This is a genomic window from Streptosporangium subroseum (assembly GCF_900188345.1).
Classification (GTDB): domain Bacteria; phylum Actinomycetota; class Actinomycetes; order Streptosporangiales; family Streptosporangiaceae; genus Streptosporangium; species Streptosporangium subroseum.
In genome coordinates this window covers 56,701-102,320 of record NZ_FZOD01000030.1, presented here as the reverse complement: position 1 = coordinate 102,320, position 45,620 = coordinate 56,701, and the positions used below count along the sequence as shown (strand labels likewise).

Sequence of the window (45,620 nt, the reverse complement as noted above, 5' to 3'; positions counted from 1 at the left end):
ACCTCGGCCATCTCATCGAGCGTGACGACCTCGCGGTATTCCTCGTAGAACCGTGCGATCTCGTTGCCGCGGGCGTCTTGTACGACGGTGACCTCGGCCGGTGGCGGTTCGGTGAGGTCTTCTGGTTTGAGGTTCACCTCGTTGGTCGCCGACATGATTCCCAGGCCCGCGCCTCCCACGGCCGGCAACGCGACCCCCGCGACCAGCACGCCCACCGCCGCCCCAATGGCGACAAGCCGCATGATCTTGGACGCAATCCCTGATTGATCTTCACCCCGTTCTGGCATGAGCCTAGATTATGGGGCTTTTAAGCCTCTCTCTGCCAGAAAGGGCATTTAGCCAGGAAATCGTAAGACTTGCTCCCGGGCTCTACCTTCATGGTCATCCCGGGAGCCAGAGCAGGAGTGATGCAATGGTAGCGGCGACGGCGCGGGGGAAGGCGATCCCGTCATAGCCGGTGGCCAGGGCGCGCAACTGCTTGAACCGGTTGAAACAGATGCCGTTCCGGCGTTTATCGACTGAAAGGTCGAAAAGCGATCTTATAGGTGCGATGGGGAGACGTAGAGGAGATCGTCGGCTTCCGCGAACGACGGGTGCCCCCGCAGTGGCCCGGCGAGGATGCGGCCCATCGCTCGGCTGCCCTGCCCCTGGCCATTGCTTCGGGGGCGCCGACACTAAGGTGAAAAATGCTCGCGAATTTCATATTGGCTACTAAACGTACCGATATAAATTCATAGGGCTATGGTCGGGGCCTCGCCCTTCAGGTAAGGCTCCCCATGAAACGAAGCACCGGCACGTCCCCTCTCGCCGCATCCCCGGCCGTCGTCGTCCACACGGGCGAGGCCGGCGGATGAGCGCCTGCCGCGACTCCGCATCTCGCACCCACGGCGACCTCTTGTCCCACGACGACGCCTACGCCGCCCGCCTCGTCACGCTGGCCGAGCTGGCCGTGTCTCCTGAGGTCCGGGCCCTCGTCAAGCCCTGGGGACCGCCCACGCCTCGCCGTCTCGCCGGGATCGCCCGCATCTTCGGTGGACGAGTCCACCCGGTTCCCTCGTGGGAGGTGCCGGCGTGAGCACCTCCGCCGACGCCGAGCGTCAGCCGTTGTCGACCTCGATCACGATGCCGGTCCCGCTGGAGGCGTTGAACCGATCCGTCGTGCCATCGGTGGTGAGGTTGATCCGGTCCGGCCGGTAGTCCATCGTGCGGGGCATGTGCTCCTCAAGGAGTCGCACGACGGCCCAACCGGCCGCCTCGGCCTCCGCTCTGGCGGCCATCAGGTCCATTCCGACGTATCGCTGGATCTGTTCGTCTGTCTCAGGCAGGGCTTCCGAGAAGGTCATGACGGCATCATTTCCCAGGCGAGCCACCTTGCATGCGCCGTCCACGAATGTCAGCTCCAGCTTTCGAGGCGTTCGGCCGATCCGGCGAGAAGGACGCAAGGGGGCGGACCGGCCCGCATGATCCGCTCCATGCCGAAACAAGACCGCCGGCCGACGCCTCCTTGGGGAAAGAGCATCACGGTTGGAAGCTCGAAGGGGCGGCGATGGCCGAACCAGGGAGTGATGTGACCACCTTATTGGTGGATTTGCGACATACGGTGATGAAATGGACCGCGATAAGCTCCTGGGTGAGTTCTTGCGCGCTCGGCGTGAGGTCACCACCCCCCAGCAGGTGGGGCTGGTGGACTCCGGTTACCGCCGGACTCCGGGGCTGCGCCGGGAGGAGGTGGCGATGCTGGCCGGGGTCAGCAACGACTACTACATCCGCCTCGAACAGGGGCGCGAACGCAATCCGTCCATGCAGGTGCTCGATGCCCTGGTGCAGGCACTGGATCTCGGTCCCGACGCCGCGGCGCACCTGCACGCACTCGCACACCCCCAGGCCTCAGCGCGCAGGTCGGTCGCCCCGGTCGATCAGGTCCACCCGAACGTGCTGCGGCTCCTGGAGAGCTGGGAACACGCGCCGGCGTACGTGGTGAACCACCGGCTGGACGTGCTGGTCAAGAACAAGATGGCCACCGCTCTCTACGAGGGACTGGAACACAACGACAACCTGCTCCGGCTGGCCCTGCTCAACCCCACGGCACACGAGTTCTACCTGGACTGGGAGACCGACACCCATTCCAAGGTGGCCCACCTGCGGGCCGCGGCGGGGGCCGGCACCGACGCGTTCGTGATCGAGCTGGTCGAGGAGCTGTCACGCGAAAGCGAGGAGTTTCGCCGGCTGTGGGATCGCCACGACGTGGAGGCCAGGACCCGCGCGCCCGTGCGCTTCCACCACCGCGAGGTCGGCGACGTGTTCACCTCCATGGAGGTGCTGACCATCGACAGCACCCCCGGCCAGAAAATCATCGTCTTTCAGGCCGAGCCCGGCAGCCCGTCCGAGGCGGCTCTGGACCTTCTGGGCGGACGGACCCGCCACGACGTGTGAGACGGCGCCCGGAGCCGGCGTACTCACCCAGAACTTGATGTGAGAACCGCCGCTCCACGGGGCCTCGTCACGCGTCAGACCCGACCTCACGCCGTACGCGATCGACCCGTGACCTGCACCGCCTGCTCGATCGCCTCAGCATTCGCGTGCTCCGCCGGCCCTGCCCCCGCTGCCCGCGGTGACGCCGATAATTAAATTTACCTCAAGAGATCCAAAGATTCGTTGATTGCCGTCTTGCCCGACTTGTACCTTCACGTCGAGCCGCTTTTCACGCGGTTCTCACAAAAATGTGAGGGAGGGCCATATGGGCGGCACGGCCGTGGATCATGTTTCTTCCCGAGATTCGAAGGAATCTGGCTCGGACGGAAAAAATCCTGGTTTCGCACCTATCAACCTCGACCTGGTCCCCGAAGTCGACATGTTTCTGCGAAAGCTGGGAGCCGGTGACTTCCATCGCGAATCGCTGACGGCGCCGGTCGGCAGAAACGACACCTGGGCAGGCCTCACCGACAGCGGCCGGAAAGTTTTCGTCAAACGACTTGATGGGTCGCCGGACGACGTGCAGGCCAGAATGCGCCGCATGCTCTCCTTTGAAAACTTCGTCGGCCTGGTCAACAAACCGGCTCTCCGATCCCCGGCATTTCTGGGAATCGACATGGATGCCCGGCTCGTAGCCTTCGAATTTGTTGACGCCGGGATGAGCGGCGCCAAGCTGATGGTCGACGAGACCTTTGACGACGAGTTGGCCCGGGCGGCGGGTGAGGCGATCGGATCACTGCACGACGGTGTCCCCCCGGAAGGGGAGGAGCTCGACGAATCCGCCCCCACTCTGCCGGCACTCGTGCTGCAGCAGGGCCTGACGCTCCGCGCGTTCAACAACTTCAGTTTCGCTGAGCTGGAGGTTTGGCGCCTCCTGCAGAACGACACGGCGTTGATCGAAGCGATCGTGGAGCTCTGCCGTAGGGAGCGCGAGGCTCCGAAGGTTCCTTCCCACTGCGATCTCCGCGTCGACCAGTTCATCATCGTGCGCGACCTCGTCTACATCGCGGACTGGGAGGAGTTCCGGCTCGCGGACGCGGCTCGCGACATCGGGAGTTTCGCCGGGGAATGGCTCTATCGATCCGTTCTCGACATCGTGACCTCCCGCGGTGACTCGGTATTCATCGATATCGATTTAGACCACGATGCGGTGCTCCGGCGGGGCGCCGAGAAAATCGAACGCCTGCGGCCGAGGGTGCAGAATTTCTGGCGCGCTTACCTGGGGAAGCGCAAGCAGGTGGATGCGGAACTCGCCGAGCGTGCGACGGCTTTCGCCGGTTGGCACATGCTGGACCGAATGATTGCAAGCAGTCCTCAAAGAGCCAGAATATCTGGCATCGAAAGGGCTGCGGCCGGAATCGGGCGAAAGATACTGCTGGAACCGCGTAAATTCGCCTCAACGATAGGGCTGGGGGAATAGAAATGAATGTTGGCACTGTTTCTCTGCCTGCCGCATTGATATCCGCGCTGGACGAGATCAAGGTTTCCGCGGATCAATTGACGGCCACGGTATTCGACCGTGACCTCACCGCGGACAATCCCCGCGAACTGCAGTCGCTTCTCGCCTCGACGCTTTATGAGGTGCTGCACGCCGGCATGCGGAGCGAGGGGACGCAGGTCCCGAGAAGGCTCCGGGAGGCGGGATTCGAGCAGGAGTTGGCCGCCGCCGTACCCCACGCGAGGACAACGGTCCAGGCGGTCGTCCGCTTCGTGCCGGAGCAGGTCACCGAGGTCACGCCGGACGTGCTCGTTCAGTGGGACGGCGTACGGGTCTGGATCCCACGGGACGCGGTTCAGACGACGGGGCCGTGGGTGCCCGGTCAGCAGGTCACACTGGCGGTGCCGCCGTCACGCCCCGCGCTGTCGCCTGGTTTTTTCCTGGCCGACGGCTCCGCGGGGGGAGCGGAGTCGCGCGAGACGCTCCGGATGTACGTGCACCTGAGCGATCGGCGAAGTGCGGCGTCGGTGTGGGGACGTGTCCTGACCCACCTGGAGGAACACCGGACGCGCTATCGGGCCAAGGTGCTCTCCTCGTCGCTGATATATCCGCGGCGTGACGCCCTGGTCGTCTATCTGGGACCGGAGGCATGGCAGATCATCCCCGGACTCGCCGAACTGGTCGGCGGGAGCCCGGGGGTCGGTGAGGAGGTCTCGGTCTTCTGCCGGCGAATCGGTCCCGGGGTCGCGATCGCCTGGGAACCCGATGACGCCCGCCCGGCGATGCGGGGGCTCAGCTTCGGGCAGCACCGCGCCGGCGTGCTGGCACAGGCTCTTCTGGACAGTGCCAGAGAAGGCACCGACCGGGAGACGGCGATTCTCGCAAGGTTCGCCGAGAGCAATATCGATCCGGCCGATCCGGCTCGCAATCAGACCTCGTCGGAGGCGCCGTCCCGAGAGGACACGCCGCTCTTCTGAAGCGATTGCAGGAAGTGAGTGCACGCCCTTCCTGTTTTGGCTTCAGCGACTCCGAAGAGAAGGAAGAGAACGATGACGAATGGCACCTCGATGATGGAGCTCGTCGCCGGCTACAACGCTTACGCCAGCGCCAATGAACTCAGCATCGCGGCAAGCGTCGACGCCCCCGCCACCACCCCCGTGTGCGCCGCTTCCGTCGCGATCAGCGTGGCCAGCTCGTGGTACTGCGCCAGCGCCGCGGCCAGCGCCGCCGGCGGGGCCACCTACCGCATCGGCTGCTGATCGACCACCAAGCCCCCACAAACCCCGAACCTCGACTACTGAAAGGAGGTGAATTCACATGAAGGAGACGATGTTGATTGAGGAGATGGTCACCGGATACCGGTCGTATGCCGATATCTCGGACCTGAACGTCGCCGCAGCGGTTGACGCCCCTGCGACCACTCCGTTCTGCGGCGCTCTGGCGAGCTTCGCGTTCAGCTACATCACGACCGGCGGCCCGGGTGGCGGCTGATCGTCCGCTTAAACACTGATCATGGCTCCGCAGCGCCAATCTGCGGAGCCATGGTCGGTGGAAAAGCCTACATGGCTCGATGAAATGTGGCGGTGCGCACCAGATATGAGGGACGAGAGGGCGCAACAATGGCAAACGGATCAAGCGTCGAAATCCTGCTGGACATGGCGGACCTGCTGAGGCCGAACGCGATCCGTGTCGCCGCGGCCCTGAAACTCGCCGATCACATCGCGGAAAGCTCCATCACAGCGGAACTGCTGGCGGAGCGTACGGGTGCGCATCCCATCATGCTCGGAAAGCTCCTGCGCTATCTCGTCGAGCTCGGTGTCTTCGGCGTGGACGACGCAGGGGTGTACACGGTCCTGGACCTGGGGCAGCCGCTCCGGCGGGACGTGCCGCAGAGCGTCGGCCAGTTCCTCAGCGCGGAGGGGTTGTTCGGCCGGGTCGAGCTCGGGCTCGTGGGCCTCCTGCACACCGTGCGGACCGGTGATCCGTGCTATTCCGCCGTCTTCGGCCGCGAGTACTGGGACGAGATCAACAATGATCCGGCCTTCGTCCAGGCGCTGGAGGCGGAGGGCCCGACCCAGATCGGCTGGGACGCGGAGCTGATCATCAAGGGCTACGACTGGAGCGGCGTACGCCGCGTCATGGACGTGGGCGGGAACAACGGGACGCTCCTCATCGAGCTCCTCACCCACCACCCTCACCTGCACGGCACCGTACTGGACCTGCCGAACGTCGCGCGCATCGCCGAGCAGAGGATCGCGCAGGCCGGCCTGGCCGAGCGGGGCGGGTCCCTCTCGGGCAGCTTCTTCGACCCTCTTCCCCCGGGCCACGACGTCTATCTGCTCTCGGGGATCCTCGCGGACTGGAACGACGAGCGGGCGGTCGCCATCCTGCGCGCGTGCGGAGCGGCGGCCGGGCCGGAGGGCAAGGTGCTCCTCGCCGAGATCAGCATGGAGATCCCCCCCTCCGCACCGGGTGCGGCCCGCACCGACCTGGTCGTGGCCGCCGCGGTGGCGACCCCGGTGCGCACCGTCGACCAGCTGCACGAGCTGGGCAGATCGGCCGGACTCCAGGTCACCTGGGAAGGTCCGAGCACCCCGGTCCGGTCCCTGGTGGAGTTCTCCGCTGCCGGCCCGGACACCGGCACGGACCTCGGGGCTCCAGAAGGGGCCGGGCATGCTTGAGTTCGACGGACTCACCAAGGGCTTCTCCGGCAAGCAGGTGCTGCGCGGGTTGAGTTTCACGGTCAAGCCCGGCGAACTCTTCGGCTTCTGCGGGGCGAACGGCTCCGGCAAGACCACCGCGATGCGGATCGCGCTGGGCGTGCTGTCCCCGGACGCGGGCCGGGTTCTCTGGAACGACATGGAGATAGACGCCGGCATCCGCCGCCGCATCGGCTACATGCCCGAGGAGCGGGGCCTGTACGGCAAGATGCGCCCGCGCGACCAACTCATCTACTTCGCGCAGCTCAGCGGGGTCCGTACGAATGTCGCCAGGCGCCGCGCGGACGAGTGGATCGAACGACTCGGCGTGGACATGGGGGCCAAGGACCCGCTGGAGCGGCTCTCGCTCGGCAACCAGCAGAGGATCCAGCTGATCGCGGCGCTGATCCACGACCCCGACGTGTTGATCCTGGATGAGCCTTTCTCCGGCCTGGACCCGGTGGCGACGGACGCGATGGCCGACGCGCTGACGGAGTTCAGCCGCCGCGGCACCCCGGTGATCTTCTCCAGCCACCAGCTGGACCTCGTCGAACGGCTCTGCGACAGGGTGGGCATCATCCGCGACGGCGCCCTGGTGGCCGAGGGGACCGTGGCCGAACTCCGGCGGAGCACCGGTCACCGTCAGCTGCAGATCGCCCTGACCGGCGCCCCGGAGAACTGGGCGCACACGCTTCCCGGGGTCAGGATCGTCACCGAGAGGGAAGACATGGTCACCCTGGAAGTGGGACCGGAGACCGACGTCCGCGAGGTGCTCGCCGCCGCCCAGTCCCTCGGAGACCTCGAATACTTCGGCCGGCGCGAATCGACGCTCGCGGAGGTCTTCCGGGACACGGTGACGACATGACGACGCAGATGACACAGCCGACGCAGTCGCGCCCGGAGGTGGAGCACAACAACCCACCCACCGGATTCACCCTGATCCGGATGATCGCGCGTCGCGAGATCGTCACCCAGTTCCAGCGCAAGGAACTGTGGATCTCACTGACCCTGATGGTCGTGGTGTTCTCCGCCTCGCTCGGAGTCCAGACCCTCTTCTCCGCCGACGCCCGCCCCTCCAGGCTCGGCGTCGTCGGCACGCAGCCGGAGTTCACCGCGGCGCTGCGGGCACAGGCGGACGCGCGGGGGTCGGTGATCGAAGCCGTGCCGTACGGCACCGCCGACGTCGCGCTGACCGCGGTCCGGGAGGGCGAGGTCGATGCGGCGCTGCTCAACGGGCAGGACGTCGTCGTCCTCGAGAAGATCCCCGACTCTCTGGCGGCGCCCCTGCGGGAGGCGCACCGGGCGGTCGCCCTGGCCGAGCGGCTGCGGAGCAGGGGGCTCGGCGAGCCGGAGGTCTCCGCGGTGCTGAACGTGGCACCGCCGACGGTGAGAGCGTTGGAACCGGACGCGGAACGCACCGCCCAGCGCACGACGACGGCCGCCATCGGGGTGATGGTGCTGTTCTTCCTGATGTTCATGTTCGGCCAGGGGATAGCCCAGGGCGTGCTTGAGGAGAAGTCCAACCGCATCGTCGAGATCCTGCTGGCGAAGGTCAAGGCCTGGCACCTCCTGGCGGGCAAGGTCCTCGGGATCGGAGTGGTCGCGCTCACGCAGATCACCGCGATCGTGGCAGGCGGCCTGACCGTCGCGCTGCTCGTCGGCCTCGTCGACGCACCCGCGGACGCCATCGGCATGGGGGCGCTGGTCATCGCCTGGTTCGTCCCCGGTTACTTCCTCTTCGCCACGCTCTGGGCCGTGGCCGGATCGCTGATCTCCCGGCAGGAGGACATCCAGCACGCGGCCGGCCCGGTGAGTTTCCTGCAGACCATAAGCCTCCTGGCCGCACTCGTGCCGTTCTCCGGGGTGAACGACACACTGACCCGGATCCTCTCGCTCGTACCGGGGCTGTCGTCGTCGGTCATGCCGGTCCGGATGGCGACCGAGCAGGTGCCCTGGTGGGAGATCACCGTCGCGGTGGTTCTCACGCTGGTGGCGATCGTGGCGTTGCTCCGAATCGGTGCCCGGATCTACAGCGGAGGGCTCCTCCAACACGGCGGGATCGTCAAGGCCCGAGCGGCCATGCGCGATGCCCGGGAAGGCGGGATGTCATGAAATCTGTCAGCAACGCGACTCCGGGCAGGGAGTTCCCCCCCGGAGACCTGAAGATCATGCGAGAGCTGGTCTCCGGCAGGTACGGCCAGGTGCTGGCCATAGGGGTGCTCGCGCTCCTCTCCGCGGCGGCCACCCTCTCGCTGCCACTGGTGGTCGCGGCACTGGTCGGCACGGTGCAGGCGAACAAGGGCCTGACCTGGCCGGCGCTGACCATGGTCGGGGTCGGGCTGGGCGCGGCGCTGGCCGGAACGCTGGCGGCCTATCTGCTGTCGAGGCTGGGTGAGCGGCTGATCTGCCGGCTGCGGATCCAGACCATGCGCAAGTCGCTGGACCTGCGCCTGTCCGACGCGCGCCGGGAGGGCAGCGGGAACCTGGCCACCCGGCTGACCTCGGATGCGATGCAGCTCAAGGGTGCGATCGACATCGGGCCGATCCAGCTGCCGATGGCGCTCATCACCCTGGTGGGCACCCTGATCATCATGGGGTTCCTCGACTGGGTGCTCCTTCTGATCACGATGGGCGGCTTCACGGTCGCCGTGGGAATCATCATCGCCGTGATCATGGGATTGCGGCGCAAGTACGGGGCGATGCAGGAGAACCTCGGAGAGCTGACCCAGCAGTTCATCACCGCCCTGGACGCATTGACGATCATCAAGGCCTATCGGGCCGAGGACCGGGTGACGCGAACCCTGGCGGACAGGGCGGAGCACCTGTCCAAGCTCGGCGTCCAGGTCGCCCGCATGGAGTCGCTGATGATCCCGGTGATCAACCTGGGGCAGCAGGTCGCGCTCCTGACCGTCCTCGTCGGAGGAGGCGCCCGACTGCTCTCCGGCGAGCTGACCCTCGCCGAGTTCGTGGCGTTCCTGCTCTATCTCCTGCAGCTCACCGCACCGCTGATCCTGGCGGCCTCGGGCGCCTCCAACGTCCAGGCCGGGCTGATGGCCCGCCAGCGCTTCAGCCAGCTGTTCACTCTTCCGGCCGAGAACGAGGATCTGGAGACGGGCACGGTCGCGGAGGCGGTCGGGGAGAGCGTTCACCCCGGTACACCGGCCATCCAGTTCGAGCAGGTCACCTTCGCCTACGGCGACCAGCCGGTGCTGCACGGGGTGGACTTCACGGTTCCCTCCTCCGGGCTGACCGCGATGGTCGGGCTCTCGGGCGCGGGCAAGTCCACCATCCTCGGGCTGGTCGAGCACTTCGTGACCCCCGAGTCCGGCCAGGTGCGCGTCTTCGGCCAGGACATGACCCGGATCCCGACGGACACGCTCCGCAGCCAGATCGCTTACGTCGACCAGTCCTTCACGCTGCTACGCGACACCATTCGCGCCAACCTCTCCCTCGGTCACAGCGACCTGCTGCCGGACGAGGTGCTGCTGCCGGCGCTGGCCAAGGTCGGCCTGGAGGAGGAGATCCTGCGCCTGCCCGATGGGCTGGACACGGTTCTGGGCGGGGAGAACGACCTGTCCGGCGGACAGCGCCAGCGCGTGGCGCTGGCCAGGGCGGCGCTCACCGACGCCCGGCTCGTCCTGCTGGACGAACCGTCCTCCCAGCTGGACAGCGTCAACGAGGGGAAACTGCGCGAGGTCGTGGACGAGCTCGCGCGGGACCGGGCGGTGCTGGTCGTCGCCCACCGCATCTCCACCGTCCAGCACGCCGACCAGGTGATCGTCCTGGATCGGGGACGGGTCGTCGCCGAGGGGACCCACGCCGAACTGCTCGGAAACTCCCCCGAATACATCGAGCTGGTGAGCGGGCAGCTGCTGAGGGCTCCGGAGGCGATGCTCGCCGGAGCGAACGGGGCCGGCGCGTGACCACCTTCTCCGTCCTGCTGCCCTTCATGCCGACCCGGCCCGAGCACGTGCTGCCGGTGGCGGCCCTGGTGCAGCACAGCGCGGCCACGAGACTCTGGCAGGGCCAGTCGCTGATCCTCGAACCGCACCAGACGTTCACCTACGCGGCGGCCTCCGGCTTCCGGGTGCCGGTCGGGACGGGCGTGACGCTGATGCCGTTCCGGCACCCCCTTGAGGCCGCGCTGCAGGCTCGGTCGCTGGCGGTGACGACGGGGCATCCGGTGGTGGCCGGTTTCGGACCGGGCGCGGCCGTACTGCAGAAGAGCGTGCTCGGCGCCCCCTACGCCAGCCCGCTGACCGCGGTGCGCGAGTATCTCACCATCGTCGGCGGGCTGCTCGCCGGGCAGGCCGTCGAACACGAGGGTGAGTATTTCTCCTGCCGCATCAACATGGGCTGGCAGCCCGGTCCCCGGGTGGAGCTCGGCCTCGGGGTGCTACGGCCAGCGATGGCACGGCTGGCCGGAGAACTCGCCGACGTCGCCATCACCTGGCTCACCCCGGCGGGCTACTTGCGAGACGTGATCGTGCCCGCCCTCCGCGAGGGCGCTCGGGCGGCAGGGCGGCCGGTGCCCCGGCTCGCGGCGATCGTGCCCGTGGCCCTGAGCGCGCCCGATCGCGACCCGGCCGACCTGGTGCTGGCGGCCAACTCCGGCCACCTTTCCATGCCGCACTACCAGGACATGCTCCGCCGGTCGGGGATCGAGGTCGATCCGGGCAACCTCGCCGTGACGGCCAAGGGCGTGGTCGCGAGCAACGCCTTCGTCAGCGGTGACCCCGGTGAGTTGCGGGCGGCGCTGCGGGAGTACCGGACGGCCGGGGTGGACGAGATCGTGCTGAACATCACCGGGGTCTGCCAGCTGTACGGCCTGCCCGTGGCGCTGGCCGAGCTGGAAACGATCCTGAGGGAGGTGACGGCGTGAACCCGCGGCCTTTCGAGTATCAGGGCGTCCCCGCGTTCGGGATCTCACGGATGCTGCTGGTCGTCACCGGGTCGGTCTCGGCGGCCGACCTGCCGTTCTGGGTGGAGTGGCTCCGTGCCTCCTACCCGGATCTTCAGATCCGGGTGGTGGTCACCCGCAGCGCCGAACGCTTCGTGACCAGGGTGGCGCTGGCCGGTCGCAGCGGTGGCGAGGTGTTCCTCGACGCCTGGCCCGACGACGAGAGCGTGGCCAGGCACGTCGAGTGGGAGCGGTGGGCGCAGGCGATCGTGGTCTATCCGGCGACGCTGAACTTCATCGCCCGGCTGGCCCTCGGCCTCGCCGACACGCCCGCGATGCTCGCCGCGCAGTGCGCCACCGTGCCCGTCGTCCTGGCGCCCGCGCTGCCGCCCGGCGGCCTGGACAGCGCCGCCTACCAGTTGCACTGGACGGCCCTGCACGCCCGGCGCAACGTGGCCGTGGCGCCGCCACGCCCCGGCGCGAGCGTGACGACCGGCCAGGAGGACGCCTGGGTGCCCGCGCTGATGCCCGACGTCCTCGAACTGGTGGAACAGCGCCGCCTCGAACTCGTCACCGGGGCGGGCTCCGTACGGCCGGCGGTGGCGTCCCTCGCGGACCGGGTGCGGGCATGACGGCACCCACCGCTCAGGTACAGACGGACATGACGGCACCCGCCACTCCGGTACAGACGGACATGACGGCACCCGCCACTCAAGTGCAGACGGGCATGACGACCGCTGCTCAGGTGCAGACGGACATGACGGCACCCGCTACCGAGGTGCAGATGGACATGACGGCCGCTGCTCAGGTGCAGGTGGACCGGTTCGGCACCGGGCTGCTCCAGACCACGATCTCCGCCGTCGAGGGCGGCGGGTTCGTCTGGACCAGGTATCCGGGGCCGCTCGCCCCGGCGCCGTTCTCGGCGGCGAACCCGGAACCGGACGCCCGGCTCGCGGCGATCGGCACCGCGGGCGGAGCCAGGCTGGTTCCCGGCCTGCCCCGGGGAGAGGCACGGATCTATCACGTCGCGGGCGAGCAGTCGGTCGCCGGCCACCTCCTGCGGGAGGGCCTCCATCCGGATCTCGAACCCGCGCTGCGCGGCATGGGCTGTGCGCTCGCCGCGCTGCACGCGCTGACGCCGTCCTATGATCGGCCACCGTCGACCTCGCGGGGGCTCGTCCGGATCGACGACTGGCTGAAGGGCCGCGCGCTCCAGGTGCGGGCCGCGCAAGCGGGAGCCGTCCTGCGTGAGCGGCTCGGACCGGCCCGCTGGAGCACGCTGCGTGCCTGGTCCGCCCGGGCCGTCGAGGACGGAGACGTGGTATTGGCGCACGGCGCCCCCGGGCTGGGATCGCTGGTGCTCGATCCGTCTTCGGGCGTCGCCGAGCTGCTCATCGGCGAGGATCTCTGCGCGACCCCGTGGTACGCCGATCTCGGCTGGGTGATCGGTGAGATCGTCGAGCTCACCTGGCAGCTGGGCGGCGAGCCCCGGCTCTGGCAGCGCCTCACCGACGCGCTGGTGGACGGGTACGGACGCGACCTCGGCGCCGAGTGGAACCACATGGCGGCCGTGCGCATCGCGCTGCATCTCCACGACTACACCGCCTACGTCGGGTGGAATCCCTCGGAGGTCGAGCGTTACGCGTCTTTTCTGGGCTTTCTCATTGATCTGTGACATGGAGGTACCGCGCCGATGACCGGTGATCGGTCGAGATCCGAGCTGCTCAGGACGACCCTGCCCAACGGTCTGCGAGTGCTCCTCGCACCGTGGTACGGAACGCCGCGGGTCGCGGTGACCGTGCACTACCGGGTGGGATTCCGGGTCGAGCCACCGGGCAGGGAAGGGTTCGCGCACCTCTTCGAACACCTGATGTTCCGCGGCAGCGAAAGCCTGCCGGACGGCCGTTTCTACGACCACGTGCACCGGCTGGGCGGCACGGCCAACGGCAGCACCCACCAGGATTTCACGGACTACTACCAGGTCGTCCCGGCATCGGCCCTGGAGCAGGCGCTCTTCAGCGAGGCCGACCGCATGCGGGCGCCGAAGTTCACCTCCGGCAGCCTCGCCGAGCAGCTGAGCGGGGTCGAGGAGGAGATCCGGCAGGCCACGGTCGGGCGGCCCTACGGAGGCTTTCCCTGGCCGCTCATGCCCGAGGTCCTCTACGACACCTTCGCCAACGCGCACGACGGCTACGGAGATGTCGAACTGCTCCGCCGGACGACGCCCGACGACTGCGCCGAGTTCTTCGACGCCTACTACGCTCCGGCGAACGCCGTGCTCACCCTGGTCGGCGATTTCGACCCGGAGCACGCGCGCGGCCTCATCGAGCACCACTTCGGGGACATCCGCGCGCGACCGCTCCCGTCTCCGCCCGACCTCCGTGAACCGGAACCGGCGGCCGACCGATGGGCGAGGTGCTCCGAGCCCGGGATCCCCGCCCCCGCCGTCGCGCTCGGCTACAGGCTGCCGAATCCGGAAGACGATCTTTCTGGTTACCTCGCCCACGTTGTGCTCGCCAGGCTCCTGGCCCAGCGGGGACTGGCCGACCCCGGATGGCCGCGCCCCGACAGCAGCTGCGGCTTCTTCGGCCTGCTGGACGCGAAAGATCCGGACACGCTCGTCCTCGCGTCTCTCCTCGCGCCGGGTGTCACGCCGGAGCGGCTGGTGGCGGCGGTAAACGAACGCTGGGACGAATGGGCCGAGGGCGGGAAGATCACAGACGCCGTGGACGAGGCCGTCCGCGTCCTGATCTCCGAACACCATCGGCGGCACAGCGACCTCCAGACCCGGGGCCGCGCCCTTGGCCGGCTGGAGGTGCTCTTCGGACGGGGCGAGCTCCTCGACGAGCTGCCGGGTCTCCTGGCGAAGGTGTCCCCCTCCCAGGTCGCGCGGGCGGCCCGATCCCTGCGATCCGCCCGCAAGGCGGTTCTTGTCATCGAGCCCGCCGCGGACCGGATCCGGCCTCGGCCGGTGACCGCCCCCGCCCCGCCGCACGAGCGGCCCGGACCGCCGGCGGTCCACCGCGACGCGGTACGGCTCGCCCGCACTCCGGCCGGGCCACGACCGCTGCCCGCCCTTCTCCGGTCGCGGCGGGAACCGAGACTAGAGGGGCTGTCCGACACCGCGCTCAACAGCGGCCTGCGCCTGGTCACCGTTCGCGACGCCCGCGCGCCCCTGGTCGAGATACGGCTACGGGTGCCGCTCAGGACACAGGGCTGGGCCTGCCCCGATCATCTGGAGCTCCTCGTCCACCTGATCGGCGTCCGCACCGGGGCGGCCCGGCTGGCGCAGGCGATCGGCGGCGAGTTCCTCCTGTCCACCGACGGGCAGTGGATGGACGTGACCGGCCACGCCCCGCGCGCGCGGCTGGACGACTGGCTGAACATCCTGGCCGACGTCGTCGCCCCCACGGTCTTTCCCCAGCCCGTCGTGCCGCCCCCGGGGGCGGTGACCCGGCGTGGCCGTCTCCCCCACCGGACCTGCGACGACGCGCTGCGCCTTCACTGGCTGGGCGGGGCCGCCGCCGACGGCCCCATCGATCTCGCGGAGCTCCACCGTTCCGTCATGAGCCCGCTCGGCGCGTCCCTTGTGGCGGTCGGCGACCTCGATCCGGTGAGCTTCACGGCAAGCGTCGAGAAGGCCCTCCTCGCCTGGTGGGCCGCTGACATCTCCCCTCCTCCCCGGCTCGCGCTGAGCGGAACCGGGGACCTTCTCGCCCTGCGGCAAGGCGGGCTCGCCGAGGTTCACGTGACCCTCTGCACGGTGCGACCGCCGGAGAGGGCCGGCGAACCGGCGCGCTACCTCGCCACCGCGATCTTCGGCAGTTACATGCGCTCGCGGCTGGTGACCCGGATCGCGAGGCGGGGTCCGGCGGCGTATGAGGCGTACGCGGGCAGGGAGACGTTCCTCGACACGCACCGGGCGTACGTACGGGCGAGAATCCCGGACGGGCTCGTCAAGGACGCGCTCGACGACATCCGCGACGAGGCGCGCAGGCTGACCGCCGACCCTCCCTCCGCCACCGAGGTGGACCTGGCGCGGGAGTTCTGCGCCGCGCAGATGCTGTCGGTCTTCGACTCCCCGTCCGTCCTCGCCGACCTGCTCCGCCAGACGGTGTCCTCCGGCCTGGAACCCGGCTGGCTCGAACGGCTCCCCGGTCTGCTCCGCGAGGTGCCGGTGGCGGACGTGGCCGAGGCCGGAGCCGAGCTGTACGGCACACCGCGCCTGGCCGGCGTGGTCCTGGGGGACATCGATCCCGGCCGGTTCGCGGCGGAGACCGGCCTCGCCGTCACCGAGATCCATCTCGACGACGTGGCCCGCCGCTGACCCGGATATCGGGTCCCGCCTCGTTGAGCCGCGTCCTTCCGGTCCCGTTGTCACGGCGTCGTGGGCGACCCCCGCCGGTCTCGAATCCCGCGTCGCGGGTCCGCCTGCCCGTTGGCGAGGAAGTCGTCGAAAACACGGATCCGCGCGACAGAACGCCCGGCGCAGATATACGGCTTTTCGTATCTGACACTTGATTAAATGTAGTAGGTCTACTACATTTCTAGGCATGAGTACTGTGATCACAATCCGTGGACTGCGGATGAACTATGGCGCAGTCGAAGTGCTACGAGGAGTCGACCTCGACGTCCAGCGTGGAGAGATCTTCACGCTGCTCGGCCCCAACGGAGCGGGAAAGACCACCACGATCGAGATCCTGGAGGGCTTCAGGCACCGGTCCTCCGGTGAGGTGAGCGTGCTCGGGCTCGACCCCGAGCGGAGCACCGAGGCGTGGCGGTCGAAACTCGGCGTCGTCCTCCAGGCCTGGCGTGACCACAACAGATGGGGCACCCGCCAGCTCCTCGCTCACATGTCGGAGTTCTTCGACAACCCACACGACCCCGACGAGCTGCTGGACGCGATCGGGCTGACCGCGCAGGCCGGGCAGAGGGTGGGCCGCCTGTCCGGCGGGCAGCGCCGCCGGCTGGACGTCGCGCTGGGCATCATCGGCCGCCCCGAGCTGCTGTTCCTCGACGAGCCGACGACGGGGTTCGATCCGGAGGCGCGCCAGGAGTTCCACCGGCTCATCACGAAGCTGGCGACCGCCGAGGGCATGACCGTGCTCCTCACCACTCACGACCTGGCGGAGGCCGAGAAGCTGGCGCACCGGACGGCGATCCTGGTCGACGGACAGGTGGCCGTCTGCGGGACTCCGAGCGAGCTTGCGGAGGCCGTGAACACCCAGTCCCACGTGCTGTGGCTGGAGGACGGCCGCGAGCAGGTCCTGACCACGTCCGATCCGTCCCAGGTGGCGTGGGAGTTGCACCAGCGGTTCGACGGACCGGTGCCGGGGCTGACGATCCGTCGGCCGTCACTGGAGGAGAGCTACTTGAACCTGATCGGGAGGACGTCGTGAACCTGAAAATCCTGCGCATCGGAGTGCGTCGCGGCTGGGCCGAGCACACGCATCTGCTCAAGGACCGCAAAGAACTGATCACCAGCATGATCGGCACGGTCGGGGTCTTCGCCGGGCTGATCCTGTGGGTCGGCGACACCCCGGTGGAGGGCGCGAACGTGAACGCCGCCACGTTCATGACGGCCGGCTTCCTGGCCTTCACCGTCTTCGGCGCCGGTCTCATGACGTTTCCGATGGCCCTCACCACCGACCGCGAGGAGGGGACGCTGCTGCGGCTGCGCACCATCCCGGGCGGGATCCCCGCCTACCTCGTGGGCCGGGCGACCACCCTGATGTGTCAGATCGTCGTGCAGAGCGTGCTCATCCTGGCCACGGGCGTGATCGTGGGCGGGGTCACGCTGCCGCACGACTGGCTGACCCTGACGTGGGTGCTGCTGCTCGGCACCCTCGCGGTCGTTCCCCTGGGAGCGGCGATCGGCTCCCTGCTGCCCGGTCCGAAGACCGCCGCCGGCATTCTCATCTTCCCCTTGATGGGCCTGATGATCACGTCGGGGGTTATGCTGCCCATGACCTACATGCCCGAGATCGTCCACTCGATCGCCCAGGTGTTCCCGCTGTACTGGCAGGGGCTCGGCCTGCGCTCGGCTTTCCTGCCCGATTCCACGCTCGCCGTGGAGATCGGGAAGAGCTGGAGGCTGCCACAGGTCGCCGGCGTGCTGACGGCGTGGGCCGTCGTCGGGATGCTGATCGCTCCCTGGCTGATCCGGCGGGTCACCCGGCGGGAGTCGGGATCACGGCTCACCGAGCGACAACTGGCCGCGCAGAGTTCCTGAGAGCTGGGAGATCACTGCGATGTCCGCCGAAGAAGTGCACAACCGCATCTCGATGCTCAGGGTGGAGCGGGGAGTCTCCCGCAAGGATCTGGCCGGCGCGTTGGGCATCCACTACCAGACGGTCGGCTACCTCGAACGCGGTGAGTACAGTCCCAGCCTCTTTCTCGCCCTGCGTATCGCCGAGTACTTCGATGTGCCGATGGAAGTCGTCTTCTCCCTCAGGTCGTTCCCGCGACTTGGAAGCGAGGCAGTGAAATGATGAACGAGCTGAACCCCAAGCAGGTCGAGGACGTCAGGCGCGTCCTGCGGCCCAAATGGTACGGCACCCGCCAGGGCCGCCGGATCACCGCCGCCCTGGGCTCCGCCGCGCTGGCGATGATCTGGGCCAGCGCGGTCGTGTGCTGGTTCCTGGCACCCAGTGACACGGCAAGATGGATCACTCTGAGCCTCACGGGCGTCGCTCTGGTGATCTACGCGGGGGTGTTCTCGGTGCTCATCGTGGCATCCGAGGGTGTGGTCAGCCTGGCCGAGAAGAACCTGGACGAGCGCCAGCTGGCCGAACGACGGCACGTCTACGCCCTCGCCCATCGCGGCAGCAACTGGATGCTCGGGGCGGCCACCACGGTGGTGGCCGTGATGTCGGTCGGCCACTCCATCCTGCGGATCCCCACGGCCGCGGCCTTCATGTTCATGGTCGCGGCCTGGACGACCCACAAGATCATGCCTCACCTCATCGTCTGCTGGCGTCTCGAGGACGCACTGCCGGACGACGAGTGACCTCGCGGCAGCGGCCGTGAACGAGACACGGATACCAACGACGGCCGACCCGGTCTGTGGCCTCACGAGGGAGACGGCATGCGCAGGCGGTTGCTGATCATTGTCATCGGGCTGATCACCGGCTTGATGATCGCATTCGGGCTGCCGCTCGCGCTGATCAGCGCGGAAGAGGAATCCCAGGAGCTCTTCATCAGCCGGGCCAACGACACGGCGCGGTTCGCCGACAAGGCGGAATCCACGCTCTCCACCGGGCGCACCCAGCGCCTGACCGCCGATATGGCGCGCTACGACGAGCTGTACGCGACACCGATTCTCATATTGAACACCGACGGGCTGGTCATCTCCTCGTCCAGGGAAGGCCTGACCGCGGTGATCCCGGGAGTGGAGACGCCCCTGCTCCGCGCGCTCGCCGGTCAGCCGGCGAGACGTCCGCACGTCCTCTGGCCATGGGACGATCGGCCGTATGTCATCGCCGAGCCGATCGTTCGCGACAGCCGGGTCCTCGGCGCGGCGGTCACGATATCGCCCACCACAAAATCCCGGAGCAGGGTCGCCGACCGTCTCATCGTTCTCGGGCTCGGGGTGGCCGCTCTGCTGGTCATAGCGCTGGTCGCGGCGGTTCTGGTCGTACGGTGGGTGCTCAGTCCGGTGCACAACCTGAACAGGGCCGCCCATGCCGTGGGGTGTGGCAGGACCGCCGTACGGGTCGCCGACCGGACCGGGCCGCCCGAGCTCCGGCAGCTTGCCGCGAGTTTCAACGCGATGGCCAACAACGTCACCGCCGCCGCGCGTAACCAGCGGGCCTTCGTCGCCCAGGCCACGCATCAGCTGCGCACCCCCCTGACAGCGCTGCGGATACGGTTGGAGAACGCCGATTCGTACCTCTCGGACGGCGATCCGGACGGCCGTACAGAGCTTCAGTCCGCCCTCGAAGAGGTGGACCGGCTCAACGAGGTCATCGAATCGCTGCTCCAGCTCGCGCGGGCCGAGGCCATCCAGACGATGCCGCTGCCGGTGGACGTGTCCGCGGTGATCCGGTCACGCGTGCAGGCCTGGCAGGCCGCCTACGCCCGCTCGGGCACCGGGCTGTCGATCGACGTGCCGGACGAGCTCACCGCCATCTATCTTCCCGGCCTCCTCGGGCACGCGCTGGACGGGCCGCTGGACAACGCGCTGAAGTTCGCCCGCGGCTGCTCGGTGGCGATCTCGGCCCAGCGCTGCGAGGACTTCGTGGAGATCCGCGTGTGCGACTCCGGGCCGGGGCTCACGGCGGACGAACTCGCCCGGGCGGGCGAGCGGTTCTGGCGTAGCCCGCGCCACCAGAACGTGCCGGGAACGGGTCTGGGACTGGCGATAACCCGCACCCTGGTCGAGGAATGCGGCGGCTCGATGGAACTGTCCGCCAGGGAGCCCCGAGGGTTCGAGGTCCTCATCCGCCTGTCCGTCAGCGGTGCACCGAGCGGTACCAACGGGCTGCGCCCTCATGCAGTTCCAGCGGATAGGTTCTGACCGCTGTCCACTGGTCGAGGTGGTGCCCCTCCGGATGGGTCTGTGCCAGCTTCTGCTGCTCGTCGAAGAGCAGCCTGGTCAGCCAGTAGGCCTTCGTCAGGGGCATGTCGCGCCCCACGACGAGATAGTTCGGCACGCTCACGGTCGTCACGGCGCTGGAGAGCCCGTAGACCGAGGCGGGAACCGTGGTCTCGGTGTAGAGCTCTCCGTGCGCGCGGATGAGGGGCTGCGCGACCTGCTTCAGGTCGATGAGCCGCACGTCCGTGTCGTGCATGAGCTGGGTGATGGCATCGCTGGGCAGGCCGCCGCTCCAGAAGAAGGCGTCGATCTCGTTCTCCGCCAGTGCCCGGGCCGACACCTTGATGTCCAGATGCCGGCGGATGACGTCGTCGCCGAGCCCGGCCACGTTGAGGATGCGTTCGGCCACCACCGCCGTACCGGACGCCCGTGAGCCTACGGAGATCCGCCTGCCCGCGAGGTCCTGGAGCGACTTGATGGAGCCGTGGTCGCGCACGACCAACTGCACGTAGTTCTCATAAAGGTTGGCGAGCGCGACGATCGGCTGCGGTTCGGTGAACGGCGGCCGGCCCGCGACCGCGTCGGCCGCCACGTCCGCGAGGGCGAATCCGACCTCGACCTTCCCCGAGGTGACCATGGTGATGTTCTCGACCGACCCGTCGCTGGCGACGACCTCGGTGGTCACCCGGGAGAAGTTCTCCCGGACCGCCTCGGCCATGCCTTCCCCGTAGACGGCGTAGACGCCGCCCGCATTGCCGGTGCCGATCCGCATCGGGCCCTCCGGGGCGGAAATCACCTCGGAGCCCTGGCACCCCGTGACCAGGACGATCGCGAGTACCATCCCGAACGACCTGCGCATGAGCGGTCCTCCCGTGGCTGCCGGTGCCGAGTCAACGTCGCGTTCGGTCTTTCACATGCGCCGTGGCCAGGAGGGAGGACCTCGTGACTCCGCCGTCTCCACGGCGGCGGATGATCCCCGCCGATCCGCCGATTGTCGCGTGGCGACCGATTGGCCTCACCGGGATCGATCTCCCGGGTCCTGACCGGTTCTGTCATGAGCCGATTTTCAGATGATCACTCTGCCGAGTGGGGGATCTCGATCGGCGTGTCACCATAAAACAGACGAATATGAATTAAAAGCGACTTCATCGGCTAGGAAGCGTTCCCTCCCAGCCGATACCCGACGCCGCGGACGGTCTCGATCACGGCGGGTTCGCCGAGTTTGTTGCGCAGGGTCGCCATGTGGACGTCAAGGGTACGGCCCACGCCCCGCCACGCTGTACCCCAGACGTCAAGGAGCAGTCGCTCCCTGGGGACGACCATTCCGGGCGTCCGGACGAGACAGGCCAGCAGAGCGAATTCCTTGCGCGCCAGGACGATCGGCTGTCCCGCCCTGGCGACCGTGTGAGCGGCCAGGTCGAGCCGGAGGCCGTCGACGTCGATGACCGGTTTGGGACGCGGCCGGACACGGCGGATCACGGCCTCGATGCGTGCCCCGAGCTCGGCCAGGGAATAGGGCTTGACCAGGTAGTCGTCGGCTCCGGAGCGGAGCCCGATCACCCGGTCGCGCTCCTCGCCGCGAGCGGTGACGGCGATGATGGCGACATCGACGCCGTTCCGGCGCAGCTTCCGGCAGATGTCGACCCCGTCGCCGTCGGGCAGTCCCAGATCGAGCAGGATCAGGTCCACGGCCGGCGCATCGAGTGCCTCGGCCGCGCTCACCGCGCGCAGGACGTCGTAGCCCTGACGGCGGAGCGCGGTGCTGAGCGCATTGCCCAGACGAATGTCGTCTTCGACGACCAGTACACGGAGGGTATTCACGCTAATCCCCAAATATGCCGTGGCCCCGTTATTTTCCGCCGGCAATTCATGGTTGAGTACAGGTACATGGCGCGCAATACCCGATTCCTTGTTTCGATGATTTACGCCCGGGCGGCATTCGAGGACAACCTCACAGCGCGCCACAGGCTAGGTGAAAATCTTCCCCGAGCCAAGGGATAATTTTCGGCTGCCCCTTTATCCGAAGATCCCCTGATTTAAGTTTTATTTCATGAGTGTGACCTCCGAGTCAAGCTCTCCCGGCGCAAGCTCCCGGAACCAGCCGGCACACCCGTCGCCCATGACCTCGACCGTCCGATGGAACTCCGCGTCATTGATCCGTGACATCACGTCATCGTCGGGGTAGACCTCAAAGGGCTCCTCAGCCCCTGCTCACTTCGCTCAGGGACAGAAAAAGCACACAGGGGCACCTTTCCTAAGTGTTCATCAAATACGTTCCAATACCTCCTCACCTGCGCACCGGAGTATCTACGTTTCCCCTAGGGCCGACGCTCCACCCTTGGCGAGGTCGCCCCGGAGTGCGACCACGGAATCGGGAGGCAACAGTGACATCCGCCGCGCAGCGCGTCGGACATCCCACCTCTGACGACGAGGGGGAGGGGACCGTTGGAACGGCGCAGACCCGCAGCACGGAAGAGCTCATCGCCGAGTACGACGCGGAGAGGCCGGCCCGGCGGATCACGGGCCCGCTGGCGCACGTCATCGGTGCTGTCGCGCTCGGAGTATCGCTCTACGCGCTCTACGCGGTCTTCAACCCGATACCGGTGCTGCCCTACCGGATGAGTTTTCTCGCCGCGGTGCTCCCCCTGACGTTCCTGTCCTACCGCCCGGGAACGCGTCTGCCCCGATGGGTGCCGCGTCCGGCCCGCTTCGCGAAGACGGAACGGAGCAAGGACACCCCGGGGATCACCGACTGGATCCTGGCCGGGGCCTCCGTCGTGGTGTGCGCCTATCCGCTTCTGGGCTTCGACGACTTCATCCGGCGCACCTTCGAGCCCTCCACCCTCGACATGGTCATGGGCGCGGGATGCGCGCTGCTGGTGCTGGAAGCCACCCGTCGCACGGTGGGGGCGATTCTGCCCGGGATCTGCCTGCTGTTCGTCGGCTACGCGTACTACGGCGGCTACCTGCCGCTCGACTGGGCCGTCGGGCATCGTGGCTACGACGTCGAGCGCATCCTCGTCCACCTCTACATGGGCACCGAGGGACTGTTCGGCGTGCCTCTCGATGTGGCGGCGACCTACATCGTGCTTTTCGCGATCTACGGCGCGGTACTCGAGTATTCGGGAGCCGGCGCGTTTTTTGTCAACATCTCGTTCGCGGCATTCCGGCGGTCGGCCGCCGCGTCCGGCCGGACCGTCACCCTGGCCGGTTTCCTGCTCGGCACGGTCTCGGGCTCGGGTACGGCCACCACCGTGTCGCTGGGCAGCGTGGCCTGGCCGATCCTGCGACGGGCCGGATACTCACCCGAGAGCGGTGGCGGCATCCTCGCCGCGGCGGGCATCGGTGCGATCCTGTCCCCTCCGACGCTCGGAGCCGCGGCGTTCATCATCGCCGAGTACCTCAAGGTCTCCTACCTGACCCTGCTGCTCTACGCGGCCGTGCCCACCGTGCTGTACTACCTCGGGATCATCCTCGCCATCGAGATCGACTCCCGCCGGCTGGGCACGCGGGACCTCGATCTGGAGATCCCCTCCGCGGGACGACTGCTGGCCAGGTTCGGTTACCACTTCTCCTCGCTGATCGCGATCGTGGTGCTGATGGCGCTGGGAGTGTCGCCGTTCCGCGCGGTCGTCTACGCCACCGTCCTCGCGTTCCTGCTGTCGTTCCTGGACCGCGAGCACCGGCTCGGCCCGCGCCGCGTGGCCCAGGCCCTGTCCGCGGGCACGCTCGGAGTCCTGCCGGTCGCCGCGACCACCGCCGCCGCCGGGATCATCGTCGCGGTGGTGACCCTGACCGGACTCGGCCTGAAGGGCTCACGGATCATCATCGATCTCGCGGGTGGCGACCTGGCCATGACGGCGGTGGTCGCGGCCCTGGCGGTGCTGATCCTCGGGCTCGCCGTGCCGGTGACCGCCTCGTTCATCATCGCGGCGGTCATCATCGGGCCCGCTCTGCAGACCCTGGGGGTCTCGCCGGAAGCGTCCTACATGTTCATCTTCTACTACGCGGTCCTGTCCGAGGTCACGCCGCCGACGGCGCTCGCCGCGGTCGCCGCCTCAGCCATCACCGGTGGAAACACCATCAAAACGATGATGATGACCTGGAAGTACACCCTCCCGGCCTTCCTGGTCCCGTTCGCGTTTGTGCTGGCCCCCGGCGGCCAGGCACTGCTCTGGCAGGCTCCGCTGCCGGAGGTGCTCATGGCTCTGGCCGTCTCGGCCGTGGCCGTGGCCGCGCTGGCGGTGACCACCGGGGGCTGGATGGTCCGCCGAGCGGGCTGGCCGGAGCGGGTCCTGTCGGCGGGCGCCGCGATCGCCCTTCTCCATCTCGAACCCACTGCCGTCGCGATCGGCCTGGCTCTGCTGGCCGTCGCGCTCCTCATCCACCTGGTTCTGCGGCGGCCCGCCGACGGGCAGGTTTCCCATCGAGCGCAGAAAGGAAACTGATGCGATCTGTCACCCGTATCGGTGCCATCGTGGTCAGCCTGGTGCTGGGCCTCACCGCATGTGGCGGCGAACGCCAAAGCCTGGCGGGAGGGGACCGGTACAAAAGCGGCCGGCTGTCCATCGCCACCGGCAACACCACCGGCGTCTACTACCAGCTCGGCGGCGGCTACGCCGATCTGCTCAGCAAGAATCTGCCGGATTACCAGGTAACGGCCGAGGCCACCGGCGCGTCGGTCGAGAACATCCAGCGGGTGGTCCGGGGCGACTCCGACATCGCCTTCACCCTCGCCGACGCGGCCAGCGACGCGGCGACGGGCAAAGGCGCCTTCTCCAGCCCTCAGCCCATCCGGGCCCTGGCCCGCATCTACACGAACTACACCCATGTGATCGCCCGTACGGACGCGAACATCCACTCGGTCGCGGACATGAAGGGCAAGAGGGTCTCCATCGGCTCGCCGAACTCCGGCACGGAGAACATCGCGCTCCGGCTCCTCGAGGCGGCCGGGCTCGACCCCGCGTCCGACATCGAGAAGCAGTCGCTGTCGTTGCCGGAAACCGTTCAGGGCGTCAAGGACGGCACCATCGACGCCCTGTTCTGGTCGGGCGGCCTGCCCACGGGCGGCATCACCGATCTCACCACGACCCTGAAGGAGGAGGTCGTCTTCGTCCCGATCGATGCCCTGCTGCCCAAGCTGCAGGCGAAGTACGGGCCGACCTACCAGGCCTCCACCCTCAAGAAGGAGCTGTACGGCACGGCCGTGGACGCGGGCACCATCATCGTGCCCAACCTGCTGATCGTCTCGGAGAAGATGCCGGCCGAGCTGGCCGGCGAACTGACCAGGATCCTCTTCGAGCGCCAGGCAGACCTGGCCAAGGTGCACCCCGAGGCGAACAACATCTCCCGGGACAGTGCGCCGAAGACCGAGCCGGTGATCCTTCACGACGGAGCCAGGAAGTATTTCGAAGGACCCTGACAGGCCGACGCGCACCGGCGATCGCCGGGCCGTACGGCCCGGCGATTCCGCTGCCCGGTGGCCCTCCCGGAACCCGGCGGACGCACCCGCGATCGGGCCCCGATTTTCGGAGAACCGCACCCCGTCGGACGATAACACCAGGTCAGCACATATACTTAGTTTACGCCAACTAACTATCCAGCCAGATCCCCAGATCTGGAGGGCTGATGCAGACTTCCATGACCACTACTCCCGCCACACCTCCGTCCCGTCCGGGTGGACGCCTGCCCTACAAGTGGTCGGTGCTGTCCAATACCACGCTGGGCATGCTCATGGCCACGGTGAACGCCTCCATCGTGATCATCTCTCTGCCCGCCATCTTCAGCAGCATCCATCTCAACCCGCTGGCCCCGGAGAACGTGAGCTACCTGCTGTGGATGCTCATGGGATACATGCTGGTCACCGCCGTGCTGGTGGTCACCCTGGGCCGGCTGGGCGACCTGTACGGCAGGGTGAGCATCTACAGTGCCGGTTTCGCCGTGTTCACGGGCGCCTCGGTGGCGCTCGCGCTGACGCCGTTCGACAGCCAGGCGGGCGCGCTGTGGCTGATCGGCTGGCGGCTGGTGCAGGGCGTCGGCGGTGCCATGCTGATGGCCAACTCCACGGCGATCATCACCGACGCGTTCCCGGCTCGCCAGCGCGGCACGGCACTGGGCGTCAACCAGGTCGCCGGGCTCGCCGGCACCTTCATCGGGCTGATGGCGGGCGGCCTGCTGTCCGCCTGGCACTGGGAGGCGATCTTCTGGTTCAGCGCGGTGATCGGCCTGGTGGGCACCTGGTGGGCCTACCGCAACCTGCACGAGACCGCGGCGCGACGGCCTGACCTGGGCATCGACTGGTGGGGCAACCTGACCTTCGGCGTCGGGCTGACCGCGCTGCTGGCCGCGATCACGTACGGCATCCAGCCCTACGACGGCCATGTCGAGGGCTGGTCCAACCCGATGGTCATCGCGGGGCTGGCCGGCGGCGCCGTCCTGCTGGTCGTGTTCTGCTTCGTGGAGACGCGCGTGCGGCACCCGATGTTCCATCTCGGCCTCTTCCGGATCCAGGCCTTCTGGGCCGGAAACGCGGCCGCGCTGCTCAACGCGATAGCCCGCGGCGGGCTGCAGTTCATGCTCATCATCTGGCTTCAGGGCATCTGGCTGCCGCTGCACGGCTACAACTTCGAGGACACCCCGCTGTGGGCGGGGATCTACCTGCTCCCGCTCACCCTCGGGTTCCTCATCGCCGGGCCGGTCTCCGGCTACCTGTCCGACCGGTACGGAGCCAAGCTCCTGGCCACCGGCGGCCTGTTCGTCATGGCCATGACCTTCCTCGGCATGCTGGAGATACCGGTCATATTCGGCTATCCGATCTTCGCGCTCCTGCTGCTGTTCAACGGCGTCGGCTCGGGCCTGTTCACGGCGCCGAACACCACGGCGGTGATGAACTCGGTCCCCTCCGACCAGCGCGGCGTGGCCTCCGGCATCCGGGCCACCTTCCAGAACTCCGGCATGGTGCTGTCCATCGGCGTGTTCTTCTCCCTCCTGGTCGCCGGGCTCTCCCACTCGCTGCCGGGCGCCCTGAACAGCGGCCTGAGCGCCCAGGGCGTGCCGGCACACGCGGTGACCGCGGTCTCCTCCGTGCCTCCGGTCGGCCTGATGTTCGCCGCGTTCCTCGGCAGCAACCCGCTCTCCTCGCTGCTGGACTCGGCCGGCGTGCTGCACCAGCTGCCCCCCGCGACCGTGACGACGCTGACCAGCAGGACCTTCCTGCCGCACCTGTTGTCCGTACCGTTCCACGACGGCCTGGTCGTCGTCTTCATCCTCGCCGCCGTCCTGGCCGCCGCGGGAGCGGTGGTCTCGCTGTTCCGCGGCGACCTGTACATCCACGAGGAGATGGCGGAGCGATGAGCGCACAGGTGTCCGACGACGGGCAGCTCGCCGGTCGGCTGAGCCTCGCCGTCGGCCGGCTGCACCGGCGCATCCGGCTCGCCAGCAACGACGTGCCGCCGCTGCAGCTGTCCACGCTGGTCTCGATCGAGAATCACGGTCCGCTGCGCCTGGGCGAGCTGGCCCAGCGTGAGGCCGTCACCGCGCCGACCATGAGCCGCGTCCTCGCGGCGCTCACCCGGCGGGGCCTGCTCGTCCGCACCATCGATGTCAGGGACGCGCGCTCCAGCCGGGTGGCGCTGTCACCCGCCGGGATTCGCCTGCTCGCCGAGGTGCGCTCGCGGCGCACCGCCCTGCTGGACGTCCGGCTGGCCCGGCTCAGCCCGCAGCAGCGCGAGGCGCTGATCGCGGCGCTGCCCGCCCTGGAGGCCCTGGTCGTCGAGACCTGAGGGACGGTCCACCGCCGGCTCCGTACCCGGGCTGGGCGGCGCTGGTGAGCAGGAGATGATTCTGGAAGGCTGCCACCGTGCGAATTGCCCTGCTTGGCCCTGTTAAAGCCTTTTTTGATGACATGACGCCGATCGATATCGGCGGTCCCCGGCTGCGCATGCTGCTGGCCAGACTCGCCCTTGAGGCGGGCCGTGCCGTGTCCGTCGACTCGCTCGTCGACGGTCTGTGGGGTGCGGAGCCGCCGTCGGAGGCGGCCAGCGCGCTGCAGGCGTTGGTGTCACGGCTGCGCAAGGCGCTGCGCGGGGCGGGGACGGTGGACCTCGTGGCGGGGGGCTACCGGCTTTCGGTGCGCGCCGAGGACGTGGACGTGCACCGGTTCGAGGATCTGGCCGGGCAGGGAAGGCGTGAGCTGGCGGCGGGCAGGCCCGAGGAGGCGGCGGCGGTGCTCGGTACGGCGCTCGGGCTGTGGCGGGGCGCGGTGATGGCGGATGTGCTGGAGGCTCCGTTCGCCCGCGTCTCCGCCGCGAGGTTGGACGACCTGCGGGCCGCGGCCGCCGAGGACCGCTTCGACGCGGAACTGCTGCTGGGCCGGCACGCCGAGGTGCTTTCCGATCTTGGAGTGGCGGGCGCGGAACACCCGCTGAGCGAGCGGCTGGCCGCGCTGCGGATGCGCGCCCTGTCGGCCGCGGGACGCCAGTCCGACGCGCTGGCGGTGTACGAGGAGATGCGGGGCAGGCTGAGCGAGGAGCTCGGCGTCGATCCCTCGGCCGAACTGCAGGAGGTCCATCTCGCCCTGCTCCGCGGCGAGATGGACCGGCCCTCGGCGCGGCCCGAGCCCGCACCGAACCGGCTCCCGGCGCGGCTGACCAGTTTTGTCGGGCGGGACGGCGAGCTGGACCGGCTCGCCGGGCTGATGGCCTCCTCCCGGCTGGTCACCATCGTCGGCCCCGGTGGCGCGGGCAAGACCAGGCTGTCCCTGGAGGCGGCGGCCCGGCATCGGGCGTACCAGCGCGGCCGGGTGTGGTTCGTGCCGCTGGCCGGGGTGGGCACCCCGGATCAGCTGGCCGACGCGGTGCTCGGTGCGCTCGGCTCCCGGGACATCCGCCTTTCCGACGGAGGGCAGCTGCAGAAGGCCACGCCGGTCGACCGGGTGGCAGGGGTGCTCGACGTCGGCGAGACGGTGCTGATGCTGGACAACTGCGAGCATCTCGTCGGGGCGGCCGCGGAGTTCGCGGATCGGCTGCTCGACCGGCTGCCGCATCTGAGGATCCTCGCCACCAGCAGGGAACCGCTGGCGATCACCGGGGAGGCGCTGTGCCATCTGGGCCCCCTCGACGTGCCCGTGGGATCACCGGATCTCGCCGAGGCGTCGGAGGCGGCCGCGGTGCGGCTGTTCGTCGACCGGGCCGCCGGTGTCCGGCCGGGTTTCGCGCTCGACGACTCCACGGTGGACGCCGTGGTGGAGATCTGCCGGCGGCTGGACGGGATGCCGCTGGCGCTGGAGCTGGCCGCGGCCAGGCTGCGCTCGATGAGCGTGGACCAGATCGCGCGGCGGCTCGACGACCGGTTCCGGTTGCTGACCTCGGGGAGCAGAACCGCGCTGCCGCGCCAGCGCACGCTGCTCGCGGTGGTCGAGTGGAGCTGGGACCTGCTGGACGAGCCCGAGCGGGCGCTGGCTCGCAGGCTGTCGGTGTTCCCCGGCGGAGCGACCGTCGCCGCGCTGGAGGGGGTCTGCTCGGACGAGTCGCTGCCGGCCGAGGACGTGCTGTACGTGCTCAACTCCCTGGTCGAGAAGTCCCTCGTGGACACCTCCGGTGGTGACGAACCGCGGTATCGGATGCTGGAGACGGTGCGTGCCTACGCGGCCTCCCAGCTCGTCCGGTCCGGAGACGACGTCTCCGCGCGTTTCGCGGACCACTTCCTCGCTCTGGCCGAGGAGCACGAACCGCTGCTGCGTACCAGGGAGCAACTGCGCGCGATCGCGCTCTTCGACGCCGAATACGACAACCTGGTCTCCGCGTTGCAGGCGGCCATGGACGCCGAAGACGCGCTCACGGCGTCCCGGTTCGTCGGCGCGATGTTCTGGTACTGGGGGATCAGAGGGATGAGCACCCCGTTCGAGACGTTCATGACCGACGTGCTCCGGTTCGGCGACGCGCTGCCCGGCCATATGCGAGCCGCCTTCGGCGTGGTGCGGCTGATGGCGGGCAACCTGATCTCCGACGCCGTACCGGTGCGTTCGCTGATCGAGGACTGCGAACCGGCCGGCGCACTGGACTTCCATCCGGCGCTGTCGCTGTGGATTCCGCTGCTGGCGTTCTCCACGGGAAACTCCGACCTCGGCGAACGCCACCTCCGGCGGTCGTTGAACGCGCCGGATCCCTGGGTACGGGCCAGCGCGCACCTGGTGCAGGACTTCGTCCTCACCGAACGCGGCGACCTGCGGGCCGGCGCCCACTCACGGCGGGAGGCGTTGCGCGGCTTCGAGGCGCTGGGCGACCGCTGGGGGCTGGGGATGGCCCTGATCCCCATCGGCCGGGATCATTCCCTGCGGGGCGAGTACGGCCAGGCCATCGCCGCCTTCGAACGGGGAGTCGCGATCAGTTTCGAGCTCGGCGCGGAGGACGACCTCTTCCACAGCAGGGCCAGGCTCGCCACGGAGCGGATGCGCAGCGGCGACCTGGACGGCGCCCTGCGGGACATCCACGCCGCGCGGCGCCAGGCCAGGGAGCAAGGCCACCGGCGTCTGGAGGCCGCGATCCTGTTCAGCCTCGCCGACCTGCACCGCCGCTCGGGTGACCTGGAGCAGGCCGACCAGACCCTCGATCGGCTGGAACCGCTCGTCGGCCGGTTGCCCTTCCCCGAGGAGATGGCCAGGGACCTGATCGCGGCCACCAGGATGGAGAACCGGCTCGCGGAGGGAGCGGCCGCGCAGGCCCGCGAGCTGCTGCCCAGGGTCGTCAGCGGCTATTTCGCCCGGGGCGAGGCCGGCGGTCTCACCTGGGCCGCGGAGCTGCTGGCCAGGCTGCTCGCGCTGGAGGCCGACCCGGGCGGCGCGGCCACCGCGCTGGGGATGAGCCAGGTGATCCGCGGTGTGTTCGACGAGGGCTCCCCCGAGCTGCGTGATCTGGTCGCCGAGCTCATCGAGCGGCTCGGCGAGGCCTCCTACCACGAGGCGTATCGCCGGGGCAGCGAGCTGCCGAGGCAGGACGCGCTGAACCGGCTGGCCGAGGAATCCGGCCAGCCGGTGGCGCCGTGAGCGGCGGGGGCGGGGATCAGGCCGCGTTCCTGCGGTAGGCCCGCATGGCCAGCGGGAAGAACACCACGACCACTCCGGCCATCCAGACGAGGCTGCCGAACAGCGGCCCGGCGACCTCGCCGCCGTTCAGCAGGCCGCGCAGGGCGTCCGACATCAGGCTGACGGGGTTGATGTCCGACCAGACCCGCAGCCAGCCCGGCATCGTCTGGGACGGGACGAACACGTTGCTGGCGAAGGTGAGCGGGATGACCAGGACCGTCATCAGGCCCTGCACCGACCCGGGCGTCTTCATCAGCATGCCGACGTACACGGAGATCCAGCTGAAGCTCATCCCGAACGCGATCAACAGCGCGATCGCGGCCAGCGCGGCGGCCGGATTGGTCTGCACCCGGTAGCCCATGACCGTCGCGAGCGTCAGCAGCACGGCGAGGCAGACGACGTAGCGGACGAGATCGGCGAGCACGGCGCCGACCAGCGGCGCGGACCGGGCGATCGGCATGCTGCGGAACCGGTCGAAGACGCCCGTGCTCGCATCGGCGTTCAGGGAGACGCCGATGCCGATGCTGGCCTGGAAGACGGTCATCACCATGATCCCCGGTGTGATCGTCTGCAGGTAGCCGGCGACGTCGCCACCGGCGATGGCACCGCCGAAGAGGTAGACGAACATCAGCAGGAACACGATCGGCGTCAGGATGACATCGATGAGCTGCGCGGGAGACTTGCCGATCTTGACGATGCCCCGCCCGGCCAGGGCCAGCCCGTGCCGGACGGCCTTGGCCGGGCCGATGCGGAGCGGGGACGGCTGCGTGCCGGAGATGACGGCGGGGGCGATGGTGGTGGTGGTCATGCCACGTTCCTCTCAGCGATGGGGTTCTGCTGGGTGTTCCGCTTGGACTCTTCGGCGGGCCGTCCGGTCAGCGCCAGGAAGACCTCATCCAGACTGGGCAGGCGCAGGCCCAGCTCGTCGACGGCGACACCGGCCCCGTCCAGCCTTCTGACCAGCGCGGACACCAGCATCGGGTCGGCGACCGGCACGGTGAGCAGGCCGGTGTTCAGGTCACGGGCCGGGGCGGCGCCGGTCAGTTCGGCCAGGATCCGGCCCACCTCGTCCAGATCGGAGGCCAGGGTCGGGCGTACCTGCAGCGTCTGTCCGCCGACCCGCCGCTTCAGCTCTCCCGGCTTGCCCTCCGCGACCACCCGGCCGTGGTCGAACACGGTGATCCGGTCGGCCAGCTGGTCGGCCTCCTCCAGGTACTGCGTGGTGAGCAGCACGGTGGTGCCGTCGGCGACCAGCCGCCGGACCACCTCCCAGACCTCGTTGCGGGCATGGGGGTCGAGCCCGGTGGTCGGCTCGTCCAGATACAGCACCTGCGGCCTGCCGACCAGGCTCGCCGCCAGGTCCAGCCTGCGGCGCATGCCTCCCGAGAAGGTGCTGATCGGCCGGTCGGCGGCGTCGACGAGCTCGAACCGCTCCAGCAACTCCACGGCCCGCGCCTTGGCGTTCCGCTTCGACATGTCGAGGAGGCGGCCCAGCAGCACCAGGTTCTCCCTGCCGGACAGGCTCTCGTCCACCGAGGCGTACTGTCCGGTGAGCCCGATCAGACCGCGGACCCGCACCGGGTCCTTCATCACGTCGTAGCCACCGACCGTGGCGCGGCCCCCGTCGGGGCGCATCAGCGTGGCCAGGATCCGCACGGTGGTGGTCTTGCCGGCCCCGTTCGGGCCGAGCACGCCGATCACCTTGCCGACCGGCACCTCCAGGTCGACTCCGTCCAGCGCGACCATGTTCCCGTACCGTTTGACCAAGCCCTCGGCCTGGATCGCATACGACATCGTTTTCTCCTCTTCGGAACCTCGCCGTTCTCGATGAACATGACGATGCCCGCCGCCGCTTACAGCGGGCAGACCGCGCGCTGACAGGAGACGGCGGCGGCTGTCAGACCGGATCGGCGACGACCGCCGGAGCGCGGCGCCGGCCGCATGCGAGATCCCTCTGACCAGCGTCGATTTCCGACACGAGGCACATACCGGGGCCTGTCAGCGACGGCGAAACGCGCGGTGCCGCGACGTTGAGATCCCGGCCGCGCCCCGGGACGGAAACACCATTGGCCTCTCCTTCATCTCATAAGTCGAACGAATTTCGCATTCTCCGCCAAACCACCTGCATTCTTCTGTCACTGCCGTATAACCTCGGCAAAGTCGGCACATGAGGAAATCAGGGGAAGCCACGTGACGCGGTCGTGGGCAGAACTGCCGAGAGGCCGCGTCGTGTGTCTTCACGGCACCAATGCGGACACCATCGCACTGTCACTGGACCCTCTCCCCGATGACGCTCCCGCGGTTGTCACCTACTTCGCGGATGACACACGATCCGTGGCGGAAATGGTGACCTCGGTACTGTGCGAGCTTGAAAAGGCTGCTATTAGCTTGTTTCCGGCATGGCTGCCGGGCGCGGAAGGCATCGACGGGCCCGGAGGCGCGGGCAGGAGTGCCGTACGCGCACTCGCCCTGCGAACGGCGTCCGTGACCGGCCATTTCGGCCCCTTCCTCGCCGACCTGGCCGAGCGGTCCCTTCACGGCGTCGACCTGGCCGAGCCGTCCCTCCGCAACGCCGGCCCGGCCGGGTCATCTCCTGGCCGCGCCGAGCCGGAAGGGTTGCCCTTTCGCGGCGCCGAGCCGTCCTCGCGTGGCGTCGATCCGGCCAGGTCGCCCCTCCACGGCTCCTCGCCGCCGTCGGCGAGGAGGACACGTCGATCCGCCAGGTTCACTCCCGAGGTGCGCGTCGTCGGCCTCGCCCGCGTGCTCGCCGCCAGTTTTGGTCGTTCTCAGGCGTCGATCCTCGTGCACGTGCCGACGGGTCTCTCCGCGACCGCGGAGGAGGTCCTCGTCGCGGGGTGCGAGTGGCTCGCCCACCGAGGCGAGCTCGGAGTCTGGCTCACCGGTGCCCCGCTGGTCACCGTCGACCGGGTCGAAACGATGACGGTCCGCCTTCCCCCGGCGGTGGTGAGCCTCGCCCGCGACCTTCCGGAGCCGGCAGTACGGAGGCCGCCCGCCGCTCGGGTCGCCCGCACCGTCACCTACCCCGCCGTCATCGGGATCCCTCATCCGGCGAGCATCGCCGAGCAGGCGCTGGAGACCGCTCTGATCTCGCGGGACTGGGCGACGGGCCGGGCATGGAACCAGACCTACCAGTCGAATCCGCTCACCAACCCCGTACGGCTGGACCTGCTGTGGCGCGATGAGCGATGCGTCGTCGAGGTCGACGGTCCCGAGCATGGCGCCCCCCTCAAATACGCGGCGGACCGGCAACGGGACGTCCAACTCCAACTGGACGGCTACGCCGTACTGCGCTTCACCAATGTCCAGGTTATGACCGACACGGCAGCAGTGATCAACCAGATAAAGCGGTTCCTCCAGAACCGCCGCCTTGAAGCCTTGGAAGGGTAATTCATGTCCGATAAAAAGTTGTCGGTCCCCGAGCTTTCCGCCCTTGTGGTGTTGATGGTGGAGGCCGACGAGGTTTCCAATCCCGAGCTCAAGGAACGCTACGGTCTGACGCTCACGGGGAACGAGCGCATCCATCTGAACGACCTGAAGCTGGTCGACAGCCGGAAAGTAAAGCGCGGCGCGTACGCGCACGTACTGACCGACTTGGGATGGGCGCGTATGACCGAGGAACTTCACGCGGGAACGGTCCCGGTGCTCCCGGGATCGGCAGGGGCCATGGCCCGCGCCCTGCTGATCGGCCTTCAAAGATTCATGAAGCGGACCGATCACAGGCTCGCCGACATCTTCCAACCGCACGATGACTCGGTTGTCACAGCCTCGCCCGCGTCAGCCGTGGAGCTGGAGATGACGTCGAAGCCTGAGGTAGAGCTGGAGCTTGATGTGATGCCAGAGCCGGCGTCGGATCTGGATGTCGAGTCACGCATCCGCACCGCCTATATCGAATTGGCCCGCAAGCCCGGCACCTGGGTGAGTCTCACGGAACTCCGTCCGCTTTTGGGTGATGCCACGCGAGAGAAGGTCGATGACGTGCTCACACAGATGAACGACATGCAGGACGTGAACATCGTTCCCGAGTCGAATCAGAAAAAACTTACCCAGCAGGACCGGGACGCGGCGGTGACTATCGGGGATCAGGAGAAGCACCTTCTCTGGATCGGAGTGTGATGACGAGTCCCGAGCGGAGCGCCCTCTTCGCGCTCAGATTCAACTACGCCCAGGTGCCTGACGACGTATGGCGCTCCCCGCAGTTTCACGTGGAGGGCCTGCACCGGCATAGCACGCACGTTCTCCTGAGCAGTTTGGCCGAGGCTAAGGACAGCGCCGACGCGAGCCCGATCGGGGTGGTCCTTCAGGGGCAACGGGGTGCGGGCAAGACGCATCTGCTTGGCTGGGTTCGCGAGAAGGTGCAGCAAGATGACGGCTACTTTTTTCTGGTCAGCCTGCTGGATGCCAAGGGCTTCTGGGAAAGCACCGTGGTGTCCATGCTCGATAGTCTGTCTCGCAAGCGGAGCGACGGAAAAAGCCAACTTACGATCTTCCTGGAGCGACTGTCGTCTCTGGTCGACGTATCGCGAATGGTACGGCGTACAGTGGTCGGAAACTCGGCGCTGTCGAAGACGAATCTCGACACCTTCATCGATGCGTTACGCCGGTTCAGCAAGCCAGAGTCAGTCGGCCAGGACACCGCCAGAGCCCTCGTACTGCTGGCATCCGATGACTTGAGAGCGCAAGACATCGGGGAATCCTTCTTGTCCTCTGCCCCCGAAGAAGGGCCGGGTGAGCGCGCACAGTGGGGGATACGACAGGTTCAGAGGACGCCTCAGGAGATTGTCAGAGACCTATCGCGCCTTCTCGCCCTCACCGGCCCGTCCATCATCGCGGTCGACCAGATCGACATGCTCATCGCGCAATCCTCGATGTCTACTGCTGGTGACGCCGCTCCAGACTGGCGTGAGATGATCATGATCGAACAGGTCGCGGGTGGCTTGATGTCGCTACGGGAGGTCACTCGCCGGACATTGACGGTCGTCTCTTGCATTCCCCCGACCTGGATTCTCATCGAGAAATTCGCAACCGACACCGTCCGCGACCGGTTCCGACAAGCGGTTCAGCTCAAAACGATTCCTGATGCCGAGACCGGCCGTGCCCTAATCGAGAAACGGTTCGAGGCTCGGTTCCGTGAGATTGGCTTCGAGCCGCCCTACCCGACGTGGCCGGTGAAAACATCCGCGTTCGACCGCGTCTCCGGTTTCACGCCACGGCAACTACTGATCAAAATTGACGAGCACATCCAGTCGTGCCTGCTCAACGACGAGATCAAAGAGCTGGAACATCTCACTAGTCGCGTCGTGGTGAAGCCGAGGCCCGTCCCGATACTGCATCCGTCTCCGCAGAATCTCATCGCTCTTGACGCCCGGTTCGCGGAGCTGAGAGACACGGCGAACGTGACGGCGGCTCTCTCCCCTAGCACCGAGGATGCGGCAATGCCGGCTCTGTTGTCTGCAGGGCTCACCGTATGGATCGCCGAGCAGGGCGAAGCCGGACAGGTGTTCAACCAGGATCCTCCGCCGAGTTCGAAACCTCCCCTGCATGCGCGCCTGCGGCGCAGCCTGGACGAGACCACCGAGGACGAGGCGCACTGGGGCTTTCGCGCGATCGCTTCAGAAAACGCCACCGCCGCGCTGAACCGTCTGCGTAAAGCCTCGATGGCGGCGGGCCTGGACGCCGAGATCCCGAAGCGCCGGTTGTTCCTGCTGCGGAACGCGAGTTGGGGCAGGGGACCTCGCACCCTTGAGGCCGTCGCGGCGTTCGAGCAGGCGGGCGGAAGGATCCTCCGCGTGGACCCTGAGGATCTCAGGATCCTCTCCGCCCTCCGGGATCTGCTCCATGAGAAGCCTCCGCACCTGCAGGCATGGCTGACCACGCGGAGACCGACCGGTGACGTCAAACTGCTCGGCGAGGCACTGGGTGATGTCTGGACCGTTCCCGACGAGCAGCACGGTCACAGCGTTTCTCGCCGATACGACCAACCCACCCTTGACGAACAGTCCAGCCCCACCACTCCCGGTGGACAACCCGACCGGCCCACTCCCGGCGAGAGGTCCGGCTACACCACTCCCGGAATGCGTCCTGACGCGGTCGTGCTTCCGGCACACGTCTCCCCCGGCGGTCGTCCTGTCCAGGCCACGCTCGCGACACAGCCCCCTTCGACGGTGACGACCACGAGCTTCACCACGAGCCCCGTGCCGTACATCGCGCTCGGCAAGGCGATCGACAACGACGCATCTGTCAGCGTCGAGCTGGAGTCGCTCAGGAAGCACACCGCGATCTTCGCCGGGTCCGGGTCGGGGAAGACCGTGCTCATCCGCAACCTGATCGAGAAGTGCGCGCTCCAGGGCGTCTCCGCCATCGTGCTCGATCCCAACAACGACCTGGCGCGGCTGGGAGATCCTTGGCCGGAGGCTCCGGAGCACTGGGCTGCGGGTGACGAGGCTCGGGCCGCCGATTACCTGGCGAACACCGACGTCGTGGTCTGGACCCCGGGACGTAGTCTGGGACGCCCGCTCAGCTTCCAGCCCCTGCCCGACTTCGCGAGCGTCCTCGACGACGCCGACGAGTTCAACGAGGCGATCGAGGTCGCCGTCGCGTCCATCGTGCCGAGGGCCAAGCTCAACGCGAACACCCACAAGGCTCAGCTGGGGCAGGCGGTGCTGAGGGAGACGCTCAAGTACTACGCACGGCAGGGTCGTCCGACGAGTCTCGAAGGTCTCATCGACATGCTGTCGGAACTGCCCGACGGGGTGAGCGGCCTCGCCAACGCGGACAGGCTCGCCGCCGACCTGGGCCAGATCCTGGCCGCGGCCATGGTCAACGATCCGATGTTCGGCGGCACCGGCGTGCCGGTGGATCCGGGTCTCCTGCTGACCCCGCTGGAGGGTAAGAGAGCACGCGTCTCGGTGATCAATCTCGCCGCCCTGCAGTCGGACGTTCAGCGGCAGAGCTTCGTCAACCAGCTCCAGATGGCGCTGTTCGCCTGGATCAAGAAGCACCCGGCGGGCGATCGGCCGCTGGGCGGACTGTTCGTGATGGACGAGGCGCAGACGTTCGCGCCGTCCGGCGCGCTGACCGCCTGCACAAGAAGCACGCTGGCACTGGCGTCCCAAGCCCGTAAGTACGGGCTCGGTCTCGTGTTCGCGACCCAGGCCCCGAAGGGGCTGCACAACCAAATTCCGGGGAACGCCACGACCCAGTTCTTCGGCCTGTTGAACAGTCCGGCCCAGATCGACGCGGCGAGGGAACTGGCTCGGGGCAAGGGCAGCCACGTCACCGACATCTCGAAGCTGAGGTCCGGCCAGTTCTACACGGCCGTGGAGGGCATGCCGTTCGTGAAGGTGCAGGTACCCATGTGCCTGAGCCACCACCCCAAGGATCCGCTCACCGTAGAGGAAGTCGTCAAAAGGGCGCGAAACTCCCTGTAGTCCGACGCCGACGTCTGATCCATGGTCTTCACCATGGATCAGACGTCGGCGTCGATCTCCGTGCTCGACCTGCTCCAGCGAAGACGGAGGCTCCCGATCACTCGTCGAGGTAGCGGAGGATCGCCAGCACCCTTCTGCTGTAGCCGGGGGTGTGGAGGAGGCCGAGCTTGTCGAAGATGGCGTTGACGTGTTTTTCCACCGTGCTCAGTGACACGTGCAGGCGTTCGGCGATGGCGGCGTTGACGAAGCCCTGCGCCAGGTGCCTGAGCACCTCGGCCTCACGTCCGGTGAGCCTGCTCAGCGGGTCCACGTGGGTGGTGCGCGCGAGCAGCTGGCGGACCACCTCCGGGTCGAAGACCGTCCCGCCCCCGCGGATCCGTTCCAGCGAGTCGAGAAACTCCGCCACCTCCGTCACCCGATCCTTGAGCAGGTAACCCACGCCCTCGGTGGCCCCGGCGAGCAGCTTGGCCGCGTACGGTTTCTCGACGTACTGCGACAGCACCAGCACGCCGACGCCGGGCCAGCGGTCGCGGATCTCCAGTGCCGCCCGCAGTCCCTCGTCGGTGTGCGTGGGCGGCATGCGTACGTCCACGACCGCGACGTCGGGCCGGTCCCGCGACACGGCGGCGAGCAGCGCGGAGGCGTCGCCGACCGAGGAGATCACCTGGTGGCCGGCGTCCTCAAGCAGCCGGGACAGGCCTTCGCGCAGCAGGACCGAGTCATCGGCGAGGATCACTCGCATGGCACCGCCCTGGGTAGGGTCGCGGTGATCCTGGTCGGCCCGCCGGCCGGGCTGTCCACCTCGAAGCGGCCGTCGAGCGCCAGGATCCGGCGCTCCAGCCCGGCCAATCCGCTGCCCGACGGGTCGGCTCCACCGTGCCCGTCATCGGAGATCACGATGTTCATCGTATGGTCGTCCTGGGTCAGGACGACCAGGATGTCGCGCGCCTGTGCGTGCTTGGTGGCGTTGGTGATCGCCTCGCGCGCGACGAAGTAGAAGGCGGTCTCCGCCTCCGACACCGGACGCTCGGCGAGGCCGTAGTGGACGGTGACCGGCACGCCCGCACGTTCGGCCACCCCGGCCAGCGCGGCCCGCAGCCCGAGCTCGTCCAGCGCGGTCGGGTAGATCCGCCAGGCGACGCTGCGCAGTTCGTCGAGCAGCCGGCGTGACTCGGTGTAGGCCTGGTCCACCAGCGAGGCGACCTTGACGGGGTCGTCGCTGTGCTTGGCACGTCCCAGCAGCATCGACAGCGCCACGCCCCGCTGCTGCACGCCGTCGTGCAGGTCGCGCTCGATCCGCCGTCGCTCGTCGTCGACCGCGCGCACGATGCCGGAACGGGTGGCGGTCAGCTCGGCGATGCGCCGCCGCATCACCTCCTGCCTTCCCGGGCCGAGGAAGTGGTCGGCCAGGCGCCGCTCGGCCGCGATGATCACGAGGCACCAGAGCCCGACCAGCGCCACCACCACCAGCCCGCCGGTGAGGCCGATCGCCCAGCTGCTGGTCGTCAGCCAGACACCGGGCAACACCAGCGGCACCTCGTCGGACTCACCCGTGAGCAGCGCCCACAGACCGCCGAACAGGAAGAGGAAGCCGAGGAACAGCCCGGCGAGGACGACGTAACCGCCCACCACGCCGACCACGGCGCGCAGTGCGAGGTAACCGTAGCCGCTCCGTGGCGGGTCCGCCGCGGTGGTGTCGTGGTCGAACCACGCCGCCAGCCGGGCACGCTCCAGTGCGACCAACCGGTCGGCGACCCGTATGACGCCGGGCCTCCGCGCCACCAGGGTGACCCCGGCCAGGAGCAGGAAAACGAGCTCGACGATCCCCGTCAGAAGGCCGGCCAGAATTCCGGCAAGCCCTCGAGCAACCCGGTTTCTGAACACAGATGCGGATTCTACGAGGCGTCCCCGCACCGCAGAACCGTACAGAGACGCGGACCCTACGGAGCGTCCCCGCACCTCGGAACCGCGCACGGACGCGGACCCTACGGAGGGTCCCTCCGTCGCAGGACCGCGCGCGGACGCGGACCCTACGAGGCGTCCCTCCGTCGCAGGACCGCGCGCGGACGCGGACCCTACGAGGCGTCCCTGCGTCGCAGGACCGCGTGACCGGCGGCGAGCGCCACCGCCGTCCAGCCGAGCAGCCACAGCAGTCCCTCCACCCGTCCGTACGGCATGGGCCCCCCGGTCAGGTTGTCGGAGCTGTCCATGAACGCCAGCCCGGCGAACATGGGCATTCGCAGCGACAGGCTCACCAGTGGTCCGACGCCGGTCATGGCCAGCATCAGCGGCAGTCCCATCAGCAGCAAGAACGCCGTCGTGAGCGTACCCGCCGCGCTGCGCATCGCCGTCCCCACGCCGAGCGTCATCAGGGACACCAGTACGAGAAAAACTCCGACGCTCAGCATGTCGATCGTGGTCTCGGCGGGTGGCAGGGCGCCGTAGCCGCCGAACGGGGGAACGGACAGGAACAGGTAGACGGCGACCGCCGCGGCGCTGCCGGACAACACCCCCGCCACCAGCATCACCGGGACCAGCACCAGCGCCTTGGCCGCGAGCACGTGACCGCGGACCGGCGTGGCCTGCAGCGTCATCCGGATGCCACCGGAGGCGTACTCACCGGTGACTGCCAGCATCGCCACGGTGACAAACGCGAACTGCGCGAAGGTGACGGCGGAGATCACCGACTCCCCCGCCGGCAGCGTCACTCCCCTCACCCCGTCGTTGAGCAGACTGGTCGCCGTGCCGCCACCCAGGGTCAGTGCGCTGAGCCCCAGGAGCGCGGCCCCGCTCACCAAGCACCACCAGGTCGAACGGAGCGACCACAGCTTGATCCACTCCGAGGCGACGGCGCCCCGCAAGCCGCCCGCCGTTGTCAGGTCGATCATCGGTCACCCTCCTGCTGTCCGTGCGCCGTACTCGACGCTACCGGCGGTCAGTTCCTGGTACGCCTGCTCCAGTGAGGCCTCGCGCGTGCTGAGCTCGTGCAGCCGGACGCCCGCGTCGAAGGCCAGGTCACCGACCCGCTCGATGGTGGCGCCACTGGCGACGAGGTCGTTGTCTCCGGTGCGTTCCACGCGCAGGCCCGCGGCCGTGAGCAGGGTGGCGAGGTCACCGGCGTGCGGGCTGCGGACGAGGACCGCGCTGAGCGAGCTGCCCGCGATCACCTTCGCCAGCGGCGCGTCGACGATGAGGCGGCCCTTGCCGATCACCACCAGGTGGTCGGCGGTGAGCTGCATCTCGCTCATCAGGTGGCTGGAGACGAAGATCGTACGGCCCTCGTCCGCCAGGGAGCGCATCAGGTGACGGACCCAGCGCACGCCGTCCGGGTCGAGCCCGTTGACCGGCTCGTCGAACATCAGCACCTCGGGGTCGCCCAGCAGCGCGGCGGCGATGCCGAGCCGCTGGCTCATGCCCAGCGACAGTGCCCCCGCCCGGCGTCCGGCGGCCGCCTCCATCCCGACGCTTTCCAGCACCTCGCCCACCCGGCCCGGCGCGATGCCGTTGCTGCGGGCCAGGGCCAGCAGGTGAGCCCGTACGCTGCGGCCCGGGTGAACCGCGCGGGCGTCCAGCAGCGCGCCGACCTTCCGCAGCGGGTGCCGGTAGGCGGCGTAGGGACGGCCGTCGACAAGCGCGACACCCGTCGTGGGACGGTCCAGGCCGAGGATCATCCGCATCGTGGTTGATTTGCCCGCCCCGTTGGGACCCAGGAACCCCGTGACGGTTCCTGGCCTGAGGTCCAGGGAGAGGTCGTCGACGGCGAGCCTGTCACCGTAGCGTTTGCTCAATCCTCGCAAGCTGATCATGGTTGTCCCCGTTTCTCGTCGAGGACGACGCTAGGTAATCGTCAGGTCGCGGGCCATGGGGGCGAACCGCCGAATGACATGGCGGGAAACCGTAATCCCGCCGCCCGGCGGACGTCGTGTCCGGGCGTTCCGCAGACCGCGGCAGGCGACCCTGGCGAAATCATCGCCGCCGGAGTTGAGAGCGCCGGATCCGATCTCGCAACCGTGGTGCACGAGCCCCCCAGCGGGACCTGGGGCAGAGGCGGCGCGACCCCGTTCACACTGGCCGAGGAGTGGCTCGGCGTCCCCATGGAGACCGGGCCGCGGGTGGACGAACTCGTCCGCCGCTACCTCGCCGCCTTCGGCCCGGCGAGTGTCAGGGATCTGCAGATGTGGTCCGGCCTGCGCCGGCTGGACGCCGACGTGGAACAGCTCCGGCCCGAGCTGCGTGTCTTCCGCGACGAGGCCGGGAACGAGCTGTTCGACCTGCCGGACGCCGTACTGCCCGATCCGGGGACTCCGGCTCCGCCGCGCTTCCTGCCCGACTTCGACAACCTGATCATCGCGTACGCGGACCGGACCCGCATGATGACCGCCGAGTACCGCAGGCGGATCTGCGTGGGCGCGCTGGTCGCACCCACCGTGCTCGTGGACGGCTCCGTCCGGGGCACCTGGAAGATCGAGAAGAGCAAGGACACCGCGGTGCTCGCCATCGAGCTCTTCGAACCGGTCCCGGACCACGCCGCGCTGGAGGAGGAGGGCCGCCGCCTGCTCACCTTCGCCGCGGCGGGCGTCGCTCACGACGTACGGTTCACCGTCGTGGTCACGTGAGCCGGAAGGCGTCGGCGAGCATGTCGACGTTAGCCTCGAACAGGGTGCGCGGATCGTGGCCCATGCCGGTGAACTGGCCCGCGACCTCCAGGCTGACCGTGCCGTGCATGCGAGACCACGCCAGGATGGCTCCGGCCAGAGCGTGTCCGGCGTCGTCCGCGTCGATGCCGACGCCGGCATCCGCGTCTCCGGCCGTGCCTTCGGCGTCCGCGTCTCCGTCTGACGGCTTCCCGCTCTCCGCGACCCATTCGGCGACCCAGGCGGCGACCGCCGGCTCGTGCCGCGCCCAGTCGCGCAGTTCCCTGACGAGGGGAAGCACCGCCGGAGTCGGCTCTCCATGGGTGAAGACCGTCAGAAACGGGCCCAGGACCGCGCGGGCCCGCCGCACGGTGTCGGCCGGGGCCGTGTAGTCCGGTAGCGGGGTGCCCGCGATCAGGAGATAGCGGTGGGGATGGGCGACGGCCCAGGCCCGATAGGCCCAGGCCAGAGACCGCAGGCGGGCGCGGGGCGACTGACCGGCCGCGCCGTCGGCGGCGGCGTGGATGTCCTGGGCGGCATCGTCGTAGGCGTCGCGGATCAACGCGTTCAGCAGGTCGTCACGGCTGCCGAAATAGCGGTAGAGCGCGGGCCCGGAAAGGCCGAGCTCCTTGGCGATGCGGGTGAGCGCGACGGAGGAGATGCCACCCTCGGCCAGCTGACGCAGCGCGATCTCCTTGATCTCCCCGCGCGTCTGCTCCCGGTATCGAGCGCGTGGCCCTCCCTCGCTCACTGCCACAGCCATCCCCTTCCTTCTGCGAGCTCTCGCAACAATTCCTATGGGAGATAGTAATTGCGACTACATGTAACCCATTGGCCGTCCGTACGCCATGGTCCGGGGAAGTCCCGCTCACTCCGGGGCATGGTTCGCATGGTGGGGAGTGGTGATCCCGGTATAGGCCAAGTGCATGACCATACCTTCGGCGGCGCGGGGGAAGGGTTGATCGGCCGGTCACTCGTTCAGGGACGAGGACCGCACAGAGGGAAGTTCATCGGCCGGTCACCGTGCGGGAGCTGGGGCGGTAGATGGCCGGCACGCCCCCGAGGGAGCGGCCGATCACTGCGCAGGTCGTGGAGCACGGCCTTTCCGACACCACTCGGGATCGACTGGCACATAGCTATAGTTACATGCCATAACGAAAATGACAACACATAACTTTCGCTGCGATGCGACGCTGAATCTTGGCTACCGGTCAACCGCTCGCGGCGGAGCGCCTGGTGTTCAGCTGGTCGAACCCGACCGCGACGAGGATGAGCACGCCGATGGCGATCTGGAGGTAGAAGGCGTTGATCGCCAGTAGGTTGCCTCCGTTGTTGAGAACGCCCATGATCAGCGCTCCGGTGGCGGCGCCGAGCGCACTGCCCTTCGCCCCGAAGAGGCTCGCGCCACCGATCACGCAGGCGGCGATCGCGTTGAGCTCGAAGCCCGTGCCGGCGGTGGGGATGCCCGCCCCCAGCCGGGACGTGAGCAGCACCCCGCCGAGACCCGCGAGCAGGCCCGAGATCGCATAAACCGAGATCATCACCAGTCGTACGGGCACGCCCGCGAGCCGGGCCGACTCGGGGTTCGAGCCGACGGCGTAGATGTAGCGACCGAAGACCGTCCGGGTGAGCACGAACCACATCACGACCGTGACCAGTGCGGCGATGATGAGGAGGTTGGGGATTCCGAGGATCGTTCCGTTGGCGATGGTCTGGAACGACTCCGGCAACCCCTGCACGGTCTGGGCATCCGTAGTGACCAGGACGATTCCTCGGGCGATCCCGAGCATGCCCAGGGTCGCGATGAACGGCGGCAGTTTGGCCTGGGTCACCAGCAGGCCGTTCGCGATCCCGAGCGCGGTGCCGATGCCCACCCCGAGCAGGAGTGCCGGCCAGATGGGCACGCCGGCGACGAGGAACTGCGCGGTGGACGCCCCGGACAGGCCGAGCACCGACCCGACCGACAGATCGATGCCCGCGGTCAGGATGACCAGGAGCTGGCCGACCGCAATGATCCCGAAGATCGCGACCTGCCGGGCGAGGTTGGACAGGTTGTTGCCGGTGAGGAACTCGTCGCTGGCGAGGGTGAGGGCGCCGACCGCCACGAGCAGCACGACGAGGCCGCCGCTCTCGCGTCCCGCGATATCTCCCAGCGTGATGACCCGCCGTGGGGCCTTCGCCTTGGCCTGAGCCTGCGGTTCTTCGCCGACCGGCTGCCGACCGGTGATCCTCGTGGTGGCGATCGGTTCGCGCCAGATCAGCTTATCCATCTCGGTTCACCTCTCCTGGGCCGTCCGGGGCCGGTGGGGTCTCGGTTTCCGCAGGTCCGGGGGATGATGTGCCTCCGGCTCCCCGCGGCGGAGGCGTCTCTACCTCCGCGGGACCGGGGGCGGGTGGGGTCCCGGTTTCCTTG

Annotated in this window: 40 protein-coding genes and 1 pseudogene (1 of these 41 running past the window's edge); 28 read left to right on the top strand and 13 right to left on the bottom strand. The window is 68.4% G+C overall.

Annotated elements, in window-relative coordinates; translation table 11 throughout:
* Window positions 1-242, bottom strand: a pseudogene (locus tag CHC08_RS26830) (transglycosylase domain-containing protein); the annotation flags it as partial.
* 608 nt (window positions 243-850) lie between these two features.
* Here CHC08_RS26830 and CHC08_RS26825 point away from each other — a divergent pair.
* Window positions 851-1,075: a hypothetical protein gene (locus CHC08_RS26825; protein ID WP_089210137.1), complete on the top strand. Its 225-nt coding sequence runs from the start codon at window positions 851-853 to the stop codon at window positions 1,073-1,075.
* Between the two features lie 22 nt (window positions 1,076-1,097).
* Here CHC08_RS26825 and CHC08_RS26820 read toward each other — a convergent pair whose 3' ends face one another.
* Entirely contained in the window at window positions 1,098-1,343 is a 246-nt protein-coding gene (locus CHC08_RS26820) for a hypothetical protein (RefSeq protein ID WP_089210136.1), read from the bottom strand.
* A 265-nt stretch (window positions 1,344-1,608) separates the two neighbouring features.
* Between CHC08_RS26820 and CHC08_RS26815 the strand changes: the two genes are divergently transcribed.
* The 18 genes from CHC08_RS26815 (at window position 1,609) to CHC08_RS26735 (ending at window position 20,027) form a co-directional block, all read left to right on the top strand.
* Window positions 1,609-2,433 carry a helix-turn-helix domain-containing protein gene (locus CHC08_RS26815; protein WP_089210135.1) on the top strand — a complete coding sequence of 275 codons (825 nt, stop codon included), beginning with the start codon at window positions 1,609-1,611 and terminating at the stop codon, window positions 2,431-2,433.
* Window positions 2,434-2,737: 304 nt separating this feature from the next.
* Entirely contained in the window at window positions 2,738-3,892 is a 1,155-nt protein-coding gene (gene lxmK, locus CHC08_RS26810; RefSeq protein ID WP_089210134.1) for a class V lanthionine synthetase subunit LxmK, read from the top strand.
* A 77-nt stretch (window positions 3,893-3,969) separates the two neighbouring features.
* Entirely contained in the window at window positions 3,970-4,887 is a 918-nt protein-coding gene (locus tag CHC08_RS26805) for a T3SS effector HopA1 family protein (protein ID WP_143653360.1), read from the top strand.
* Window positions 4,888-4,959: 72 nt separating this feature from the next.
* Window positions 4,960-5,169 carry an LxmA leader domain family RiPP gene (locus tag CHC08_RS26800; RefSeq protein ID WP_089210132.1) on the top strand — a complete coding sequence of 70 codons (210 nt, stop codon included), beginning with the start codon at window positions 4,960-4,962 and terminating at the stop codon, window positions 5,167-5,169.
* Between the two features lie 58 nt (window positions 5,170-5,227).
* A complete protein-coding gene (locus CHC08_RS49760; RefSeq protein WP_162642253.1) occupies window positions 5,228-5,401 on the top strand; it encodes an LxmA leader domain family RiPP in 174 nt (57 codons plus the stop codon).
* Window positions 5,402-5,529: 128 nt separating this feature from the next.
* A complete protein-coding gene (locus CHC08_RS26795) occupies window positions 5,530-6,591 on the top strand; it encodes a methyltransferase (protein WP_089210131.1) in 1,062 nt (353 codons plus the stop codon).
* Entirely contained in the window at window positions 6,584-7,474 is an 891-nt protein-coding gene (locus CHC08_RS26790; RefSeq protein WP_089210130.1) for an ABC transporter ATP-binding protein, read from the top strand. Before CHC08_RS26795 ends, CHC08_RS26790 begins: the two co-directional genes overlap by 8 nt.
* The gene (locus tag CHC08_RS26785; RefSeq protein WP_089210129.1) at window positions 7,471-8,721 is read left to right on the top strand and encodes an ABC transporter permease; all 1,251 of its coding nucleotides are present in this window, start codon (window positions 7,471-7,473) and stop codon (window positions 8,719-8,721) included. The genes CHC08_RS26790 and CHC08_RS26785 overlap by 4 nt, the downstream gene beginning before the upstream one ends.
* Window positions 8,718-10,532, top strand: a complete 1,815-nt coding sequence (locus CHC08_RS26780) for an ABC transporter ATP-binding protein (RefSeq protein ID WP_089210128.1) — start codon at window positions 8,718-8,720, stop codon at window positions 10,530-10,532. Before CHC08_RS26785 ends, CHC08_RS26780 begins: the two co-directional genes overlap by 4 nt.
* Entirely contained in the window at window positions 10,529-11,491 is a 963-nt protein-coding gene (locus CHC08_RS26775) for an LLM class flavin-dependent oxidoreductase (RefSeq protein WP_179282229.1), read from the top strand. Before CHC08_RS26780 ends, CHC08_RS26775 begins: the two co-directional genes overlap by 4 nt.
* A complete protein-coding gene (locus CHC08_RS26770; RefSeq protein ID WP_245878595.1) occupies window positions 11,488-12,141 on the top strand; it encodes a flavoprotein in 654 nt (217 codons plus the stop codon). Before CHC08_RS26775 ends, CHC08_RS26770 begins: the two co-directional genes overlap by 4 nt.
* Before the next feature lie 125 nt (window positions 12,142-12,266).
* A complete protein-coding gene (locus tag CHC08_RS26765; protein ID WP_143653359.1) occupies window positions 12,267-13,184 on the top strand; it encodes an aminoglycoside phosphotransferase family protein in 918 nt (305 codons plus the stop codon).
* An 18-nt stretch (window positions 13,185-13,202) separates the two neighbouring features.
* Entirely contained in the window at window positions 13,203-15,836 is a 2,634-nt protein-coding gene (locus CHC08_RS26760; protein ID WP_089210126.1) for a M16 family metallopeptidase, read from the top strand.
* A gap of 226 nt (window positions 15,837-16,062) precedes the next feature.
* The gene (locus tag CHC08_RS26755) at window positions 16,063-16,908 is read left to right on the top strand and encodes an ABC transporter ATP-binding protein (RefSeq protein ID WP_089210125.1); all 846 of its coding nucleotides are present in this window, start codon (window positions 16,063-16,065) and stop codon (window positions 16,906-16,908) included.
* Window positions 16,905-17,741 carry an ABC transporter permease gene (locus CHC08_RS26750; RefSeq protein WP_089210124.1) on the top strand — a complete coding sequence of 279 codons (837 nt, stop codon included), beginning with the start codon at window positions 16,905-16,907 and terminating at the stop codon, window positions 17,739-17,741. Before CHC08_RS26755 ends, CHC08_RS26750 begins: the two co-directional genes overlap by 4 nt.
* Before the next feature lie 19 nt (window positions 17,742-17,760).
* Window positions 17,761-18,000, top strand: a complete 240-nt coding sequence (locus CHC08_RS26745; protein ID WP_089210123.1) for a helix-turn-helix transcriptional regulator — start codon at window positions 17,761-17,763, stop codon at window positions 17,998-18,000.
* Window positions 17,997-18,518, top strand: a complete 522-nt coding sequence (locus CHC08_RS26740) for a hypothetical protein (protein WP_143653358.1) — start codon at window positions 17,997-17,999, stop codon at window positions 18,516-18,518. Before CHC08_RS26745 ends, CHC08_RS26740 begins: the two co-directional genes overlap by 4 nt.
* 78 nt (window positions 18,519-18,596) lie before the next feature.
* Window positions 18,597-20,027 (top strand): sensor histidine kinase, encoded by a 1,431-nt coding sequence (locus CHC08_RS26735; protein WP_089210121.1) that lies wholly within the window; start codon window positions 18,597-18,599, stop codon window positions 20,025-20,027.
* On the opposite strand, the gene CHC08_RS26730 is transcribed toward CHC08_RS26735, so the two are convergent.
* Together CHC08_RS26730 and CHC08_RS26725 are read right to left on the bottom strand one after the other, a co-directional pair.
* Complete coding sequence (locus tag CHC08_RS26730; RefSeq protein WP_089210120.1) at window positions 19,963-20,904, bottom strand: TAXI family TRAP transporter solute-binding subunit; 942 nt, start codon at window positions 20,902-20,904, stop codon at window positions 19,963-19,965. The two genes, CHC08_RS26735 and CHC08_RS26730, sit on opposite strands and share 65 nt — an antisense overlap.
* Before the next feature lie 293 nt (window positions 20,905-21,197).
* A complete protein-coding gene (locus CHC08_RS26725) occupies window positions 21,198-21,866 on the bottom strand; it encodes a response regulator transcription factor (protein ID WP_089210119.1) in 669 nt (222 codons plus the stop codon).
* Window positions 21,867-22,429: 563 nt separating this feature from the next.
* Between CHC08_RS26725 and CHC08_RS26720 the strand changes: the two genes are divergently transcribed.
* From CHC08_RS26720 to CHC08_RS26700, 5 genes are all read left to right on the top strand, one after another.
* Complete coding sequence (locus tag CHC08_RS26720; protein ID WP_218825500.1) at window positions 22,430-24,493, top strand: TRAP transporter permease; 2,064 nt, start codon at window positions 22,430-22,432, stop codon at window positions 24,491-24,493.
* The gene (locus CHC08_RS26715; protein WP_089210118.1) at window positions 24,493-25,467 is read left to right on the top strand and encodes a TAXI family TRAP transporter solute-binding subunit; all 975 of its coding nucleotides are present in this window, start codon (window positions 24,493-24,495) and stop codon (window positions 25,465-25,467) included. The genes CHC08_RS26720 and CHC08_RS26715 overlap by 1 nt, the downstream gene beginning before the upstream one ends.
* A gap of 206 nt (window positions 25,468-25,673) precedes the next feature.
* Window positions 25,674-27,398 (top strand): MFS transporter, encoded by a 1,725-nt coding sequence (locus tag CHC08_RS26710; RefSeq protein ID WP_245878594.1) that lies wholly within the window; start codon window positions 25,674-25,676, stop codon window positions 27,396-27,398.
* A complete protein-coding gene (locus CHC08_RS26705) occupies window positions 27,395-27,826 on the top strand; it encodes a MarR family winged helix-turn-helix transcriptional regulator (RefSeq protein WP_089210117.1) in 432 nt (143 codons plus the stop codon). The genes CHC08_RS26710 and CHC08_RS26705 overlap by 4 nt, the downstream gene beginning before the upstream one ends.
* Before the next feature lie 122 nt (window positions 27,827-27,948).
* A complete protein-coding gene (locus CHC08_RS26700) occupies window positions 27,949-31,086 on the top strand; it encodes an AfsR/SARP family transcriptional regulator (protein WP_245878593.1) in 3,138 nt (1,045 codons plus the stop codon).
* A gap of 16 nt (window positions 31,087-31,102) precedes the next feature.
* On the opposite strand, the gene CHC08_RS26695 is transcribed toward CHC08_RS26700, so the two are convergent.
* Both CHC08_RS26695 and CHC08_RS26690 read right to left on the bottom strand, forming a co-directional pair.
* Window positions 31,103-31,933, bottom strand: a complete 831-nt coding sequence (locus CHC08_RS26695; RefSeq protein ID WP_089210115.1) for an ABC transporter permease — start codon at window positions 31,931-31,933, stop codon at window positions 31,103-31,105.
* Window positions 31,930-32,919 carry an ATP-binding cassette domain-containing protein gene (locus CHC08_RS26690; RefSeq protein WP_089210114.1) on the bottom strand — a complete coding sequence of 330 codons (990 nt, stop codon included), beginning with the start codon at window positions 32,917-32,919 and terminating at the stop codon, window positions 31,930-31,932. The genes CHC08_RS26695 and CHC08_RS26690 overlap by 4 nt, the downstream gene beginning before the upstream one ends.
* Window positions 32,920-33,513: 594 nt before the next feature.
* On the opposite strand from CHC08_RS26690, the gene CHC08_RS26685 reads away from it, so the two are divergent.
* From CHC08_RS26685 to CHC08_RS50815, 3 genes are all read left to right on the top strand, one after another.
* The gene (locus CHC08_RS26685) at window positions 33,514-34,533 is read left to right on the top strand and encodes an endonuclease domain-containing protein (RefSeq protein WP_179282228.1); all 1,020 of its coding nucleotides are present in this window, start codon (window positions 33,514-33,516) and stop codon (window positions 34,531-34,533) included.
* Window positions 34,534-34,536: 3 nt separating this feature from the next.
* A complete protein-coding gene (locus CHC08_RS26680) occupies window positions 34,537-35,259 on the top strand; it encodes a hypothetical protein (RefSeq protein ID WP_089210112.1) in 723 nt (240 codons plus the stop codon).
* Between the two features lie 1,319 nt (window positions 35,260-36,578).
* Entirely contained in the window at window positions 36,579-38,573 is a 1,995-nt protein-coding gene (locus CHC08_RS50815; protein ID WP_218825499.1) for an ATP-binding protein, read from the top strand.
* A 97-nt stretch (window positions 38,574-38,670) separates the two neighbouring features.
* On the opposite strand, the gene CHC08_RS26670 is transcribed toward CHC08_RS50815, so the two are convergent.
* From CHC08_RS26670 to CHC08_RS26655, 4 genes are all read right to left on the bottom strand, one after another.
* A complete protein-coding gene (locus tag CHC08_RS26670; RefSeq protein ID WP_089210110.1) occupies window positions 38,671-39,315 on the bottom strand; it encodes a response regulator transcription factor in 645 nt (214 codons plus the stop codon).
* Window positions 39,306-40,457 carry a sensor histidine kinase gene (locus CHC08_RS26665; protein WP_179282227.1) on the bottom strand — a complete coding sequence of 384 codons (1,152 nt, stop codon included), beginning with the start codon at window positions 40,455-40,457 and terminating at the stop codon, window positions 39,306-39,308. The genes CHC08_RS26670 and CHC08_RS26665 overlap by 10 nt, the downstream gene beginning before the upstream one ends.
* A 191-nt stretch (window positions 40,458-40,648) precedes the next feature.
* Window positions 40,649-41,461 carry a hypothetical protein gene (locus CHC08_RS26660; protein ID WP_089210108.1) on the bottom strand — a complete coding sequence of 271 codons (813 nt, stop codon included), beginning with the start codon at window positions 41,459-41,461 and terminating at the stop codon, window positions 40,649-40,651.
* Between the two features lie 3 nt (window positions 41,462-41,464).
* Window positions 41,465-42,379, bottom strand: coding sequence for an ATP-binding cassette domain-containing protein (locus CHC08_RS26655; RefSeq protein WP_089210107.1), 915 nt, complete (start codon window positions 42,377-42,379; stop codon window positions 41,465-41,467).
* A 78-nt stretch (window positions 42,380-42,457) separates the two neighbouring features.
* Here CHC08_RS26655 and CHC08_RS26650 point away from each other — a divergent pair, with 78 nt between their 5' ends.
* A complete protein-coding gene (locus tag CHC08_RS26650; RefSeq protein WP_089210106.1) occupies window positions 42,458-43,189 on the top strand; it encodes a winged helix DNA-binding domain-containing protein in 732 nt (243 codons plus the stop codon).
* On the opposite strand, the gene CHC08_RS26645 is transcribed toward CHC08_RS26650, so the two are convergent.
* From CHC08_RS26645 to CHC08_RS26635, 3 genes are all read right to left on the bottom strand, one after another.
* Entirely contained in the window at window positions 43,182-43,970 is a 789-nt protein-coding gene (locus CHC08_RS26645; protein ID WP_089210105.1) for a TetR/AcrR family transcriptional regulator, read from the bottom strand. The genes CHC08_RS26650 and CHC08_RS26645 overlap by 8 nt on opposite strands.
* Before the next feature lie 448 nt (window positions 43,971-44,418).
* The gene (locus tag CHC08_RS26640) at window positions 44,419-45,477 is read right to left on the bottom strand and encodes an ABC transporter permease (RefSeq protein ID WP_089210104.1); all 1,059 of its coding nucleotides are present in this window, start codon (window positions 45,475-45,477) and stop codon (window positions 44,419-44,421) included.
* Window positions 45,470-45,620, bottom strand: the end of a protein-coding gene (locus CHC08_RS26635) for a sugar ABC transporter ATP-binding protein (protein WP_245878591.1). Its footprint extends 1,664 nt past the window's final position; only the last 151 of its 1,815 coding nucleotides appear in the window; its start codon lies off the right edge, out of view — the gene reads right to left on this strand; the stop codon is at window positions 45,470-45,472. Before CHC08_RS26635 ends, CHC08_RS26640 begins: the two co-directional genes overlap by 8 nt.

Excerpts from the sequence above, each read along its gene's own strand:
- CHC08_RS26715 (WP_089210118.1), top strand. The coding sequence starts at position 24,493 with ATGCGATCTGTCACCCGTATCGGTGCCATCGTGGTCAGCCTGGTGCTG.
- CHC08_RS26745 (WP_089210123.1), top strand. The coding sequence starts at position 17,761 with ATGTCCGCCGAAGAAGTGCACAACCGCATCTCGATGCTCAGGGTGGAG.
- CHC08_RS26785 (WP_089210129.1), top strand. The coding sequence starts at position 7,471 with ATGACGACGCAGATGACACAGCCGACGCAGTCGCGCCCGGAGGTGGAG.
- CHC08_RS50815 (WP_218825499.1), top strand. The coding sequence starts at position 36,579 with ATGCCGGCTCTGTTGTCTGCAGGGCTCACCGTATGGATCGCCGAGCAG.
- CHC08_RS26730 (WP_089210120.1), bottom strand. The coding sequence starts at position 20,904 with ATGCGCAGGTCGTTCGGGATGGTACTCGCGATCGTCCTGGTCACGGGG.
- lxmK (WP_089210134.1), top strand. The coding sequence starts at position 2,738 with ATGGGCGGCACGGCCGTGGATCATGTTTCTTCCCGAGATTCGAAGGAA.
- CHC08_RS26695 (WP_089210115.1), bottom strand. The coding sequence starts at position 31,933 with ATGACCACCACCACCATCGCCCCCGCCGTCATCTCCGGCACGCAGCCG.
- CHC08_RS26740 (WP_143653358.1), top strand. The coding sequence starts at position 17,997 with ATGATGAACGAGCTGAACCCCAAGCAGGTCGAGGACGTCAGGCGCGTC.
- CHC08_RS26690 (WP_089210114.1), bottom strand. The coding sequence starts at position 32,919 with ATGTCGTATGCGATCCAGGCCGAGGGCTTGGTCAAACGGTACGGGAAC.
- CHC08_RS26780 (WP_089210128.1), top strand. The coding sequence starts at position 8,718 with ATGAAATCTGTCAGCAACGCGACTCCGGGCAGGGAGTTCCCCCCCGGA.
- CHC08_RS26755 (WP_089210125.1), top strand. The coding sequence starts at position 16,063 with ATGAGTACTGTGATCACAATCCGTGGACTGCGGATGAACTATGGCGCA.
- CHC08_RS26705 (WP_089210117.1), top strand. The coding sequence starts at position 27,395 with ATGAGCGCACAGGTGTCCGACGACGGGCAGCTCGCCGGTCGGCTGAGC.
- CHC08_RS26650 (WP_089210106.1), top strand. The coding sequence starts at position 42,458 with ATGGCGGGAAACCGTAATCCCGCCGCCCGGCGGACGTCGTGTCCGGGC.
- CHC08_RS26790 (WP_089210130.1), top strand. The coding sequence starts at position 6,584 with ATGCTTGAGTTCGACGGACTCACCAAGGGCTTCTCCGGCAAGCAGGTG.
- CHC08_RS26815 (WP_089210135.1), top strand. The coding sequence starts at position 1,609 with ATGGACCGCGATAAGCTCCTGGGTGAGTTCTTGCGCGCTCGGCGTGAG.
- CHC08_RS26645 (WP_089210105.1), bottom strand. The coding sequence starts at position 43,970 with ATGGCTGTGGCAGTGAGCGAGGGAGGGCCACGCGCTCGATACCGGGAG.
- CHC08_RS49760 (WP_162642253.1), top strand. The coding sequence starts at position 5,228 with ATGAAGGAGACGATGTTGATTGAGGAGATGGTCACCGGATACCGGTCG.
- CHC08_RS26765 (WP_143653359.1), top strand. The coding sequence starts at position 12,267 with ATGACGGCACCCGCTACCGAGGTGCAGATGGACATGACGGCCGCTGCT.
- CHC08_RS26710 (WP_245878594.1), top strand. The coding sequence starts at position 25,674 with ATGCAGACTTCCATGACCACTACTCCCGCCACACCTCCGTCCCGTCCG.
- CHC08_RS26760 (WP_089210126.1), top strand. The coding sequence starts at position 13,203 with ATGACCGGTGATCGGTCGAGATCCGAGCTGCTCAGGACGACCCTGCCC.
- CHC08_RS26655 (WP_089210107.1), bottom strand. The coding sequence starts at position 42,379 with ATGATCAGCTTGCGAGGATTGAGCAAACGCTACGGTGACAGGCTCGCC.
- CHC08_RS26800 (WP_089210132.1), top strand. The coding sequence starts at position 4,960 with ATGACGAATGGCACCTCGATGATGGAGCTCGTCGCCGGCTACAACGCT.
- CHC08_RS26825 (WP_089210137.1), top strand. The coding sequence starts at position 851 with ATGAGCGCCTGCCGCGACTCCGCATCTCGCACCCACGGCGACCTCTTG.
- CHC08_RS26820 (WP_089210136.1), bottom strand. The coding sequence starts at position 1,343 with ATGACCTTCTCGGAAGCCCTGCCTGAGACAGACGAACAGATCCAGCGA.
- CHC08_RS26670 (WP_089210110.1), bottom strand. The coding sequence starts at position 39,315 with ATGCGAGTGATCCTCGCCGATGACTCGGTCCTGCTGCGCGAAGGCCTG.
- CHC08_RS26735 (WP_089210121.1), top strand. The coding sequence starts at position 18,597 with ATGCGCAGGCGGTTGCTGATCATTGTCATCGGGCTGATCACCGGCTTG.
- CHC08_RS26660 (WP_089210108.1), bottom strand. The coding sequence starts at position 41,461 with ATGATCGACCTGACAACGGCGGGCGGCTTGCGGGGCGCCGTCGCCTCG.
- CHC08_RS26680 (WP_089210112.1), top strand. The coding sequence starts at position 34,537 with ATGTCCGATAAAAAGTTGTCGGTCCCCGAGCTTTCCGCCCTTGTGGTG.
- CHC08_RS26640 (WP_089210104.1), bottom strand. The coding sequence starts at position 45,477 with ATGGATAAGCTGATCTGGCGCGAACCGATCGCCACCACGAGGATCACC.
- CHC08_RS26700 (WP_245878593.1), top strand. The coding sequence starts at position 27,949 with ATGACGCCGATCGATATCGGCGGTCCCCGGCTGCGCATGCTGCTGGCC.
- CHC08_RS26795 (WP_089210131.1), top strand. The coding sequence starts at position 5,530 with ATGGCAAACGGATCAAGCGTCGAAATCCTGCTGGACATGGCGGACCTG.